This window comes from Actinoplanes sp. NPDC051537 (assembly GCF_055586105.1).
In genome coordinates this window covers 1-56,951 of the sequence record NZ_JBVJIU010000017.1, presented here as the reverse complement: position 1 = coordinate 56,951, position 56,951 = coordinate 1, and the positions used below count along the sequence as shown (strand labels likewise).

46 protein-coding genes and 2 pseudogenes (1 of these 48 running past the window's edge) are annotated in these 56,951 nt (G+C 71.8%); 27 read left to right on the top strand and 21 right to left on the bottom strand.

The genetic code is table 11. The features are described from left to right. Positions 1–1,281, top strand: the final stretch of a protein-coding gene (locus tag ACZ6TB_RS35475; RefSeq protein ID WP_465562057.1) for a LuxR C-terminal-related transcriptional regulator. 1,350 nt of this gene lie to the left of the window's left edge; only the last 1,281 of its 2,631 coding nucleotides appear in the window; its start codon lies off the left edge, out of view; it ends in the stop codon at positions 1,279–1,281. Positions 1,282–1,284: 3 nt separating this feature from the next. Here the strand turns inward: ACZ6TB_RS35475 and ACZ6TB_RS35470 are convergent, their stop codons facing one another. Next, positions 1,285–2,442 carry an NAD(P)/FAD-dependent oxidoreductase gene (locus ACZ6TB_RS35470; RefSeq protein WP_465562055.1) on the bottom strand — a complete coding sequence of 386 codons (1,158 nt, stop codon included), beginning with the start codon at positions 2,440–2,442 and terminating at the stop codon, positions 1,285–1,287. 117 nt (positions 2,443–2,559) lie between these two features. Between ACZ6TB_RS35470 and ACZ6TB_RS35465 the strand changes: the two genes are divergently transcribed. Continuing rightward, on the top strand, positions 2,560–6,201 hold the full coding sequence (locus ACZ6TB_RS35465; protein ID WP_465562053.1) for an NACHT domain-containing protein: 3,642 nt from the start codon (positions 2,560–2,562) through the stop codon (positions 6,199–6,201). Positions 6,202–6,327: 126 nt separating this feature from the next. On the opposite strand, the pseudogene ACZ6TB_RS35460 reads toward ACZ6TB_RS35465, so the two are convergent. After that, positions 6,328–6,737 (bottom strand): annotated as a pseudogene (locus tag ACZ6TB_RS35460) (IS701 family transposase); the annotation flags it as partial. Positions 6,738–6,749: 12 nt separating this feature from the next. Further along, on the bottom strand, positions 6,750–7,853 hold the full coding sequence (locus ACZ6TB_RS35455; protein ID WP_465562051.1) for an MFS transporter: 1,104 nt from the start codon (positions 7,851–7,853) through the stop codon (positions 6,750–6,752). Between the two features lie 47 nt (positions 7,854–7,900). Here ACZ6TB_RS35455 and pdxR point away from each other — a divergent pair, with 47 nt between their 5' ends. Then, entirely contained in the window at positions 7,901–9,289 is a 1,389-nt protein-coding gene (pdxR, locus tag ACZ6TB_RS35450) for a MocR-like pyridoxine biosynthesis transcription factor PdxR (RefSeq protein WP_465562050.1), read from the top strand. Here the strand turns inward: pdxR and ACZ6TB_RS35445 are convergent. Further along, positions 9,286–10,032, bottom strand: a complete 747-nt coding sequence (locus ACZ6TB_RS35445) for an SDR family NAD(P)-dependent oxidoreductase (protein ID WP_465562048.1) — start codon at positions 10,030–10,032, stop codon at positions 9,286–9,288. The genes pdxR and ACZ6TB_RS35445 overlap by 4 nt on opposite strands. A gap of 167 nt (positions 10,033–10,199) precedes the next feature. Between ACZ6TB_RS35445 and ACZ6TB_RS35440 the strand changes: the two genes are divergently transcribed. Further along, positions 10,200–10,574 (top strand): hypothetical protein, encoded by a 375-nt coding sequence (locus ACZ6TB_RS35440; protein ID WP_465562046.1) that lies wholly within the window; start codon positions 10,200–10,202, stop codon positions 10,572–10,574. 77 nt (positions 10,575–10,651) lie between these two features. Here the strand turns inward: ACZ6TB_RS35440 and ACZ6TB_RS35435 are convergent, their stop codons facing one another. Beyond that, on the bottom strand, positions 10,652–10,873 hold the full coding sequence (locus tag ACZ6TB_RS35435) for a hypothetical protein (RefSeq protein WP_465562044.1): 222 nt from the start codon (positions 10,871–10,873) through the stop codon (positions 10,652–10,654). Positions 10,874–10,882: 9 nt separating this feature from the next. Continuing rightward, positions 10,883–11,587, bottom strand: a complete 705-nt coding sequence (locus ACZ6TB_RS35430; RefSeq protein WP_465562042.1) for a hypothetical protein — start codon at positions 11,585–11,587, stop codon at positions 10,883–10,885. A gap of 150 nt (positions 11,588–11,737) precedes the next feature. Between ACZ6TB_RS35430 and ACZ6TB_RS35425 the strand changes: the two genes are divergently transcribed. Beyond that, positions 11,738–12,529 carry an SDR family oxidoreductase gene (locus tag ACZ6TB_RS35425; protein ID WP_465562040.1) on the top strand — a complete coding sequence of 264 codons (792 nt, stop codon included), beginning with the start codon at positions 11,738–11,740 and terminating at the stop codon, positions 12,527–12,529. A gap of 79 nt (positions 12,530–12,608) precedes the next feature. On the opposite strand, the gene ACZ6TB_RS35420 is transcribed toward ACZ6TB_RS35425, so the two are convergent. Continuing rightward, positions 12,609–14,921, bottom strand: coding sequence for a glycoside hydrolase family 3 N-terminal domain-containing protein (locus ACZ6TB_RS35420; RefSeq protein ID WP_465562367.1), 2,313 nt, complete (start codon positions 14,919–14,921; stop codon positions 12,609–12,611). A gap of 344 nt (positions 14,922–15,265) precedes the next feature. Here ACZ6TB_RS35420 and ACZ6TB_RS35415 point away from each other — a divergent pair, with 344 nt between their 5' ends. The 3 genes from ACZ6TB_RS35415 to ACZ6TB_RS35405 all read left to right on the top strand — a co-directional run bounded on the left by ACZ6TB_RS35415 (position 15,266) and on the right by ACZ6TB_RS35405 (position 18,415). Next, positions 15,266–16,606 (top strand): extracellular solute-binding protein, encoded by a 1,341-nt coding sequence (locus tag ACZ6TB_RS35415; protein ID WP_465562038.1) that lies wholly within the window; start codon positions 15,266–15,268, stop codon positions 16,604–16,606. 80 nt (positions 16,607–16,686) lie between these two features. Continuing rightward, positions 16,687–17,529 carry a carbohydrate ABC transporter permease gene (locus tag ACZ6TB_RS35410; RefSeq protein WP_465562036.1) on the top strand — a complete coding sequence of 281 codons (843 nt, stop codon included), beginning with the start codon at positions 16,687–16,689 and terminating at the stop codon, positions 17,527–17,529. A 10-nt stretch (positions 17,530–17,539) separates the two neighbouring features. Next, a complete protein-coding gene (locus ACZ6TB_RS35405) occupies positions 17,540–18,415 on the top strand; it encodes a carbohydrate ABC transporter permease (protein ID WP_465562365.1) in 876 nt (291 codons plus the stop codon). Here the strand turns inward: ACZ6TB_RS35405 and ACZ6TB_RS35400 are convergent. After that, on the bottom strand, positions 18,380–19,417 hold the full coding sequence (locus ACZ6TB_RS35400) for a LacI family DNA-binding transcriptional regulator (protein ID WP_465562034.1): 1,038 nt from the start codon (positions 19,415–19,417) through the stop codon (positions 18,380–18,382). The genes ACZ6TB_RS35405 and ACZ6TB_RS35400 overlap by 36 nt on opposite strands. 161 nt (positions 19,418–19,578) lie before the next feature. Between ACZ6TB_RS35400 and ACZ6TB_RS35395 the strand changes: the two genes are divergently transcribed. Next, positions 19,579–19,902 (top strand): nuclear transport factor 2 family protein, encoded by a 324-nt coding sequence (locus ACZ6TB_RS35395; RefSeq protein ID WP_465562032.1) that lies wholly within the window; start codon positions 19,579–19,581, stop codon positions 19,900–19,902. Between the two features lie 9 nt (positions 19,903–19,911). Here the strand turns inward: ACZ6TB_RS35395 and ACZ6TB_RS35390 are convergent, their stop codons facing one another. Next, complete coding sequence (locus tag ACZ6TB_RS35390; RefSeq protein ID WP_465562030.1) at positions 19,912–20,409, bottom strand: MarR family winged helix-turn-helix transcriptional regulator; 498 nt, start codon at positions 20,407–20,409, stop codon at positions 19,912–19,914. Positions 20,410–20,501: 92 nt separating this feature from the next. Here ACZ6TB_RS35390 and ACZ6TB_RS35385 point away from each other — a divergent pair, with 92 nt between their 5' ends. Continuing rightward, a complete protein-coding gene (locus ACZ6TB_RS35385) occupies positions 20,502–21,077 on the top strand; it encodes an NADPH-dependent F420 reductase (protein WP_465562028.1) in 576 nt (191 codons plus the stop codon). A gap of 5 nt (positions 21,078–21,082) precedes the next feature. Here ACZ6TB_RS35385 and ACZ6TB_RS35380 read toward each other — a convergent pair whose 3' ends face one another. Then, the gene (locus ACZ6TB_RS35380; RefSeq protein WP_465562026.1) at positions 21,083–21,586 is read right to left on the bottom strand and encodes a GNAT family N-acetyltransferase; all 504 of its coding nucleotides are present in this window, start codon (positions 21,584–21,586) and stop codon (positions 21,083–21,085) included. 103 nt (positions 21,587–21,689) lie between these two features. Here ACZ6TB_RS35380 and ACZ6TB_RS35375 point away from each other — a divergent pair, with 103 nt between their 5' ends. Next, a complete protein-coding gene (locus tag ACZ6TB_RS35375; RefSeq protein WP_465562024.1) occupies positions 21,690–22,364 on the top strand; it encodes an SGNH/GDSL hydrolase family protein in 675 nt (224 codons plus the stop codon). Here ACZ6TB_RS35375 and ACZ6TB_RS35370 read toward each other — a convergent pair. Continuing rightward, positions 22,347–23,675, bottom strand: coding sequence for a GntR family transcriptional regulator (locus ACZ6TB_RS35370; protein WP_465562023.1), 1,329 nt, complete (start codon positions 23,673–23,675; stop codon positions 22,347–22,349). The genes ACZ6TB_RS35375 and ACZ6TB_RS35370 overlap by 18 nt on opposite strands. Before the next feature lie 59 nt (positions 23,676–23,734). On the opposite strand from ACZ6TB_RS35370, the gene ACZ6TB_RS35365 reads away from it, so the two are divergent. The 9 genes from ACZ6TB_RS35365 (at position 23,735) to ACZ6TB_RS35325 (ending at position 34,250) form a co-directional block, all read left to right on the top strand. After that, the gene (locus tag ACZ6TB_RS35365) at positions 23,735–25,222 is read left to right on the top strand and encodes a CoA-acylating methylmalonate-semialdehyde dehydrogenase (RefSeq protein WP_465562021.1); all 1,488 of its coding nucleotides are present in this window, start codon (positions 23,735–23,737) and stop codon (positions 25,220–25,222) included. A 7-nt stretch (positions 25,223–25,229) separates the two neighbouring features. Next, entirely contained in the window at positions 25,230–26,567 is a 1,338-nt protein-coding gene (locus ACZ6TB_RS35360) for an aminotransferase class III-fold pyridoxal phosphate-dependent enzyme (RefSeq protein ID WP_465562019.1), read from the top strand. 157 nt (positions 26,568–26,724) lie between these two features. Next, the gene (locus tag ACZ6TB_RS35355; protein WP_465562017.1) at positions 26,725–28,149 is read left to right on the top strand and encodes a gamma-aminobutyraldehyde dehydrogenase; all 1,425 of its coding nucleotides are present in this window, start codon (positions 26,725–26,727) and stop codon (positions 28,147–28,149) included. 34 nt (positions 28,150–28,183) lie between these two features. Next, on the top strand, positions 28,184–29,305 hold the full coding sequence (locus ACZ6TB_RS35350; protein ID WP_465562015.1) for an ABC transporter ATP-binding protein: 1,122 nt from the start codon (positions 28,184–28,186) through the stop codon (positions 29,303–29,305). A gap of 41 nt (positions 29,306–29,346) precedes the next feature. Beyond that, positions 29,347–30,546: a polyamine ABC transporter substrate-binding protein gene (locus tag ACZ6TB_RS35345; protein ID WP_465562013.1), complete on the top strand. Its 1,200-nt coding sequence runs from the start codon at positions 29,347–29,349 to the stop codon at positions 30,544–30,546. A 1-nt stretch (position 30,547) separates the two neighbouring features. Further along, positions 30,548–31,411 (top strand): ABC transporter permease, encoded by an 864-nt coding sequence (locus ACZ6TB_RS35340; RefSeq protein ID WP_465562011.1) that lies wholly within the window; start codon positions 30,548–30,550, stop codon positions 31,409–31,411. Next, complete coding sequence (locus ACZ6TB_RS35335) at positions 31,408–32,259, top strand: ABC transporter permease (protein WP_465562010.1); 852 nt, start codon at positions 31,408–31,410, stop codon at positions 32,257–32,259. The genes ACZ6TB_RS35340 and ACZ6TB_RS35335 overlap by 4 nt, the downstream gene beginning before the upstream one ends. Before the next feature lie 6 nt (positions 32,260–32,265). Continuing rightward, the gene (locus ACZ6TB_RS35330) at positions 32,266–33,669 is read left to right on the top strand and encodes an NAD(P)/FAD-dependent oxidoreductase (protein ID WP_465562008.1); all 1,404 of its coding nucleotides are present in this window, start codon (positions 32,266–32,268) and stop codon (positions 33,667–33,669) included. Positions 33,670–33,698: 29 nt separating this feature from the next. Next, positions 33,699–34,250: a TetR/AcrR family transcriptional regulator gene (locus ACZ6TB_RS35325; protein ID WP_465562006.1), complete on the top strand. Its 552-nt coding sequence runs from the start codon at positions 33,699–33,701 to the stop codon at positions 34,248–34,250. Here the strand turns inward: ACZ6TB_RS35325 and ACZ6TB_RS35320 are convergent. Beyond that, positions 34,247–35,494, bottom strand: coding sequence for an acyltransferase family protein (locus ACZ6TB_RS35320; protein WP_465562004.1), 1,248 nt, complete (start codon positions 35,492–35,494; stop codon positions 34,247–34,249). The two genes, ACZ6TB_RS35325 and ACZ6TB_RS35320, sit on opposite strands and share 4 nt — an antisense overlap. A 248-nt stretch (positions 35,495–35,742) precedes the next feature. On the opposite strand from ACZ6TB_RS35320, the gene gabT reads away from it, so the two are divergent. From gabT to ACZ6TB_RS35305, 3 genes are all read left to right on the top strand, one after another. After that, positions 35,743–37,032: a 4-aminobutyrate--2-oxoglutarate transaminase gene (gene gabT / locus ACZ6TB_RS35315; RefSeq protein ID WP_465562002.1), complete on the top strand. Its 1,290-nt coding sequence runs from the start codon at positions 35,743–35,745 to the stop codon at positions 37,030–37,032. 14 nt (positions 37,033–37,046) lie between these two features. Beyond that, the gene (locus ACZ6TB_RS35310; protein ID WP_465562000.1) at positions 37,047–38,429 is read left to right on the top strand and encodes an aspartate aminotransferase family protein; all 1,383 of its coding nucleotides are present in this window, start codon (positions 37,047–37,049) and stop codon (positions 38,427–38,429) included. A 157-nt stretch (positions 38,430–38,586) separates the two neighbouring features. Beyond that, positions 38,587–41,136, top strand: coding sequence for a glycoside hydrolase family 3 protein (locus ACZ6TB_RS35305; protein ID WP_465561998.1), 2,550 nt, complete (start codon positions 38,587–38,589; stop codon positions 41,134–41,136). A gap of 102 nt (positions 41,137–41,238) precedes the next feature. On the opposite strand, the gene srmL is transcribed toward ACZ6TB_RS35305, so the two are convergent. Then, the gene (srmL, locus tag ACZ6TB_RS35300; protein WP_465561996.1) at positions 41,239–42,462 is read right to left on the bottom strand and encodes a PheS-related mystery ligase SrmL; all 1,224 of its coding nucleotides are present in this window, start codon (positions 42,460–42,462) and stop codon (positions 41,239–41,241) included. Positions 42,463–42,756: 294 nt separating this feature from the next. Here srmL and ACZ6TB_RS35295 point away from each other — a divergent pair, with 294 nt between their 5' ends. Next, positions 42,757–43,368, top strand: a complete 612-nt coding sequence (locus ACZ6TB_RS35295) for a hypothetical protein (RefSeq protein WP_465561994.1) — start codon at positions 42,757–42,759, stop codon at positions 43,366–43,368. On the opposite strand, the gene ACZ6TB_RS35290 is transcribed toward ACZ6TB_RS35295, so the two are convergent. From ACZ6TB_RS35290 to ACZ6TB_RS35280, 3 genes are all read right to left on the bottom strand, one after another. Further along, a complete protein-coding gene (locus ACZ6TB_RS35290; RefSeq protein ID WP_465561992.1) occupies positions 43,365–44,153 on the bottom strand; it encodes an SAM-dependent methyltransferase in 789 nt (262 codons plus the stop codon). The two genes, ACZ6TB_RS35295 and ACZ6TB_RS35290, sit on opposite strands and share 4 nt — an antisense overlap. 113 nt (positions 44,154–44,266) lie before the next feature. Continuing rightward, positions 44,267–45,538 (bottom strand): NAD(P)/FAD-dependent oxidoreductase, encoded by a 1,272-nt coding sequence (locus tag ACZ6TB_RS35285; RefSeq protein WP_465561990.1) that lies wholly within the window; start codon positions 45,536–45,538, stop codon positions 44,267–44,269. Beyond that, a complete protein-coding gene (locus tag ACZ6TB_RS35280; protein ID WP_465561988.1) occupies positions 45,535–45,993 on the bottom strand; it encodes an Lrp/AsnC family transcriptional regulator in 459 nt (152 codons plus the stop codon). The genes ACZ6TB_RS35285 and ACZ6TB_RS35280 overlap by 4 nt, the downstream gene beginning before the upstream one ends. Positions 45,994–46,205: 212 nt before the next feature. Here ACZ6TB_RS35280 and ACZ6TB_RS35275 point away from each other — a divergent pair, with 212 nt between their 5' ends. Next, complete coding sequence (locus ACZ6TB_RS35275; protein ID WP_465561987.1) at positions 46,206–47,411, top strand: saccharopine dehydrogenase family protein; 1,206 nt, start codon at positions 46,206–46,208, stop codon at positions 47,409–47,411. Positions 47,412–47,415: 4 nt separating this feature from the next. Here ACZ6TB_RS35275 and ACZ6TB_RS35270 read toward each other — a convergent pair whose 3' ends face one another. The 3 genes and pseudogenes from ACZ6TB_RS35270 to ACZ6TB_RS35260 all read right to left on the bottom strand — a co-directional run bounded on the left by ACZ6TB_RS35270 (position 47,416) and on the right by ACZ6TB_RS35260 (position 52,938). After that, a complete protein-coding gene (locus tag ACZ6TB_RS35270; protein WP_465561986.1) occupies positions 47,416–50,691 on the bottom strand; it encodes a hypothetical protein in 3,276 nt (1,091 codons plus the stop codon). Positions 50,692–51,034: 343 nt separating this feature from the next. After that, a pseudogene (locus ACZ6TB_RS35265) lies at positions 51,035–52,117 on the bottom strand (MFS transporter); the annotation flags it as partial. Positions 52,118–52,197: 80 nt separating this feature from the next. After that, positions 52,198–52,938, bottom strand: coding sequence for an SDR family NAD(P)-dependent oxidoreductase (locus ACZ6TB_RS35260; RefSeq protein WP_465561984.1), 741 nt, complete (start codon positions 52,936–52,938; stop codon positions 52,198–52,200). Between the two features lie 165 nt (positions 52,939–53,103). Here ACZ6TB_RS35260 and ACZ6TB_RS35255 point away from each other — a divergent pair, with 165 nt between their 5' ends. Beyond that, a complete protein-coding gene (locus tag ACZ6TB_RS35255) occupies positions 53,104–54,060 on the top strand; it encodes an RNA polymerase subunit sigma-70 (RefSeq protein ID WP_465561983.1) in 957 nt (318 codons plus the stop codon). A gap of 42 nt (positions 54,061–54,102) precedes the next feature. Here ACZ6TB_RS35255 and ACZ6TB_RS35250 read toward each other — a convergent pair whose 3' ends face one another. Further along, a complete protein-coding gene (locus tag ACZ6TB_RS35250) occupies positions 54,103–55,575 on the bottom strand; it encodes a gamma-aminobutyraldehyde dehydrogenase (RefSeq protein WP_465561981.1) in 1,473 nt (490 codons plus the stop codon). 92 nt (positions 55,576–55,667) lie between these two features. Here ACZ6TB_RS35250 and ACZ6TB_RS35245 point away from each other — a divergent pair, with 92 nt between their 5' ends. Beyond that, positions 55,668–56,174 carry a GAF domain-containing protein gene (locus ACZ6TB_RS35245; protein ID WP_465561979.1) on the top strand — a complete coding sequence of 169 codons (507 nt, stop codon included), beginning with the start codon at positions 55,668–55,670 and terminating at the stop codon, positions 56,172–56,174. Here ACZ6TB_RS35245 and ACZ6TB_RS35240 read toward each other — a convergent pair. Beyond that, the gene (locus ACZ6TB_RS35240) at positions 56,171–56,704 is read right to left on the bottom strand and encodes a GNAT family N-acetyltransferase (RefSeq protein ID WP_465561977.1); all 534 of its coding nucleotides are present in this window, start codon (positions 56,702–56,704) and stop codon (positions 56,171–56,173) included. The two genes, ACZ6TB_RS35245 and ACZ6TB_RS35240, sit on opposite strands and share 4 nt — an antisense overlap. Positions 56,705–56,951: the final 247 nt, after the last annotated feature.

Below are 56,951 nucleotides of genomic sequence, written 5' to 3'. Positions count from 1 at the left end.
CTGGTGAACACCCTGCCGATCCAGCCCGCCGACCTGGCGTTCCGGCAGGTGCGCGGCCTGGCCGACCTGATGAGCGGCGACGACGCCGGCGCCTTCGCCCACTTCCGGGCCGTGCTGACCCTGGCCGACCGCGTCGACGACCCCGCCCTGCTGACCGCCGCCGCCATGGCCGGCATCCTGGTCGGCCGCGACCGCCGCGGGGCCGGCCTGGCCCGGCGCGCCGCCGACCGGGCCCGCCAGACCGGCGCGCACGCCGTGGTGCCGGCCGCCCTGGAGGCCGCCGCCTACGCCGAGCTGGCCGCCGGCCGCTACGAGGCCGCCACCCAGGCCGCCCTCGACGGCGCCGCCGCCGCTCGCGGCGCCGGCCGCCTCGACCTGGCCGACACCCACGTCGCCCTGTTGGCCGTGCTGGCCGCGCTCGTCGGCGACCGCCCCACCGGCGAACAGCGCTGCCGCGCCGCGACCACCCGCACCGACGAGAGCCGCGACCTGGCCGCCTGGGCCTACGCCCTGCTCGACCTGGTCGAGGGCCGTCCCGCCCAGGCCACCACCCGGCTGGCCGCCCTGGTCGCGGCCCCGCCCGGGCGCGGCTCGGCGATCCTGCGGGTGGCCGTGATCCCGCACCTGCTGGAGGCGGCCGCCGCGACCGCACCGCACGCCCCGATGGCCGCCTCCGCGACCGCATCGCACGCCCCGATGGAGGCCGCCGCGGCCACATCGCACGCCCCGACGGCGGCCGCCGCGGCCGCATCGCACGCCCGGATGGCCGCCGGCTTCGACCGCTGGGCCGGGCACACCGCCGAGGAGCCGTGGCTGGCGATGCGCGCCCGCTGCCGGGCCCTGCTCACCACCGAGGCCGGCGCCGCCGACGACCATTTCCGCGAGGCCCTGCGCCGCCACGAGCCCGGTTTCGCCCGCGCGCACACCGCCCTGCTCTACGGCCGGCACCTGCGCCGCCTCCGGCACCATCGGGAGGCCCGCGAGCACCTGCGCGAGGCCGTCGACACCTTCCACCGGCTGGACGCGTCCCCCTGGGCCGAGCAGGCCGCCCTCGAACTGCGCGCGGCCGGCGAACGGGCCCCCGTGGCCCCGCCCGCGGGCCCGCCGCTGACCGCTCAGCAGGAGCGGATCGCCGGCCTGGTGGCCGAGGGCGCCACCAACCGCGAGGTGGCCCAGCAACTGCACCTGAGCCCGCGCACCGTCGACCACCACCTGCGCAACGTCTTCGCCCGCCTGGGCGTGCGCTCCCGCACCGAGCTGGCCCGCTTCCTGGCCGGTTGAGAATCAGCCGCCCGAGACCGGCTCCCACTCGTGGCCGAACCAGCGCCGGATCCGCGACGCCCCGAACTCGGTCTTGTCGGAAGCCAGCGCCGCCGACGGCCCCTCGAGCGTGCCGACCGGCGGCTGCCCCGACCGGAACCGCACCTCGACCTTGGCCACCTCGTCCTGTCCGAACTCGAGGAAGCAGACCCCGACCCCGTCGTACTGCCGGTCGGGCGTGCGGCCCTGCACCAGGTCGACGATCCGGGACGCGGCGACGGCGGCCTGGCCCTCGGCGAACACCCCGGCCTTGGGCGTTCCCACGCTGGTGACGTCGCCCACCGCGTACACCTGCGGGAATCGGGTTTCGAGGGTGAGCGGGTCGACCGGGATCCACCCGTCGACGGCCAGACCCGATTCGGTCACCACCCGGGGCGCCCGATGGACGGGAACACCCAGGAACAGGTCGTACGGGATCTCGCCGCCGTCGCTGAGGACCGCCACCTTCCGGCCGGGGTCGAGGGACGTGATCAGCTTCGACCCGTGCCAGGCGATGCCCCGCTCCTCGAACGCGGCCAGCACCGCCTTCGAGGCGTCGGGCGACGGCGGGATCGGCGTGCCCAGGGGCATGACGAGCGCGATCTCCGACCGGTCGCGCAGGCCGCGCGCGGTGAGGAACTCGTGCACCAGCAGCGCGGTCTCGCTCGGCGCCGGCGGGCACTTGAACGGCGTCGACGTCACGCCGACGACCACCCGGCCGCCCTCGAACCGGTCCAGCGCGTCGCGGGCGGCGAACGCCCCGGCCACGGTGTAGAACTCGGTCCCGCCCTCGACCAGGCCGGGCGTCCCGGCCGGGTCCAGGTCGGCGCCGAGCGCCACCACCAGGATGTCGGCCTCGAAGTCGCCGGCGCTGGTGGTGACGTGCCGTCGCGCGGGGTCGATCGCCGTGACGGTGGCCGGGACGAACCGGACGCCGGGCTGGGCCATGGCCGCGTAACGGTGCAGCACGTGCTCGGCCGGCGCCCGGCCGAACATGACGTCGAGCTTGGAGAAGCCGAAGACGAACCCCTCGGCCTGATCGATCAGCGTCACCTCGGCGCCCGCGCCGCATCGCCCGGCCACCGTCGTCGCCAGTTCGAGGCCACCGAACCCGGCGCCCAGCACCACCACATGAGTCACCATCGCCGCAGCGTATCGGCTGGACACGGGCCCGAAAGCCCCGATCAGCCGCACTAATCCGTTCGCTCGGCGGAGCGCGCCTCGGTTACACCGGGCCGGGATGCGTGATACAAGGCAGTCATGTCCGGAGCGGAACTGTCCACGGCGTTCAAGGTCCTCGGCGCCATCGCCAAGCCCGCGACCGACCGGCTGAAGCGCAAGGAGGGCGTGGTCGCCGTCCTGCACAAGCTGGGCATGGCACCGGACGCGCCACCGCCCGACTTCGCCGGCGTCTACACGTACACGGTGGTCGAGTACTGCTACGGCAAGCCCGAGCCGGTGCTGCGGCTGTTCCAGAACCAGTACGTGCGCGCGGCTTTCGAGCGGTCCTTCGTCACCGGCGACCCGGCCCACCTCGACCGCGAGGTCACCGAGATCCTCCAGTGGAACGAGGAGACCGGCGCGCTCGGCCGCCTCGACTACAACCTGGCCCGCGAGGTCACCGGCTTCTCGATCGTCTTCAACCGGCTGGTCGACCGCACCCGCACCGCCGCCGAGACCCGGATGGAGCGCGGCGTCAACGACATCCAGGAGTCGCTCGCCGGGCTGATCAAGCGGATCGACCGGATGAACACCCGCGAGGAGATCCTGCGGCAGGAGGGCGGGGAGGTCACCCCGATCCGGCACCTGGCCAACGAGGTACGCGAGTGGTTCGCCGCCGTGGAGTACCGCATCCTCCGCGAGGTCGAGTCCACGCCGGCCGAGTTCGTCTGGCTGGTCCGGGTGCCGGCCCGCCGCGGCTACGACACCGCGGTCGTCCTCGGCAAGAGCGGCGAGCTCAGCGCCCCCGACGTCACCCGGGCCGCCGAGCTGGTGGCGGCCCATGACGCGTCCGAGGGCTGGGTGATCGTGCCGCAGCGGATCAGCAACGCCGCCCGCGCCGCCGACGAGCAGCTCGACCAGGTCTTCTGCTACACGCTCGACGAGCTGATCGACGAGAGCGCCGACTTCGAGCCCTACCTGGAGTGGCTCGAGCGCGAGGTCCGCGACCGCCGGATCGAGCAGCGGTTCGTGCCGCTGTCCTGCGTCAAGGACGAGCCCGACCGGCGCACCGGCCGGATCGCGGCGCGGAGCGTCTACCCGTGGCGGGAGGGCGGGCTCGGCGAGTACGTGCGCTCCTGGATGGACGACGACGCCAAGGAGCACCTGTCGATCCTCGGCGAGTTCGGCATGGGCAAGAGCTGGTTCAGCCTCCACTTCGCCTGGACGGTCGCTCAGGAATGGCGGGCGGCCAAGGCCTCCGGCCGCAAGCGCCCGCGCCTGCCGCTGGTGATCCCGCTGCGCGACTACGCCAAGGCGGTCAGCCTCGAGTCGCTGTTCAGCGAGTTCTTCTTCCGCAAGCACGAGATCCTGCCCGGCGGGTACGGCGTCTTCGAGGCGCTCAACCGGATGGGCCGGCTGCTGCTGATCTTCGACGGCTTCGACGAGATGGCGGCCCGGGTCGACCGCCAAGCGATGATCAACAACTTCTGGGAGCTGGCCCGGGCCGTCGTCCCCGGCTCGAAGGTGCTGCTCACCTGCCGCACCGAGCACTTCCCGGAGGCGCGCGAGGGCCGCGACGTGCTCAGCGCCCGGCTGGTCGCCTCGACCCAGGCGCTGACCGGCGAGCCGCCGCAGTTCGAGGTGGTCGAGCTCCAGCCGTTCGACGACGAGCAGGTGGGTGAGCTGCTCGACCGGCTGACGACCGGCGCCACCAAGGAGGCGGTCCTGCAGAACCAGGACCTGGTCGACCTGATGCGGCGCCCGGTCATGGCCGACCTCGTGCTCTCGGCGCTGCCCGCCATCGAGCGCGGCGCCCGGATCGACATCTCCCGGGTCTACCTGTACGCGGTGCAACAGAAGATCGACGCCGACATCCGGGCCGAGCGCACGTTCACGTCGCTGGCCGACAAGGTCTACTTCCTGTGCGAGCTGTCGGCGTACATGCTCAAGGAATCGATTTTGAGCATCAACTACCGCGCCATCCCCGACCACATCCGCGCCTGCTTCGGCCCCGCCGTCCAGGAACAGCGCGACCTCGACCACTGGCACTACGACATGCTCGGCCAGACGATGCTGGTCCGGAACGCCGACGGCGACTACTCCCCGGCCCACCGCTCGCTGCTGGAGTTCTTCGCCGCCTACAAGATCGCCGCCGAGCTGGGCGTGATGAACGAGGACTTCATGGCCCTGGCCGGCTCGGCCACCCCGGCCGGCGACCCGTCGTTCACCTGGTCCGAGCTGCCGTCGACGTCGGCCGCCGACCGCGCGTCGGCGAGCGGCTGGCGAGCCGAGGAGCCCGGGCGGCTCGTCGAGACGCTGGGCGAGTGGGCGGGCACGCCGGCGGTCTTCGACCTGATGATGCCGATGCTCGTGGCCGGCGTCGCCGAGCCGCTGATCGCGCTGCTCCGGGCCGCCTCCGGGATCGGCTCGGCTCCCGGGGGATACCTGGGATCGAACATCATCGAGATCCTCGCGCGGATCGACACCGGGGTGCTGCGCGGCCGGATGCTCGACGACGCGAACCTGTTCCTGGCCCAGTTCGACCGGGGCGATCGGAGCATGGATCTCACCGGCGCCTCGCTGCGCGGCGCCCTGCTCGAGGCCACGGACTTCGAGGACGCCGACCTCAGCGGCGCCGACTTCACCGGGGCGCGGTTCGGCGGGATGCAGTACCTCGGCTTCGAGCGGGGCGCGGCCCACGCCGTCGGGTGCCGCGGCGATCTGCCGGTCTACTGCCTCACCCGGGACAACAAGATCTACCGGTGGGACCGGTCCGCGCCGCCGGTCGTCGTCTTCGACGCCGGCGACCGCCTGGACGACCTGACGGTCTTCCCGGACGGCCTCCTCCTGGTCGTCTACCAGGAGCACGAGAAGTCGTCCTCGGGCTACGCCGGGGTGCTGCTCGACCCGGCCGGGACGGTCTCGCCGGTTCCCGTCCTCGGCCAGTCCGGCGACGGCCTCCACGTCGACGGCGTCAACTACCTGCTCGAGCTCCACCAGGGGGACGACGGGTGGCTGATCACGATCCGGGAGCTCGCGGCCGGCGTCGTGGCGTCGACCGTCGCGGTGCCGGGCACCGACGTCTACTTCGAGGTCAACGCGGCCGGCCGGGTCTTCGGCCTGACCACGCTCGAGTCGCGGGACGGCGTGGCCGACGTGGAGGTCTTCGAGGTGACCTACTCGGCCGCGGGGTTGAGCTACCGCCCGCATCGGACGGTCCGGCTGCCCGACGGCGACAGCATGAATCTGGAGTTGTACGGCGAGGCCGGCGCGGCGGTGATCGGTTTCACCGATGACGGCGGTGTGCGGCTCCAGCTGTTCGACCTGGACGCGGGCACGGCGCGAACGGTCGACTTCCCGCCCGAGGTGGCGCCCTACGAGTCGCTGACCCTCGGGTACCCGGCCAAGTATTCACGCCTCTACAAATTGAGCCACGACGGCGGCCTCGCCGCGGTGTCCGTCGACGGCGGCGTCGTGGTGGCGAAGCCCCGCGAGCCGGGCCGCCCCCTCCTCCGGATCGACGACGGCCGCAACGTCACCTCCTTTGTGTTCGACCGCCACGACGCCCTGATCGTCAGCGACGCGTACGGCGGCCTCGCCGCCTACGACCTCGGATCGGGCAAGGAGATCGCCTCCGCGAACCTCAGCACCAAGGTCCGCGGCGCGATCTTCCGAGAGACCGCCGGCCTCGCGCCCGAGGTCGCCCGGTACCTGGCCCGCAACGGCGCGATCGTCGACTAGTAGTGCTTTGTCATGGTCCTCTTCCCGTGCGGTGATTGCGTTGCGGGAAGCGGGTTTGGCAGGTGGGGCAGGTGCCGATGAGGCGGGCGAGCAGGTGTTGCAGGCGTCGAAGTACGGCGTAGAGAGTCATTCCGGCGCACGGGTTTTGGGGTCCATTCGCTGCAGGGTGAGGAACGCGTGGGCGGCGGAGCCGAGGGTGGTGTGGTGGTGCCAGCCTGGCCAGGTGCGGCCCTCGTAGTGGTCCAGCCCGAGACCGGTTTTGACTTCGCGGTAGTCGTGTTCGATGTGCCAGCGCAGCTTCGCCAGCCGGATCAGAGTGCGTTTCGCGGTGGTGGCGGGCAGGTTCGACAACCGGTACTTGACCGGCTCAGGCTCACCGGTCGGCCATTCGGCGATCAGCCACGCCTCGGGCAGATCCTGGCCCAGGTTGGCCGACCGGATGGCCGGCCCGGCCGGGCGGACCCGTGGGAAACAAACTTCGAGCTCATCGGCACTGCTCGGCCGTTGCGGTGGCGGGAGCTGTCGCGCCAGGTGACTCTGCGGGCCTACTAGGCCGGGACCAGCTCGGGTTCCGGGGTGGCGACCGCCGCGCGCGGCCGGCGGCAGAGGGCCAGGGCCGGGACCATGACGGCGGCGGTGAGCAGGAACGCGAGCGGGAAGCCGGCCGAGGAGACGATCAGGCCGACGCCGATCGCGCCGACGGCCATGCCCAGGTCGTAGGCGGCGTTCCAGATCGCGCTGACCCCGCTGTAGGACGAGAGCGGCACGCTCGCGTACATCATGGTGAGGGTGGCGTTCTGCAGGATGCCGAAGCCGGCGCCGAAGACGGCCGCGCCGATCAGGATCGCGGCGGGGGAGCCGACCAGGGCGAGCGCGCCCATCCCGCCGATCGACAGGAGCATGCCGGGGACCAGCAGGCGGGCCTGGCCGACACGGTCGCCGATCCGGCCCGCCAGCCAGCGGAACGCGGTCGCGACGGCCGGCTGCACCAGCAGCGCGATCGACGCCTGGGCGCCGGAGACGGCCAGCGGCAGGAAGGTGACCATGACGCCGGCCGCGGAGGTGCAGGCGGCGAAGACGATCGCGGGCCGGACCACCGGGCGCAGCGCGTGCCGTTCCCCGGACGGCGGCGGCGCCGAGCGCGGCAGGGCGGGCAGCGCGGGCAGGGCGGCCAGCGGGGCGGCGGCGGTCAGCGCGAAGACCAGCCCGAAGCCGTACCGGCCGGCCAGCCACATGCCCAGCGGCATGGCCAGCAGCGAGCACACCCCGCTGACCAGGCCGACCACCGCGACGCCCTGGCCGCGGCGGCTCGCCGAGACCATCGAGGCGGTCAGCGCGCCGCCGGCGACGGTGGCGATCGCGAAGCCGACGCCGCGCACCGCGTTGACGGCGACGACCAGGGCCGGCGCGTCGAACCGCAGGAACAGCAGGGCCGGCGCGCCGAGCAGGATCAGCCCGGTCGCGAGCGTCAGCCGGTAGCCGAGCCGGGCCACGATGCGGGGCGTGACCAGCTCGAACAGCACGGTCGCGACCAGGAACGCGCCGGTGGCGAGCCCGGCCGAGGACGCCTGGGCGAACAGCGGGACGACGGCGAGCGGCAGGTAGAAGCCGAGCGACGAGCCGGCGATCGGGGCGAGAGCGGCAACCTTCATGCCGTCGACGCTAGGCGCGAAGTGGCTCACTGCTATGGTCCGATTCCATGGCGATCGAGTGGTCCGGTTGGGGTCCGCACCTGCTTCTCGAGCTCGACCGCGCCTCGGCGACCCCGTTGCGCGCGCAGGTCGAGCACCATCTGCGGGCGGCGATCCGGGAGGGCCGGCTGGCGGCGGGGGAGCGGCTGCCGTCCTCGCGCGCGCTCGCGGCCCATCTCGGCCTCTCCCGCGGCCTCGTCCAGGACAGCTACGCGCAACTTCAGGCCGAGGGCTACCTGACCTCGCACGTCGGCTCGGCCACGCGGGTGGCGCTCTCGGCGGCATTCAAGACCCCGGCGCCCGTACGCCGCCCGCGGCCCCCGGCGCCGCCGCTGATCGCCGATTTCCAGTCCGGCGTGCCCGACCTGCGGGAGGCGCCCCGGCAGGACTGGGCGTGGGCGGTCGGCCAGGTCTGCCGGTCGGCGGCGAACAGCGCGTTCGACTACGGCCCGCCCGAGGGTCAACCCCGGCTGCGCGAGATCCTGGCGTCCTACCTGCGGCGGGTGCGGTCGATCGACGCGTACGCGGATCAGGTCGTGGTCTGCACGGGATTCGCCCAGGGGCTGGGGCTCGTCCTGCGGGTGCTCGCCGGCCGCGGCCACACCACCGTGGCCTTCGAGGATCCGGGCGCGGTGCGGACCGCGAAGGCGGCCGCCGTCGGCGCGGGAATGACCGCTGTGCCCGTACGCGTGGATGACCGTGGTCTTGATGTTGACCTTCTCGACCGGACCGGGGCGCGCGTCGTGATCGTGACGCCCGCGCACCAGTGGCCGACCGGGGTCGTGATGGATCCGTCGCGGCGGCATGCCCTGCTGGCGTGGGCGCGGGAGCGGGACGCCGTGATCATCGAGGACGACTACGACGCCGAGTTCCGGTACGACCGCGACCCGGTCGGCGCCCTCCAGGGCCTCGCGCCGGACCGGGTCGTCGCGATCGGCACGGTCAGCAAGTCCCTGGCGCCCGCGCTGCGTCTCGGCTGGGTGGTGGCGCCCGTGGACCTGATCGACGACGTGGTGGAGGCCAAGCTGGTCGCCGACCGGGGCTCGTCCGGTATCGATCAGCTGGCGCTGGCGACGCTGATCGAGTCCGGCCGGTACGACCGCCACCTGCGCCGGATGCGATCGGTCTACTCGTCCCGGCGGGAGGCGCTGATCGCGGCGCTCGGCGACGTCCCGCTGACCGGCCTGGCGGCCGGCTTCCACGCGGTCGCCCACCTGCCGTCCGCGGTCGCCGAGCGGGATGTCGTCGACGAGGCCCGGGCCCGTCAGGTCGGCGTCTACGGCATGACCGAGTACCGCGTGGCCCCTGGCCCGCCCCGGCTGGTGATCGGCTTCGGGAACACGCCGGCGCCGGCGATCACCGCGGGCATCGCGGCGATCGCCGATCTCCTGCGTTAGATGGTGAACCCGCCGTCGACGTTGACGGTCGCGCCCGTGACGTACCGCCCGCCCTCGCCGGCCAGGAACGCCACCGCCGCCGCCACGTCCGCCGGCGTCGCGTAGTGCCCCAGCGCCGTCAGCCCGCCGATCGTCTCCGCGAACGGGCCGTCGGCCGGGTTCAGGTCGGTGTCGGTCGGCCCCGGGTTGACCAGGTTCACCGTGATCGCCCGCGGCCCGAGCTCCCGCCCCAGCGCCTTCGTGAGCCCGATCAGCGCGGTCTTGCTCATCGAGTAGATCGCGAAGCCCGGGAAGACCGCCCGCTCGGCGACGTTGCTGCCGATGTTGATGATCCGCCCGCCCGCGGCCATGTGGCGTACGGCCGCCTGCGAGGCCACGAACGGCGCCCGCACGTTGACCGCCACCGTCCGCTCGAAGTCGCCCAGATCCAGCTCCTCGAGCGGCCCGATCAGGTACGCCCCCGCGTTGTTGACCACGATGTCCAGCCGTCCGAGCTCGGCCGCCGCCCGCTCGACGGCCGCGACCACCGCCGCCGGGTCCCCGCTGTCGGCCCGCGCGACCACCGCCCGGCGCCCGGTCGCCCGGATCCGCCCGGCCACCGCCGCGGCCTTCTCCTCGTCCTGCTGGTACGTCAGCATCACGTCGGCGCCGCCCTCGGCGAGCCGCACCGCGACCGCCGCCCCGATCCCGCGCCCGCCGCCGGTGACCAGCGCGACCTTGCCCTCGAGTCCCTTGTCGCTCATGAGGGGAAAGCCTGGCCGCCGCGGCGGACGGCGTCTGGCGGTCATCGGACGTCTGCTTACATGGCCACTATGGAGAGTCAGACCGGCCCGGTGCGCGGCGCGGGCTGCGGCGCGGCCGTCCTGTTGGTGGCCGTCGTGCCGATCGGCGTGGTCTGGCTCCTGCTCCGATGGTTCGGCGCCGCCGTGCCCACCCTCGCCGACCTCGGCTCGGGCCCGCCCGCAGCCTCGGCTGGGTCGCGCTCAGCACCGCCGCCGCGGTCCCGGTGCTGGCCGTCGGCCTGGCCCTGATCGCCACCATGTTCATGACCGACCAGGTACCCTCCCCGGCCCCGCGCCGGCTGTACCTGGCCTGGCTGCTCGCCCTCCTCCCGGCGCTCGACGTGGTGGTCGTCGTCGCGGCCTGGATCGCCCGCGCGTTCGGCCAGATCGACGCGGCCCGCTTCCTCGCCCTCGGCCCCTGGCTGATCGCGCCGGCGCTGGCCCTCACGGCGGCCGTCGTCTACAGCGCCTTGGCCGCCCCGCCGACGGGCACTCGGCGTTGACCGGCGCCTCGGCTTCACCGCCGGCCGCACCACGCCGCCGGCGGTGAAGTGCCCGAGGCGCCGGATGGCGTCCGGCGTCAGGGTTTGAGGGCCTTCTTGACGGCCTTGGGCGTCGCATTGCCGGCCAGCTCCGTGACCCGGTCGCCGAGGAGGGCCGACCGCGCCCGCTCGGTGCGGTTCTGCCGGGCGAAGAAGTAGGTCGGAATCGTCGCCACCGTGACGCCCAGCAGAGCCGAGCCGCTGCTCCAGATCACGGCGAAGTCCTGGTTCTTCGCGGGGCCACTCTCCTTGTCAGGCATGGCTTCTCCCTAGCCGGTGCGGCCGCCGCTGGCGTTGAGTTCGTGGATCAGGTCGACGAGAGGGCGCGCCGCCTCGACCGCGTGGCGGATGATGGTCGGGATCGCCACCCACAGCGGATCCCAGAAATGCACCACGTGAATGGCGGCGGTGCGGCGGGCGATCTCCTCGCCCACGTCTTCGGTCCAGAAGTCCGTGCGGTCGCTGCGCCCGATCGCGGTGCCGTCGACCCCGAACCGGCGCGCCGTGGTGGCGCCGATCGTGATGCCGCCGGCGTCCTCGAAGAACATCTGGACCGCGCCGTTGTACCCACCGAACGACGTGCGCGTGAGCGTCCGGGTGGTGGCGTCGACATGGCCGCCGCGCAGCATGACTCCGTGCGTGATCATGCGATGCGTGTAGCCGAGATCGCTGTCCAGGTCGATCGCGATCTCCGTGGGCAGCGGCGACACGTAGCCCTCGACGCGAACGAACCGGTATCCCGCCTCGAGCGCGCTCCGCTCACCTTCCGCCGTAGCGGTCGTGAAGTTGTCGGCACGACCGGGGCTCCGGAACAACTTGAGCGGAACGGTGCCCGGCAGCTCCGCCTCGAGCACGTAGGCCTCGTCCCGCGAATAGAGGTAGCCGGCGGCCGCGGCGTCGCGGTCGCCCTCCGGAGTGGCGGTGGTGAAGTTGTCGCCGCGGCCGGGATTGAAATACGACCGCAGAGGCACCACGCCCGGCTCCGACCTGCGCTCCTTCGTCCGGCGATGGCACTGTCGGATCGATGGTCGGCCCGCGCCGGGCCGGGACGGATGAGCCGGTCGTCCCGGCCCACCCGGGAGGACCGCCCGGGCAATCGGGGACCGCCCCGCTATGGTTCGGAAATGAAGCGGACCGCGCTGGTCACCGGCGCCTCCTCGGGCATCGGCCGGGCGACCGCGACGGCCCTGGCCGCGCGCGGCTACCGGGTGCTGGGCACCAGCCGCAAGCCGGACGGGCAGCGGCTCGACGGGGTCGAGTTCGTGCCGCTCGATCTCGAGTCGCCGGCGTCGATCGAGGAGCTGGCGGCGTCGGTGGGCGACGTGGACGTGCTGGTCAACAACGCGGGCGAGAGCCAGTCCGGGCCGTTCGAGGAGTTGCCGGCCGCCGCGCTGACCCGGCTGTTCCAGGTCAACGTGCTCGGCCCGGTCCGCCTCAGCCAGCTGCTGCTGCCGGGCATGCGCGCGCGGGGTCACGGCCGGGTCGTGATGGTCGGGTCGATGCTGGCGAGCTTCCCGCTGGCGTACCGCTCGTCCTATGTCGCGACCAAGGCCGCCCTGAAGGGGTTCGCGAACGGCGCCCGCCACGAGTTCTCGCCCTTCGGCGTCTGGATCACCACCGTCGAGCCCGGCTCGATCAACACCGGGATCAGCGAGCGGCGGACGAAGTACGTGGCGGCCGACTCCCCGCATCGGCGCGACTTCGAGCGGATGCTGGCGGCGCTCGACCGCAACGAGCGCGCCGGCATCGGGCCCGGCCGGGTGGCCGAGGTCATCGTCAAGGCGATCGAGACCCCCAGACCGAGGCAGCGGTACGCGGTGGGCAGCAACGCCCCCGTCGTCTTCACCCTGCGGCGCGTCGTCCCCACGGCGCTCGTCGAGAAGCTCACCCACCGCCGCCACGATCTGCGCCGCTGACAGGCCCGTTCGGGCAGCCCCGACGACCGAACGGGCAGAGTTCGGGCTTCCCGGCGGACGGTGCCGGGAAGCCCGGGTCTCAGGCCTTCTCCACCTCGACCTCGGTGATCAGCACCCGGTCGGGGCCCGTCTCACGGATGGCGCCGGTCAGCGTGACCGCGCCGCGGCAGGGCAGGTCCCCGGCCGAGGCGCCGACCATGATCTCGAGCCGGCCGGGCTCGACGATCCGGCGCAGGTCGCGGCCGGTGAAGGCGGTGCGGTCGGTGTGCACCAGGAAGCGCACGTCCTTGGCCTCGCCCGGCTCGAGCGGCACCCGGGCGAAGCCGGTGAGCTGCTTGACCGGGCGGGTCACCTGGGCGACCACGTCGTGCAGGTAGAGCTGGACGACCTCGTCGCCGGCCCGCTCGCCGGTGTTGCGCACCCGCACGGTCACCGTGAACTCGCCGTCGGTCGGCACCGTCTCGTCGCTGATCCGCAGGTCGTCGATGGCGAACGTGGTGTACGACCGGCCGTGCCCGAACGGGAACAGCGGGGTCGGGTCGAGGTTGCTGATCTCGCTCTTCTCGGCGCCCAGCGGCGGCTGGAGATAGGTGCCGGGCTGGCCGCCGGGGGTCTTGGGGATCTGCACCGGCAGCTTGGCGCCCGGCTGCACCCGGCCGGAGAGCACGCCCGCGATCGCGGCGCCGCCCTCCTCGCCCGGCATGAACGCCTGCACCAGGGCCGCCGCCTCGCCGGCCACGTCGCCCAGCGCGTACGGCCGGCCGGAGACCACCACGACCACCACCGGGGTGCCGGTCGCCAGCAGCTCCTTCAGCAGGTCCCCCTGCAGGCCGGGCAGGCGCAGCTCGTCGGCGTCGCAGCCCTCGCCCGAGGTGCCGCGGCCGAACAGCCCGGCCAGGTCGCCGACCATCGCGACGCAGACATCCGCGTCCTTGGCCGCCGCCACCGCGGCCGCGAAGCCCGACCGGTCGTCGCCGATGACCGCGCATCCCTGCTCGTAGACCAGGTCGGCGCCGGCGAGCTCGGCCCGCAGGGCGTCGACCGCGGTCGGCACCTCGAGGCCGAGGCCGATCTCGGGATAGCGGGGCAGGACGTGGTTGGGGAAGGCGTAACAGCCCATGAACGTACGCGGGTCGGCCGCGCACGGCCCGACCACGGCGACCTTGCGCAGGGCCGGGTCCAGCGGCAGCGCCGTGCCCGGGTCGAGCAGGATCACCGACTTCTCCGCCATCTCCCGGGCCAGCGCCCGGTTGGCGGGGGAGTCGAGGTCGACCGCGGCGGCGCCGGCCACCGACTTCTCCGGCGTCCAGTCCGCGTCCAGCAGGCCGAGCTCGGCCTTCTGGGTCAGCAGCCGCCGGGCGGCCCGGTCGATCAGCTCCTCGGGGACCTTGCCGATCAGGCCGGTGCCGAAGCCGAGGGTGTCGGGCAGTTCCACGTCGATGCCGGCGGCCAGGGCCTGGGCGCCGGCGTCGTCGAGGTCCTCGGCGGTGCGGTGCATGATCGCCAGGAACGGCACCGCCCAGTAGTCGCTGACCACGGTGCCGGTGAAGCCCCACTGCTCGCGCAGCACCTCGGTGAGCAGCCACGGGTCGGCGGCGGCCGGCACGCCGTCGACGTCCGAGTACGAGTTCATCACCGAGCCGACCCCGGCCGTACGCACCGAGGTCTCGAAGGTCGGCAGGATGACGTCCATCAGCTCCCGCCGGCCCATCGGCACCGGCCCGTGGTTGCGGGCGCCGCGCGAGGCCGAGTACCCCGCGAAGTGCTTCAGCGTGGCGATCACCCCGGCGCCCTGCAGGCCGCGGACATACCCGGCGCCGAGCAGGGCGACCAGGTACGGGTCCTCGCCCATCGTCTCCTCGACCCGTCCCCACCGGTAGTCGCGCACGACGTCGAGCACGGGGGAGAGGCCCTGGTGCACGCCGAGGGCCGCCATGTCGCGCCCGATGTGGGCGGCCATCCGCTCGACCAGCTCGGGGTCGAAGGTGGCGCCCCAGGCGATCGCGGCCGGGTAGACGGTGGCGCCGAAGGAGGTGAAGCCGGTCAGGCACTCCTCGTGGACGAGCGCGGGCACGCCCAGGCGCGAGCCGTCCAGCACCACGTGGTGCTGACGGATCACCTCGGCGGCGCCCTCGGACACGGTGAGCGGCACACTGCCGTACACGCGGGTGAGATGACCAAGTCCGTTCCGGCTCGCCTCGCCCAGCGTGACCGTGCGGGAGGCCGCGAAAGCGTCCTGCATCGGCGCGACGTTATGGGCGTCTTCGGAGTCGCCAGGCGCTTCGTCCGATTCCGATGGGTCCATGTCGTTGCCCACCCATCGGCTGCCGAGTTGGGCTAGTTTCTCCTCGACGGTCATCGCGGCCAGCAGAAACTCGACACGCTCCGCCACGGGTAGGGCCGGGTCCTGCCATGGCTTGGTCGACTGCTCTGCGGTCACGGCGTTGCTCCTAAAAAGTTATCCAACAAGTTCCGAAACTTTCAGTACTTTCACAGCATGAATTATCGGTCGAAGGGGGCTTGACCGTGGGGGTCCCGCTCGGGTCCACTCTTGCCGTGGGAGCGCGCCCAGAGCAAGACCCTTGACATGATCAAGCCGAAACCCTACGTTAACGAAACCTCACGTTAACTTGCGGTCGTCATGCGAAAGTTGCAGTCTTTGTGACGACGGCAACCCCATCCCCACGACGATCCACTCGCCGCGGCAGGACGCGGCGCTCGAGTACGGAGATCAGCGTGACCAATAGTAATTTCTCCCGGCGTAACTTTCTGGGTCTGGCCGCGGGGGCTGCGGGTGCTGCGGCCCTCGCGGCTTGTGGCAGTTCGGGCCCGTCCGACAAGGGCGGCAGCAGCGGTGGCGGTTCGAAGGGCGGCGCCAGCTACTGGTCGCTCTCCGGTGAGCCCGGCCAGCCGATTCGCCAGGCGGCGATCGACCGGTTCAACAAGGCGAACGCCGACACCAAGATCACCCCGACGTTCTTCCAGAACGACGCCTACAAGCAGAAGATCAAGACCGCGATCGGTGCCGGCCAGGCCCCGACGATGATCTGGGGCTGGGGCGGTGGCGGCCTCAAGTCGTACGTCGACGCCAGCCAGGTTGTGGACCTGACCGACTGGCTCGGCCAGAACGCCGCGGTCAAGGACAAGATCCTGCCGTCGTCGTTCGGCGCCGGCACGGTCAACGGCAAGGTCTACGCGCTGCCGATCGAGACCGTGCAGCCGATCGTGCTGTTCTACAACAAGAAGGTCTTCGAGAAGGTCGGTGTCGAGCCGCCGAAGACGTACGGCGACATCCTCAACCTGATCCCGAAGTTCAACGCCAAGGGCATCGCGCCGTTCTCGCTCGCCGGTCAGTCCCGGTGGACGAACATGATGTGGCTCGAGTTCATGCTCGACCGCAACGCCGGCTCGGAGGTGTTCAACAACGTCTTCGCGGGCAAGGCGGGCTCCTGGTCCGACCCGGCCGTGCTGGACATGTTGACCAAGGTCCAGGACCTGGTGAAGGGCAAGGCGTTCATCAACGGCTTCTCGTCGATCACCGCCGACTCGAACGCCGACCAGGCCCTGCTCTACACCGGCAAGGCCGCCATGATGGTGCACGGCTCCTGGTCGTACGGCATCCAGAAGGCCAACGGCGGCGACTTCGTCAAGTCGGGCGGCCTGGGCTGGATGAACTTCCCGCCGATCGAGGGCGGCAAGGGCGACCCGACCAACACCGTCGGCAACCCCGGCCAGTACCTCTCGATCTCGGCCAAGGCGAGCGCCGCCGAGCAGGACGTGGCGAAGAAGTTCTTCTCCACCACCCTGGTCGACGACGACGAGAAGGCCGGCTGGGTCAAGTCCGGTGGCGTCCCGGTCCTCAAGGACGCGGACAGCCTGTTCACCGGTGACGACGCGCAGTTCCTCAAGGACATGTCGTCGATCGCGCAGAACGCCAAGACCTTCGCCCAGTCGTGGGACCAGGCGCTCAGCCCGACGGCGGCCGAGACCCTGCTCGACAACATCGCGAAGCTGTTCCAGCTCCAGGTCACCCCGCAGCAGTGGGTCGACAACATGAACGGGGTCATCGGCAAATGACGACGCTCGCTCCGCCCGCCGTACGTCGCGGCCAGGAGCCAACGACCGCCAAAGGCGGGCGGAGCGGCTCCGTCGGATGGATGGCTATACCCGCGCTGCTGATGTTCACGATGTTCGGGCTCATCCCGCTGCTCGGTGTGTTCGTGCTCAGCTTCACCACGTGGGACGGCATCGGTGACATTCACTTCACCGGTCTGACCAGCTGGAAGGCCGAGCTGACCGATCCCGGTCTCCCGCACTCGCTGTGGGTGACCTTCGAGATCATGATCATCTCGTGGCTCGTGCAGACGCCGCTGTCGATTTTGATCGGTGTGTTCCTGGCGGCGTTCAAGAAGTACCGCGGCGTCCTGGCGGTGCTGTACTTCATCCCGCTGCTGCTGTCCTCGGCGGCCATCTCGATCACGTTCAAGGCGCTGCTCGACCCGAACTTCGGCCTCGGCGCCGGCTTCGGGCTCGACTTCCTGAAGCAGGACTGGCTCGGCGACCCGCAGCTCGCCATCGGCGTGCTGATCTTCGTCGTGTCCTGGCAGTACATCCCCTTCCACTCCTTGATCTACCAAGGCGCGGTCCGGCAGATCCCGACGTCGATGTACGAGGCGTCCATGATCGACGGAGCGGGCCGGGTGCGGCAGTTCTTCTACATCACGCTGCCGCAGATCAAGTACACGATCATCACGTCGTCGACGCTGATGGTCGTGGGCTCGCTGACCTTCTTCGATCTGATCTACGTGCTCACCGGTGGCGGTCCCGGCGACTCCACCCGTGCGCTGGCGCTGGAGATGTATCAGAAGGGCTTCATGGCGAACCTCATGGGCCCGGCGAGCGCCATCGCCGTGATCCTGGTCCTGGTCGGTCTGATCCTCGCCCAGCTGCTGCGCCGCCTCGGCGGCCGCGGCGACGAGAGCATGCAGGAAGGTGTCTGACGTGACGGCGATGGATGTGACCGGCACGCCGGGGCGCCCCCTGCGTCGCAAGGGTCCGCTCGGCCGGATGGCCAAGTGGAACTGGTTCGGCGGCGCGCTGGGCTGGGTGTGGCTGTTCATCGTGATGATCCCGATCTACTGGATCGTCATCACGAGCTTCAAGACGCAGGCGAACTACTTCATCACCAACACGTTCGCCCCGCCGAAGGACCCGACGTTCGAGAACTACAAGACGGTCATCGACAACGAGATCGTCCGGTACTTCCTGAACAGCGTGATCGTGACACTCGGCGCGGTGGTGCCGGCGGTGCTGATCTCGTTCATGGCCGCGTACGCGATCGTCCGGGGCTCCGCCCGGCGCTGGCTGCGCTGGTCCAACACGGTGTTCCTGGCCGGTCTCGCGATCCCGCTGCAAGCGGTGATCATTCCGGTCTACCTGATCATCATCCGGCTGCAGCTGTACGACACCCTGCTCGCCATCGTCCTGCCCTCGATCGCGTTCGCGATCCCGCTGTCCGTCCTGGTGCTGACCAACTTCATCCGGGACGTGCCGAAGGAACTGTTCGAATCGATGCGCATGGACGGCGCCACCGAGTGGGGCACCCTGTGGCGGCTGGCGTTCCCGCTCACCCGCCCGGCACTGGTCACCGTGACCATCTACAACGCGCTGGGCATCTGGAACGGGTTCCTGCTGCCCCTGGTGCTGACCCAGAGCCCCGACCAGCGCACGATCCCCTACGCGCTGGTCAACTTCCAGGGTCAGTTCGGCGTGAACGTGCCGGCGATCGCCGCCTCGGTCACCCTGACGACGATCCCGATCGTTCTGCTGTACGCGATCGGCCGCCGCCAGCTACTGAGCGGTCTTACGGCCGGCTTCGGCAAGTAGGGCCGTGCTCTCCCGGATCACGAGTTCCGTCGCCAGCTCCACCCGGGGAGTTTCGATGGGCTCGCCGCGCGACAGTCGCAAGACCGTCCGTGCGGCGAGCCCGCCCATGTCGGCGAGGGGCTGGCGCACCGTCGTCAGCGGCGGCGCCGACCACCGGGCCTCCGGCAGGTCGTCGAAGCCGACCACGCTGAGGTCGTCCGGAATCCTTATTCCCCGCAACCGGGCGGCCTCGTAGAGTCCGAGCGCCATCTGGTCGCTGGACGCGAAGATCGCCGTCGGCGGGTCGTCCCGGTCAAGCAGCCGCATGCCGGCCGCGAAGCCGGACTCGTGCCGGAAGTCGCCCGGCTCGATCAGGCGGCGGTCGACCCGCATGCCGGCCTCCTCGAGGGCGGCCCGGTACCCGTCCAGCCGTGCACGTGAACACAGCAACGTCTTCGGACCCTCGACCAGACCGATCTTGGTGTGGCCCAGCGAGATGAGGTGCTCGGTGGCGCTGCGCCCGCCCGACCAGTTCGTCGCGCCGATCGTCGGCACGTCCGCGGCCACGCCGCCGGCCGGATCGATTATCACCATCGGCACGTTGAGCCGGTGCAACTCCGTGCTTATCGGTCCGGCGCCGTCCGAGATCACCAGGATCACGCCGTCGGACTGCCGGGCCCGCAGGTTCTGCAGCCACTGCCGGGTCGAGGCGGTACGGCGGTGGACGGCGGAGACCACGGTGCCGACACCGGCCGCGTGGGTCACCTCCTCGACGCCGCGGATCAGCTCGACGGCCCACGGGCTGTCCAGGTCCTGGAAGACGAGATCGATCAGCCCGGCGCGAAGAGGTTGCCGAGAGTTACGAGGACGATAATCGTGCTCTCGGAGAAGATGCTCGATGCGATCGCGAGTCTCGGGCGACACGTCCGTACGCCCGTTGAGCACCCGGGACACCGTGGGTACGGACACCCCGGCCGCCTCCGCGATCGTCGCGATCGTCACGCGCCGTCCGGTCACGGCCATGGTGGTCTCCTCGCTCCCGCGGAGCTCATCGTTGAAACTTTCGACCGCGGTGCGGGAAGTATTGCACATCTGCGACACGCCCGGGCTTAGACAGTCGTCGCGCTCACGACAATGATGTGTCCCGGCCGTGCCCGTCGCCCGTTCTCAGGGAGGATCCAGCGATGACGATCGACCTTCCGGCCCCCGTCCGCGCCGCGATCGACGCCGCCAACGCGAACGACACCGACGCCTTCTTGGCCTGCTTCCCGCCTGACGGCGTCGTCGACGACTGGGGTCGCGAGTTCGCCGGCCATCACGAGATCAAAGGATGGTCCGACCGCGAGTTCATCGGCGTCAAGGTCAATCTCCGTGTCACCCAGGTGTCGGTCGAAGATCTCGACGTGGTCGTGACGGCTCAGGTGGGCGGGGACGGCTTCAACGGCCCGTCGCATTTCACGTTCCGCCTCGAGGGCGACCACGTGACCCGCATGACGATCCGGGCCTGATCCCTCCCTCTACCGGGGCGGGTCGTATCGCTCGTAGATCGCCGCGCGGGCGCCGTCCGGGTCGAGCCGGTGCAGGATGGCGTCGCCGATGGCGGCGAGCTGCTCGACCTGCTCGGGCGTGAGCGCGTCGATGACGTTGTCGAGCACGGTGGCCGCGTGGCCCGGCGCGCTGTCGCGCACCTTCTGCCAGCCGGCCCCGGTCAGCCGCGCGTTGGTGGCCCGGCGATCCTCCGGGCAGGGGAAGCGCTCGAGCAGCCCGCGGCCCTCGAGCCGCTGCACCACGTGCGAGAGCCGGGCGAGGGTGGCCGTGGTCCGCTCGGCCAGCGCCGTCATGCGCAGCGTGTGCTCCGGCGCCTCGGACAACATCGCGAGCACGTAGTAGTCGAAGTGGGTCAGCCCCGCGTCGCGGCGAAGCTGGCTGTCCAGGGTCGCCGGCAGCAACTCCAGCACGGCGGCCAGCCGTACCCACGCCGCCATCTGCTTCCGGTCGAGCCATCGCGTGTCCACGCTCACATTATGTCACCGGAAAAGTTGTTGCTACAACTAAGAATGCGTGACATGGTTGTAGCAACAACCAATTCGGTTCCCCGGAGGTCACCGTGGCGCACATCAGCATCATCGGAAGCGGAAACATGGGTCAGGCCATCTCGGGCCTCGCGGCCAAGGGCGGTCACACCGTCGAGCTGCTGACCAGGGCCGACGCCGGCACGCCGGTCACCGGCGACATCGTGGTGCTCGCCGTGCCGTTCCCGTCGGTCGACGAGGTGCTGGCCGAGCGCGGCCCGCAGCTGGCCGGCAAGGTCGTGGTCGACATCACCAACCCGCTCGACTTCGAGACCTTCGACGGCCTCACCGTCCCCGCCGACGCGTCGGCGTCGGCCCGGATCGCCGCCGCGCTCCCCGACTCACAGGTCGTGAAGGCTTTCAACACCAACTTCGCCGGCACCCTGGTCGCCGGCGCGGTGGCCGGCCACCCCACGGCGGTGCTGATCGCGGGCGACGACGCCGGGGCGAAGGCAAAGCTCGGCGAGGTCGTCCGCTCGGCCGGCCTGCGCGCCGTCGACGCCGGCGCCCTGAAGCGGGCCCGCGAGCTCGAGGCCATCGGCTTCCTGCAGATCACCCTGGCCGCCGCCGAGAAGGTCTCCTGGACGGGCGGCTTCGCCGTGGCGGAGTAGCCGGATCAGGCGGGTGGGTCCAGCTCCTTGCGGAAGACGATCGCCCGGCGGGTGTAGCCCATGCCCGTCTCGTAGAACGGGACCGAGCTCGGGCTGTGCAGGTACGTGTTGAGCGAGACCGTGGTGGCATGGTGGTCGCGGCCCCACTGCTCGGCGGCCCTCATCAACGCGGTGCCGACGCCGAGGCGGCGGTGGGACTCGGCGACCGCGAGGATCTGGACGTGCACGCGGGGGCGGGTGAGGTCGTCGATGAGCTCGTGCTCCGGATGGTCGCCGGGGTGGTGGACGGCCGCGATCAGCAGACCCGCGATCGCGCCCGCCACGTCGGCGACCAGGAACAGCTCGGACGCGGCCACGTCCTGCTCGAACGACTCGGCCAGGCCGGCCGGGCTCGGGACGCGGAACGAGCCGGGGTCGAGGTCGTGGTAGTAGCGGCCGGTCTCGACCCAGATCGAGGCGCAGCCGGGGCCGTCGCCGGGGCGGGCCGCGCGAATGACGGCATCGGTCACGCCGCGACCGTAGCAAGGAGCGAAGCGGTGGTCGACACGGTGCCGAACGGGTGCATCGCTCAGTGGCGCGGGACGGCGCACCGAACTCGCTGGCATGCGCCTGATGTCCCGATGGTCCGTCCTGGCCGGAGTTCTCAGTGTCGTCGCGGCGCTGGGGCCGGCAACCGCGGCCGCGGCCGACGAGCCGGCCGTGCGGATCATGCCGCTCGGCGACAGCATCACGTTCGGCAAGGGTGACCCGGCCGAGAACGGCTACCGGGCGACGCTGCACGACTGGCTGGCGCAGGACGGCACGCCCGTCGAGTTCGTCGGCTCGCAGCACAACGGCACCGGCGAGGCCACCGCGCACGAGGGGCACCCGGGCTGGCGGATCGCCCAGCTCACCGAGCAGGTCGACGGCTGGATGGCCGACGCGCGGCCGGACGTCGTGCTGCTCGACATCGGCACCAACGACCTGCTCCGCCGCGACCACCTGGCCGGGGCGCCGGACCGGCTGATCGAGCTGATCGACCACATCGTCGCCGCGAACCCGCGGGTGCGGATCCTGCTGGCCGAGCTGCTGGTCGTCGACCACGGCCACGAGACCGACTTCCTGAACTACAACACGGCGGTCGAGCTGCTGGCCGGCTTCTACCCGGACAACGTGACGCTGGTGAACATGGCCGACATCCCGGTCGGGAACACGGTCGACCACGTGCACCCGGACGCGCTCGGCTATCAGCAGATGGCCGAGCGCTGGTACGGGGGCCTCAAAGAGATCTCAGCGGGGAGCCGCTAGCGCAGGCGTGCGGGCCGCCGCGGCCAGGTGCGCCGCCACCGACGCGTGGTCGGTCGCGATCAGGCCGGTGGTGACGCGCAGGTGCGGCCGGCCACCCGCGGGCGTGAACGAGGCGCCGGCGGCCGCGGCGATACCGGCGCCGGCCAGGGTGATCAGCGCGGCCTGCTCGTCCTCGACCGGCAGCCAGATGTTCAGCCCGTCGCCGGGCGGGAGCACGATGCCCATCGCCGACAGGGCCGCGATGACCAGGTGGCGGCGGCGTGCGTACTCGGACCGGGCGGCGCGCACCGCGGCCACCGACGACGGCTCGGTCAGCAGGGCGACCAGCAGCCGCTGGAGCAGCCGGCTCGTCCACCCCTGCCCGAGCAGCCGCCGCTCGAGGATCGGGTCGAGCACGGTCGCCGGGCCGCCGACCGCGGCCAGCCGCAGGTCGGGGCCGTGGGACTTGGAGAAGCTCCGCACGTGGATCGTCTGCCGCGGCAGGTGAGCGCCCAGCGACCGGATCGGACCGGAAGCCACGTCGCCGGCGGAATCGTCCTCCACCGCGTACACCTGCGGGTGGGAAGCGAGCACCGCGGCGAGTGACGCCGCCCGGGAGAAGGACCACGACGCGCCGGTGGGGTTGAGCGCCCGCGGCTGGAGGAAGACGGCGGCGGGACGCGTGGCGAGGGCGGCGGCCAGGCCCGACGGGATCATGCCCTCGGCGTCGGTCTCGACGAACACCGCCTCCACGCCGAGGGCGTCCAGCAGGTCGAGCAGCGGGGGAAAGCACGGGTTCTCCACGATCGCGCGGTCACCCAGGCGTAACAAAGCCGAGGCAATCTGGTCGACGGCGTCCATCGCGCCGTCGAACACGGCCAGGCGGTCGGGCGGGAACGGCCAGCTCTCCCGCAGCAGATCGGCGAGGGCGGGCAGCACCGGCTCGTCCAGATAACTCGAGGGGGCGGGGGAGAGGCCGGCCAACGCCGGCAGGGCCGGAAGCAGCCGCGGGTCGGGCACCCCGGTCGAGAGGTCGAGCGGGAAACCGGAACGGCCTCGCAGCGCGGCCCGGTAGCGACCGGGGCCGCCCAGCCGGGATGCGGCGACGACCGTGCCGCGACGTCCGTCGGTCTGGATGGTGCCGGCCCGGCGCAGGAGCTGCCAGGCTGCGCTGACCGTGGTCGGCGACATGTGCAGCTCGCGGGCCACCGCGCGGACCGGCGGAAGCTTGACGCCGGGCGCGAGGGCGCCGGAGCCCACCGCGCGACCCACGGCCTCGGCGAGACCGCGGGCGGACGGCTCGGTGAGCAGGTCGCGGACGGCACGAAGCATTTTGTGACAGTACGTTTCGAGTATTGTTCCGTCCAGACCTGTTACGTAATCTCGGCCCCATGAATCGAATCGCGCACTGGATCGGCGGCGCCGAGCACGCCGGCACCTCGGGCCGGGTCGGCCCCGTCTTCAACCCCGCGACCGGCGAGCAGACCGGCGAGGTCGACCTGGCCTCGGCCGCCGAGGTCGCCACCGCCGTCGCGAGCGCGAAGGAGGCCGCCAAGGCCTGGCGCGAGGCCTCGCTGTCGCGCCGCTCGGCCGTCCTGTTCAAGTTCCGCGAGCTGCTCGCCGACCGCGCCGGCGACCTGGCCGCCGTGATCACGAGCGAGCACGGCAAGGTGCTCTCCGACGCGGCCGGCGAGATCGCCCGCGGCCTGGAGAACGCGGAGTTCGCCACCGGCATCCCGCACCTGATGAAGGGCTCCTACTCGGAGCAGGCGAGCACCGGCGTGGACGTGTACTCGATCCGCCAGCCGCTCGGCGTCGTCGCCGGCATTACCCCGTTCAACTTCCCGGCCATGGTGCCGCTGTGGATGTGCGCGACGGCGATCGCGTCCGGCAACGCGTTCGTGCTCAAGCCCAGCGAGAAGGACCCGTCGGCCGCCCTCTTCCTGGCCCGGCTGTGGCGCGAGGCGGGCCTGCCCGACGGCGTCTTCACCGTGCTGAACGGCGACAAGGAGGCGGTCGACGCGATCCTCACCCACCCGGACATCGCCGCGGTGAGCTTCGTCGGCTCGACCCCGATCGCCAAGTACATCTACGAGACCGGGACCGCCCACGGCAAGCGGGTGCAGGCCCTCGGCGGCGCCAAGAACCACATGATCGTCCTCCCCGACGCCGAGCTGGACGCCGCTGCCGACGCCGCGGTGAGCGCCGCCTACGGCTCGGCCGGCGAGCGCTGCATGGCCGTCTCGGTGGTGGTGGCCGTGGGCGACGTCGCCGACCCGCTGGTCGAGGCGATCGCGGCCCGCCTGCCCAAGCTCAAGATCGGCGCGGGCACCGACCCGGAGTCGCAGATGGGCCCGCTGATCACCGCGGTGCACCGGGACAAGGTGGCCGGCTACGTCGAGGCCGGCGCGGCCGCGGGCGCGACGGTGGTGACCGACGGGCGCGAGGCGGAGCTGCCGGCCGACGGCTACTACCTGGGCGTCACGCTGCTCGACAACGTCACCCCGGAGATGGCGGTCTACACCGACGAGATCTTCGGGCCGGTCCTCTGCGTGGTGCGGACCCGGACGTACGCGGAAGCGGTCCAGCTGATCAACGAGAACGAGTACGGCAACGGCACCGCCATCTTCACCCGCGACGGCGGCGCGGCCCGGCAGTTCCAGTTCGACGTGAACGCGGGCATGGTCGGCGTCAACGTGCCGATCCCGGTGCCGGTGGCCTACTACTCGTTCGGCGGCTGGAAGGCGTCGCTGTTCGGCGACACCCACATGTACGGCCCGGACGGCATCCACTTCTTCACCCGCACCAAGGTCGTCACGTCGCGCTGGCCCGACCCGGGCACGTCGTCGGTGGACCTCGGCTTCCCGACGACGCGATAAGGAAAAGATGTCCGAGTCGATAGTCCGGGCCGACGACCGCGCGCACGTCTTCCACAGCTGGTCGGCCCAGGGCCTGATCAACCCGCTGCCGATCAAGGGCGCGGCGGGAAGCTACTTCTGGGACTACGAAGGCACGAGATATCTCGACTTCGCCTCCCAGCTCGTCAACATGAACATCGGCCACCAGCATCCGCGGCTGGTCGCCGCGATCCAGGAGCAGGCGGCCACGCTCTGCACGATCCAGCCCGCCTTCGCCAACGACAAGCGCGGCGAGGCGGCCCGCCTGATCGCCGGCCTCGCGCCCGGCGACCTCGACAAGGTGTTCTTCACCAACGGCGGCGCCGAGGCCAACGAGAACGCGATCCGCCTCGCCCGCGGCCACACCGGCCGGCACAAGGTGCTCTCCACCTACCGCAGCTACCACGGCTCGACCTCGACCGCGATCACCGCCACCGGCGACCCGCGGCGCTGGGCCAACGAGCCGGTGGCGGTCGGCGTCGTGCATTTCTGGGGGCCGTACGCGTACCGGTCGCCCTTCTACTCGGAGAACGAGGAGCAGGAGACCGAGCGCGCCCTGCGGCATCTGCGCGACACGATCGTCTTCGAGGGCGCCGGCACGATCGCCGCGGTTCTGCTCGAGACCGTGGTCGGCACCAACGGCATCCTGGTGCCGCCGCCCGGCTACCTGGCCGGCGTGCGGGCGATCTGCGACGAGTTCGGCATCGTCTTCATCGCCGACGAGGTGATGGCCGGCTTCGGCCGCTGCGGCGAGTGGTTCGCGGTCGACCGCTGGGGTGTCACCCCCGACCTGATCACGTTCGCGAAGGGGGTCAACTCCGGTTACCTGCCGCTGGGCGGGGTGATCATCTCGGCGGAGATCGCTTCGACGTACGAGACCCGGCCGTTCCCCGGCGGCCTGACCTATTCGGGGCACCCGCTCGCCTGCGCCTCGGCCGTCGCCTCCATCGAGATCTTCAAGGAGGAGGGGATAGTCGAGCACGCCCGCGCCCTGGGCGACGACGTGATCGGCCCCGGGCTGCGCGAGATCGCCGAGCGGCATCCCAGCGTGGGCGAGGTGCGCGGCCTCGGCGTGTTCTGGGCGGTCGAGCTGGTCCGCGACCGCGCGACCCGCGAGCCGCTGGTCCCGTTCAACGCCGCCGGGGCCGCCGCCGGGCCGATGAACGAGCTGGCCGCCGCCTGCAAGGAGCGCGGTCTCTGGCCCTTCACCCACTTCAACCGGGTGCACGTGGCGCCGCCCTGCACGGCGAGCGCCGAGGAGGTCCGCGAAGGACTGTCGGCCCTCGACGCGGCGCTCTCGGTGGCCGACCGGTATTACGTGGGCTGACGCGGGATTGCGTAGCTTCAACGGCCCGTTGACGCCTGATTCCGTTTCAAGTTTGGAAAATTCCTCGGATTCCCTTGTTTAGAACACCTGCTTGTGACATGGTCCCTTGCGTCGTCGTGTGGGAACTGTCACAGGCCTCAGCTGGAGGGTTTATTCAGTGAACGAGCTGCGGAACTTCGTCGGTGGCGAGTACACCGGCACGGTGGGCGGGACGACCTCGGAGGTCGTCGATCCGAGCACCGGGGAGGCGTACGCTCTGGCGCCCGTCTCCGCCGCAGCCGACGTCGACCGGGCGATGACCGCGGCCGAGGCCGGTTTCGAGGTCTGGCGGGACGCGACACCGGCCGAGCGGCAGCGCGCCCTGCTGCGCATCGCCGACGCGGTCGAGGCCCGGGCCGGCGAGCTGGTCGAGGCGGAGTGCCGCAACACCGGCAAGCCGGTCGAGGCCACCCGCCGCGAGGAGATCGGGCCGATGCTCGACGAGCTGCGCTTCTTCGCGGGCGCGGCGCGCATCCTCGAGGGCAAGTCCGCGGGGGAGTACCTGCGCGATCACACCTCCTACGTGCGGCGCGAGCCGATCGGTGTGTGCGCGCAGATCACGCCCTGGAACTACCCGATGGTCATGGCCGTCTGGAAGTTCGCGCCGGCCATCGCGGCCGGCAACGCGGTGGTGCTCAAACCCTCCGACACGACGCCGGTGAGCACGCTGCTGCTCGCCGAGATCGCCGCCGAGTTCCTCCCGCCCGGCGTGCTCAACGCGGTCTGCGGCGACCGGGACACCGGCCGCGCGGTGGTCGCCCACCGGACGCCGCAGCTCGTCTCGATCACCGGCTCCACGCGGGCCGGCATGGAGGTCGCCGTGGCGGCGGCGGCCGACCTGAAACGGGCTCATCTGGAGCTCGGTGGCAAGGCGCCGGTGATCGTCTTCGACGATGTCGACATCGAGTCGGCCGCCGAGGCGATCGCCGGCGCGGGCTACTTCAACGCCGGGCAGGACTGCACGGCCGCCACCCGGGTGCTGGTCCACCAGCGGATCGCGGGCGACTTCACGGCGGCGCTGGCGGCGGCGGCCAAGAACACGAAGGTCGGGCCGCCGGCCGACCCGGGCGCGTTCTTCGGCCCGGTCAACAACGCCGGCCAGCTGTCCCGGGTGCAGGGCTTCCTCGACCGCACCCCCGGGCACGCCGAGATCGTCGCGGGCGGCAACCGGATCGGCGACCGCGGCTATTTCCTCGAGCCGACCGTGGTGTCCGGCCTCCGGCAGCAGGACGAGATGATCCAGGACGAGGTGTTCGGCCCGGTCATCACCGTGCAGCGGTTCGACGACGAGGACAACGCGGTGCGCTGGGCCAACGACGTGCGCTACGGGCTGAGCGCCAGCGTCTGGACCCAGAACCACGGGCGGGCCATGCGGGTGTCCCGGCGGCTCGATTTCGGCGCCGTCTGGATCAACACCCACCTACCCTTCGTCTCGGAGATGCCGCACGGCGGTTACGGCCACTCCGGCTACGGCAAGGACCTTTCGATGTACGGGTTCGAGGAGTACACCCGGATCAAGCACGTGATGAGTTATCTGGGCTGAGGCCCGCCCGTCCCCCCGCGCGAAGAGGAACAACATGACCACCCCCCAGAACGGGCAACCGGCCATCAGATTCGCCGGCGTTCACAAGAACTACCTGTCGCACGGCGAGTCGGTTCCGGCCGTCAAGCGGACGGACCTGGCCATCGCGCAGGGTGAGTTCTTCTCGCTGCTAGGGCCGTCCGGTTGCGGCAAGACCACGACGATGCGGATGATCGCGGGCTTCGAGGAGCCGACCGCCGGCAAGGTCTTCCTCGACGGGAAGGACGTCACCGGGGTCGCGCCCAACAAGCGCGACGTGAACATGGTCTTCCAGTCGTACGCGTTGTTCCCGCACCTCAACGTGCTCCAGAACGTGGCCTTCGGCCTCGAGCGCAAGAAGATCGCGAAGGACGAGATCAAGCGTCGCGTGGGCGAGATGCTGGAGATCGTGTCGCTGACCGGCATGGAGAAGCGCGTTCCCCGGGAGATGTCCGGCGGCCAGCAGCAGCGGGTGGCGCTGGCCCGGGCCCTGGTCAACAAGCCGCGGGCGCTGCTGCTCGACGAGCCGCTGGGCGCGCTCGACCTCAAGCTGCGCCAGCAGATGCAGGTCGAGCTCAAGCGCATCCAGCGCGAGGTCGGCATCACCTTCGTCTACGTCACCCACGACCAGGGCGAGGCGCTGACGATGTCGGACCGGATCGCGGTCATGAACTCCGGGGTCATCGAGCAGCTGGGCACGCCGCGGGAGATCTACGAGCGGCCGGCGACCCGCTTCGTGGCCGGCTTCATCGGCACCTCGAACATCGTCGACGGCCACGTCGAGCGCTGCGAGAACGGCCTGGCGCTGCTCGGCTACAGCACGCAGGACCGGGTCGTCGTGCCGGTCGGCAGCTCGGTGCGGGCCGGCGACAAGATCGAGGTTTCGGTCCGGCCCGAGAAGATCGACATGCACCGCGGGGTGCCGCCGGTGACGGCCACCGGTGGGAGCGTGCTCTCCGGAATTGTCAACGAGGTTGTTTATCACGGAACCTCGACCAACTACACCGTAGCCACGGCGGCCGGCGCCGACTTTACTGTCTTCGATCAAAATGCTTCGAACGCCGAGGATCTTGCGGATCGCGGCGATCGCGTCTTCCTGACCTGGGACCCCCAGCACTCATACATGATCGGAGTCTGATGTCTGCCCCGAACCTCCCCGATGCGTCTCTCCTTCGCGGCATGACCCAGCGCCGGCTCGGCCGGCGGGACGCTCTGCGGATCTCCGGTCTCGGTGCCCTCGGCGCGGCCCTCGCGGCCTGCGGCGTCCAGGGCAAGGCCAAGCCCAACGCGAGTGCGGCGCCCGACGCCGTCGAGAAGTACTGGACCGGCAAGACGAAGGTCGGCCACGTCGACTTCGCCAACTGGCCGCTGTACATGGACCCCCAGAAGCCCGAGCTCAAGGCGTTCACCAAGGCGACCGGCATCACGGTGAACTACCAGGAGGTCATCCAGGAGATGGGTCCCTGGTTCGCCAAGGTGCAGCCGCAGCTGTCCGCGGGCCAGTCGATCGGCTTCGACATGATGGTCATCACCAACAGCATCCAGTTCGCGCAGTTCCGCGACTCCGGCTTCCTGGCCCCGCTCGACCACTCCAAGCTGCCGAACTTCACCAAGAACGCGGCCGCGTCGTACACCAAGGAGGCGTTCGACCCGGGCAACGTCTACTCGGTGCCGTGGGCCTCGGGCATGACCGGCATCGCGTACGACGAGAGCAAGACCGGCAAGATCACCAAGCTGGCCGACCTCTGGCGCCCCGAGTTCAAGGGCAAGATCGGCATGTTCTCCGACACCCAGGAGCTGGCCAACTTCGGCCTGCTCAAGCTCGGCATCGACCCGGCCAAGTCGACCGCCGACGACTGGCAGAAGGCCGCCGACGACCTGAAGAAGCAGAAGCCGCTGGTGCGCAAGTACTACGACCAGAGCTACGTCGACGCGCTCGGCAAGGGCGAGGTCTGGCTGACCCAGGCCTGGTCCGGCGACATCTACCAGAAGAACATCTCGGACAACACGAACTTCAAGTTCATCGTCCCCGACGAGGGCGGCACGATCTGGACCGACAACATGACGATCCCGATCACCGCGAAGGCGCCGCTCGACGCGATCCAGCTGATCGACTGGTTCTACAGCGTCGAGCAGTCCGCCTCGCTGGCCGAGTACATCAACTACGTCTGCCCGGTGCCCGCGGCCCAGGCGCAGATCGTCAAGGACGCGGCGAAGAAGACCGGCGACGACAAGCAGGCCCTGCTCGACCTGGCCAAGTCGGACCTGGTGTTCCCGACCGACGCGCTCTACTCGAAGCTGCACTACTACGTGTCGTTCACGGCCGTCGACGAGCAGCAGACGTTCCAGAAGATCTTCGAACCGATCGTGCTGAGCTGATATGAACCGAGTCAAACGACAACTGGCGCCCTATTTCCTGGTGCTGCCGGGCGGCCTCTGGCTGCTCCTGTTCTTCGCGATCCCGATGATCTTCATGCTGTCGCTGTCGCTCCAGCAGGGCGACGTCGTGTACGGCTTCCGGTTCACCGGGCACTGGCAGAACTACACGGACGCGATCTCGGATTACCACACGCAGCTGGTGCGGTCGCTGATCTACGCGGCCGTCGGCACGATCGTGCTGATCGCGCTGGCCTTCCCGGTCGCGTACTGGATCGCCTTCAACGGCGGGAAGCGCAAGTCGACGTACCTCTTCCTGCTGCTCTTGCCGTTCTTCGTGTCGTTCGTGCTGCGCACCATCTCGTGGCGGCAGATCCTCACCGACGACGGACCGGTGCTGCACCCGCTCAAGCAGATCGGGCTGCTGCCGGACTCGTACCACCTGCTCGGCACGCCCGAGGCGGTGATCGGCGGGCTGGTCTACAACTTCCTGCCGTTCATGGTGCTGCCGATCTACGTGGCGCTCGAGCGGATCGACCCGCGGGTCGTCGAGGCGGCGCGTGACCTGTACGCGAACCCCGCGCTCGCCTTCCGCAAGGTGATCCTGCCGCTCAGCCTCCCCGGCGTCTTCGCCGGCGTGCTGATGTCGTTCGTGCCGATGGCCTCGGACTACGTCAACTCGGAGGTGCTCGGCAGCTCGTCGACCACGATGATCGGCCAGGTCATCCAGAGCAAGTACCTGGTGACCTCCGACTATCCGACGGCCGCGGCGCTCTCGTTCATCCTGATGGCGGTGCTGCTGATCGGCATCTTCTCCTACGCCCGCGCGCTGGGCACCGAGGACGTGATGACGGTGGCGGCCCGATGAGCCAGAGCACCCTCGACCGACCGGCCACGAACGAGACGTCGTCGCACGCGGCCAAGCCGCGGCGCCGGCTCACCGGCAACCGGCTGCTGTTCATCTACACCTGGCTGGTGATCATCTGGCTGGTCATCCCGATCTTCGTGATGATCGCCTTCGGCTTCAACGACACCAAGGGCCGGTACAACCAGTCCTGGGAGGGCTTCACCCTCAAGTGGTACGGGAAGGTCTTCGAGATCGAGGACCTGACCAAGGCGCTCTGGACGTCGCTGGCCATCGCGGTGATCGCCAGCATCGTCTCGGCCGCGCTGGGCACCGGCATCGGGTACGCGCTGGGCCGCTACCGGTTCCGCGGGTCCGGGACGCTGAACGTCATCATGTTCTCCACGATCTCCTCACCCGAGCTGATCATGGGTGCCTCGCTGCTCAGCCTGTTCGTCTCGGCCAACCTCGGCCTCGGCTACGTGTCGATCACGATCGCGCACATCATGTTCTCGATCTCGTTCGTCGCCGCCATCGTGCGGGCCCGGGTCGTCACGCTCGACCGGTCGATCGAGGAGGCCGCGGCCGACCTCGGCGCGACGCCGTGGACGTCCTTCTGGAAGATCACGTTCCCGATCATCCTGCCGGCCGTGTTCTCCGGCATCCTGCTGGCGTTCGCCCTCTCCATCGACGACTTCGTCGTCACCAACTTCACCGCGGGCAGCGTCGTCACGTTCCCGCTGTGGATCTGGGGCTCCACCCGCGTCGGCCTGCCCCCGCAGGTCAACGTGATGGGCACCCTGATCTTCGCGGCCGGCGTCATCATCGCGGTCGCGACCAACATCCGCTCGAGGCAAGGTAAGCGGGATTGATAACTCGTGGTTTCGTCGCTCACTTCGCACTACCTGAAGGACGCGATCGCTGAGCCGTACTGGCTCACCCAGGCGGGGGCCCCGGCCCCCGCCGACCCGCTCGCCGGCGTCACCACCGCGGATCTCGCGGTGGTGGGCGCCGGGTACAGCGGACTCTGGACGGCGTTGATCGCCAAGGAACGCGATCCCGGCCTCGACGTCGTGGTCGTCGAGGCGGGCACCGCCGGGTGGGCGGCCTCGGGGCGCAACGGCGGGTTCTGCGCCGCGAGCCTCACCCACGGCTTCGACAACGGGCTCGCCCGGTTCCCGGACGAGATGCCCCGGCTGCTGCGCCTGGGCCGGGAGAACCTCGACGCGATCGAGTCGGCCGTCGCCCGCTACGGCATCGACTGCGACTTCCGGCGCACCGGCGAGCTGCACGTGGCCACCGAGGAGTGGCAGCTGCGCGATCTGGTCGCGGGGCACGCGGCCGAGGCGGCCAACGGTCTCGACGTGGAGCTTCTGGACCGGGACGCCGTACGGGCGGAGGTCGACTCGCCGACCTACCGGGGCGCGGTCTGGGACCGTACGGGCTGCGCGATGGTCGACCCGGCCCGCCTGGCCTGGGGTCTGCGGGCGGCCTGCCTCGCGCTCGGGGTGCGGATCTACGAGAACACCAAGGTCGAGCGGATCCGGCCGGCGAAGAACGGCCTGGCCCTGCACACCTGGCGCGGCCAGGTCACCGCGGGGAAGGTCGTGCTGGCCACCGGCGCGCACGGCCGGCTGCTCAAGCGGCTCCAGCAGTTCGTGGTCCCGGTCTACGACTACGCGCTGATGACCGAGCCGCTGAGCGACGCGCAGCTGGCGTCGATCGGCTGGCGCAACCGGCAGGGCATCGGCGACTCCGCCAACCAGTTCCACTACTACCGGCTGACCGCCGGCAACCGGATCCTGTGGGGCGGCTACGACGCGGTCTACTTCAACGGCGGCCGCATCGTGCCCGGCCAGGAGCAGCGCGAGGCGACGTTCGAGGTGCTGGCCGCGCACTTCGCCGCGACGTTCCCGCAGCTCGAGGGCCTGCGCTTCACGCACAAGTGGGGCGGCGTGATCGACTGCTGCAGCCGGTTCAGCGCGTTCTTCGGCACGGCGCACGGCGGCCGGCTGGCGTACGCGGCCGGCTACACCGGCCTCGGCGTGGGCGCGACCCGCTTCGGCGCCCAGGTCATGCTCGACCTGCTGGGCGGGACGCCGACCGAGCTGACGTCGCTGAAGATGGTGCGCAGCAAGCCGGTGCCGTTCCCGCCGGAGCCGGTGCGCAGCGGCGTCATCCAGCTGACCCGCTGGTCGATCGCCCGCGCCGACCGCAACCAGGGCCGGCGCAACCTGTGGCTGCGCACGCTCGACTCGCTGGGCCTCGGTTTCGACTCCTGACCCGGTCGCGCTCGCCTACGATCGGGTCCATGCCGGTGCGGGCCGATGCGTTGCGTAATCGCGAGCGGATACTCGGCGTGGCCCGGGTGGTGGTGCGGGAGCACGGCACCCAGGCCTCGCTGCGGGACATCGCCCGCCGGGCCGAGGTCGGGCTGGGCACGCTCTACCGGCATTTCCCGACGCGGGACGCCCTGCTCGAAACCCTGATGCGGCGGCGCTTCGACCACCTGACGAGCCGCGCGGCCGAGCTGCTGGGCGAGGCGGACGCGGCGGCGGCGCTGAGCGCGTGGCTGACCGAGTTCGCGTACGGCGCCGGGACGTACAGTGGCCTGCCGGATTCCATCATGGCGACGCTGCGCGACGAGTCGACGCCGCTGTACGCCTCGTGCGACGCGATGCGGGACGCGGTGGGCGAGCTGCTGGCGGCGGCCCAGGCGACCGGGGCCATTCGCGCCGACCTGCGGCCCGAGGAGCTGTTCGCACTGGTCACCGCCGTGGGGTGGATCGCGGAGCAGGCGCCCTCGCTCGACGCCCGGCGCGAGCGGTTGCTCACGCTGATGCTCGAGGGCCTGCGAGGCTAGCGCTCCAGATCGGCCAGCGTCGCGGCCCGGCGGCGGACCGACTCGGGGAGCTCCAGCCGGACCGTCTCGTCCAGCTCGGCCGACGGCGCGGGCGGCGGGACCGGCATCGTCGACTCCTCCGGCGGCGCGGGCGGCACGGCCCGGGCCCGCGGTGGCAGCACCCGGTCGCGGATCTTCAGGGCCGGCCACTCGACCAGGCGGGTCAGCACCACGGCGACCGCGATCGCGGCGCCGTAGAGCAGGATCAGCCGCTGCGGGCCGTGGTTGATCCAGGGCGCGTACTTGTCGCCGACCCGCTCGACGTACTCCGCCGAGGTCACGTGGGTCAGGTAGATCGCGTAGGAGTAAACGCCGAGCAGGCCGATCGGCCGCAGCAGCACCCGCAGCTTGACCACCCACGACGCCCGATAGAGCAGGAGCAGGAAACAGGCCGAGGCGACGTACGAGGCGGAGTAGCCGAAGGTCGAGCCGGCCGGCGTGGTCTTGCCGAAGTTCCACAGCCAGATGAGCCCGACCACGGTGCCGCCGAGCCACAGCCACTTCCACTGCACCGCCCGGTCGAACAGCGCGGTGTAGTAGACCGACGCGATGGCCAGCAGCACGCCGCCGAGGAGCGCGTCGACCCGGAAGTGGCTCAGCTGCTGGAGCATCACCGGCGTCACGTGGTGGTTCCAGCCGTACATCCGCAGGCCGAGCACCACCACCATGACGCCGACGATCACCCGGATCAGCGTCCGGGGTTTGATCGCCCGGCGGAACGCGAACGGCAGCAGGATCGCCACCACGAGGTAGAAGTGCTCCTCGACGGCGAGCGACCACAGGTGCGCGGGCGGGGTCTGCGTGTAGTTCTGCGCGTGGAACAGCAGCGGTGCGTACTGCCCGGGGCGGTCGCGGTGCACGAACAACAGGTACGCGATGAACAGGTAGTAGACCGGCCACAGCTTGAACGCCCGGCGGATCAGGAAGCGGCGCGCGTCGAAGGCGCCGGTGCGCGCGTGCTCGCGGAAGATCAGCCGGCCGACCAGGAACCCGGAAAGCACGAAGAACAGGTCGACGCCGGCCCAGCCGAAAAGGCGGATCGGCTGCAGCAAGAAATCACTAACCGGGTTTCCGGAGGGTTTTCCCGCGAAATGCCACCCGACGGCGAGCACGATCGCGACGCCGCGCACGACGTCGAGATCGAGCTCACGCGCGCCGAGCGGCGACGACAGCCGCTCCCGCGCGGCAGCCATGATCTTCAGCACCGCAGCATGGTGCCAGAATCGGGCGGTCCGTGCCGACCCGGGTGACAAAATCCTCGCGTTCCCGGGGCGTCCCCGGCGCCGGTGACGGACGGTGAGCGCATTGTTGCCGGGTGGCCGGGGCGGCAGGTCGGGGACCCCGCGAAAGCCAGGCGTACGGTCGTTTCGAGCCGTGGAAATAGTTGTTCCGGCTCTTGCAAACGACGGAATCAGTGAAATGATCGGGGTTCAAGCCCCGAAGGAGTTGAGACATGCCAACCTCCGCCGACCTGCATCGGCGCCGGGAAGCCGTCGTCGCGCGTGGTGTCAGCAGCATGATCCCGTCCTATGTCGGCAGCGCCGGTGGCGGCACGATGACCGATGTGGACGGACGCGAGTGGATCGACTTCGCGGCCGGCATCGCGGTCACCAACGTCGGCAACGCCTCGCCGCGGGTCGTCGCCGCCGTCCGCGAGCAGGTCGAGCGGTTCACGCACACCTGCTTCATGATCGCGCCGTACGAGCAGTACGTCGCGGTCTGCGAAGAGCTGGCCGCGCTCACTCCGGGTGACTTCGAGAAGCGCTCGGCGCTGTTCAACTCCGGCGCCGAGGCGGTGGAGAACGCCGTCAAGATCGCCCGGCACGCCACCGGGCGGCAGGCCATCGTCGTGTTCGACCACGCCTACCACGGCCGGACCAACCTCACCATGGCGCTCACCGCCAAGGTCATGCCGTACAAGCAGGGCTTCGGGCCGTTCGCCGGCGAGATCTACCGGGTCCCGATGTCGTACCCGTTCCGCGACGGCCGCAGCGGGGCGGACGCCGCCGCGTACGCCATCGGGCAGATCGAGAAGCACGTCGGCGCGACCAACGTGGCCGCCGTGCTCATCGAGCCGGTTCAGGGCGAGGGTGGTTTCGTCGTACCGGCCGCGGGCTTTCTGCCCGCGCTCGCCGCCTGGAGCAAGCAGGCCGGCGCCGTCTTCATCGCCGACGAGATCCAGACCGGGTTCTGCCGCACCGGATCGTGGTTCGCCAGCGAGGACGAGGGCGTCGAGCCCGACCTGATCACCACGGCCAAGGGCATCGCCGGCGGCCTGCCGCTGGCCGCCGTCACCGGTCGCGCCGAGATCATGGACGCGGTGCACCCGGGCGGCCTCGGCGGCACCTACGGCGGCAACCCGATCGCCTGCGCGGCCGCGCTCGCCAGCATCGAGACCATGCGCGAGCTCGACCTCGCGGCGGCGGCCCGGCACATCGAGACCGTGGCCCGGCCCCGGCTCGAGGCGCTGGCCGCCAAGCACCCGCAGATCGGCGAGGTCCGGGGCCGCGGCGCGATGCTCGCCCTCGAACTGGTCGTCCCGGGTTCCGCCGAGGCGAACGGCCCGACCCCGGATCCGATCGCCACCGGCAACGTCGCGCGCGCCGCGCACGAGTCCGGTCTGCTGCTGCTGACGTGTGGAACGTACGGGAACGTGATCCGTCTTCTGCCGCCCCTGGTCATCTCGGACGATGAGCTCGACCGCGGCCTGACCCTTCTCGAACAAGCTTTCGCCACCCTCTGATCTTGGAGCCCCCCTTGAGCGACCTTCAGTCACCCGACTTCGAGAAGCTGTCCGGCGCCGCCCGCGACCATCTCTGGCTGCACTTCACCCGGATGTCGTCGTACCAGCAGGCCGACGTGCCGCTGATCGTGCGCGGCGACGGTTGCTACATCTGGGACAGCGCCGGGCGCAAATACCTCGACGGCCTGTCCGCGCTGTTCGTCGTGCAGACCGGCCACGGCCGGCAGGAGCTGGCCGAGGCGGCCGCCAAGCAGGCGGGCGAGCTGGCCTACTTCCCGCTCTGGTCCTACGCGCACCCGAAGGCGGTCGAGCTCGCCGACCGGCTGGCCGACCTCACCCCGGGCGACCTCAACCGGGTCTTCTTCACCACCGGCGGGTCGGAGGCGGTCGAGTCGGCGTGGAAGCTGGCCCGGTCGTACTTCAAGCGGGTCGGCAAGCCGATGAAGACCAAGGTGCTGTCCCGGTCGATCGCCTACCACGGCACCTCGATGGGCGCCCTCTCGATCACCGGCATCCCCGGCCTCAAGCAGGACTTCGAGCCGCTCGTGCCGTCGACGTTCCGGGTGCCGAACACGAACTACTACCGCCGCCCCGACGAGTCGATGAGCGTCGAGGAGTTCGGCGTGTGGGCGGCCGACCGCATCGCCGAGGCCATCGAGTTCGAGGGTCCCGACACGGTCGCCGCGGTCTTCCTCGAGCCGGTGCAGAACGCCGGCGGCTGCTTCCCGCCGCCGCCCGGGTACTTCCAGCGGGTCCGCGAGATCTGCGACCGGTACGACGTGCTGATGGTCTCGGACGACGTGATCTCCGGCTTCGGCCGGCTCGGCGAGTACTTCGGCGGCAACCGCTACAACTACACGCCCGACATCATCACCGTGGCCAAGGGCCTGACCTCCGGGTACGTCCCGCTCGGCGCGATGATCGCCTCCGACCGGCTGGCCGAGCCGTTCCTGCACGGCACCAACTGGTTCGCGCACGGCATCACCTACGGCGGGCACCCGGTCGGCTCGGCGGTGGCGCTGGCGAACCTCGACATCATGGAGCGCGAGGACCTCAACGGCCACGTGCGCCAGAACAGCGACCTGTTCCGCTCCTACCTCGAGCGCCTCTACGACCTGCCCATCGTCGGCGACGTCCGCGGCGACGGCTACTTCTTCGGCATCGAGCTGGTGAAGGACAAGGTCACCAAGGAGACCTTCAACGAGGACGAGTCCGAGCGCCTGCTGCGCGGCTTCCTGTCGCACGCGCTCTTCGAGGCCGGCCTGTACTGCCGCGCCGACGACCGCGGCGACCCGGTGATCCAGCTCGCGCCGCCGCTGATCGCGGGCGAGGAGCAGTTCGCCGAGATCGAGCAGATCCTGCGCTCGGTCCTCACCGAGGCGTCCAACCACCTGTAGGTCATTCGTAGCGAGCGGCCCCGGCGCGTCATGCGCCGGGGCCGTTTTGTCGCTTGATGCCTACGGACGGAAACGGGACGGTTACCTAACGGCATTGATCGGGGTGAGTATCGAGCGAGGTCAGCCCTTCCATCCGTCCTTTCGACAGGAGAACGGGGTGCGACCCTCGAAAACGCTCAAATCGCTGGCGGCCGGCGCGTTCTCCGCCATGCTGTTGCCGCTTCCCGCCCTCGCCTCGTCCGCTCAGACCGTGACCCTGACCCCCATGCCGGCCGTGTCCACCGTGGACGCCGGCGCCCGGGTCACCGTGGCCTTCACCGCCACCACCTCGGACGGCCGCCCCCTCGCGGCGCCCGCCACCATCGGCACGCTCACCTTCCCGGCGGGCACGTCCTCGGGCACGGTCCGCGGCCTCACCGTCACCGCTCCGGCCGCGACCGCCCCCGCGACCGCCACGGCGCTGCCGCTGACGCTCACCACCCGCGGCGCGACCCTCGCCGCCACGCCGGCCGTCGTCGTCAACGCGCACGGACTCCCGTACCTCGACCGCCGCCTCCCGATCGATCGCCGCGTCGCCGACCTCATGCGCCGGATGACGCTCGACGACAAGATCGGCCAGATGACGCAGGCCGAGCGGGGCGCGATGATCACCGACCCCGGCCAGATCGCCACCCTGCGGCTCGGCTCGGTGCTCTCCGGCGGCGGCTCGGTGCCCACGCCCAACGACCCGGCCACCTGGGTCTCCATGATCAACACCTTCCAGTCGTACGCGCTGAGCACCCCCCTCCAGATCCCGATGGTCTACGGCATCGACGCCGTCCACGGGCACGGCAACGTCTACGGCGCCACGGTCTTCCCGCACAACGTGGGGCTCGGCGCCACCCGCGACCCGGCCCTGGTCGAGCGGGCCTACCGGGCGACCGCCTCCGAGGTGCGCGCCACCGGCATCCCGTGGGACTTCGCCCCGTGCGTCTGCGTCTCCCGCGACGAGCGGTGGGGCCGGTCGTACGAGAGCTTCTCCGAAGACCCCGGCCTGGTGATCCGCATGGAGACCGCGATCGACGGCCTGCAGAAGGGCGGCGTGCTCGCGACCGTGAAGCACTACGCGGGCGACGGCGACACCCTCTACGGCACCGGCTCCGGCGACTTCACCATCGACCAGGGCATCACGGTGACCAACCGGCGCGACTTCGCCCGGCTCGCCCTGGCGCCGTACGTGACCGCCATCCACGACCACCACGCGGCCAGCGTCATGCCGTCGTTCTCCAGCGTCGACTGGTCCGAGGACGGCGTCGGCAACCCCACCAAGATGCACGCCAGCCGCGAGCTGATCGCCGGCGTCCTCAAGGGCGGCCTCGGCTTCGACGGCTTCGTGATCAGCGACTGGGAGGGCATCCACCAGATCCCCGACCCGTCCGGCGACCCCGCGCCCAGCCCGTTGCAGGTCCGCACCGGCGTCAACGCGGGCACCGACATGTTCATGGAGCCCAACACGTCGCCCCGCTTCGAGCAGGTGCTCAAGGCCGAGGTGCAGGCCGGCCGCGTGAGCCCGTCCCGCATCGACGACGCCGTCCGCCGCATCCTGCGCACGAAGTTCGCGATGGGCCTGTTCGAGCACCCGTACGCCTCCGCCGCGCACACCGCCGACGTGGGCAGCGCCGCCCACCGTGCCGTGGCCCGCCAGGCCGTGGCCGAGTCCCAGGTCCTGCTGAAGAACAGCGGCAATCTCCTTCCCCTCCGCAAGGACGCGAAGATCTACGTGGCCGGCCGCAATGCCGACGACATCGGCAACCAGGCCGGCGGCTGGACCATCGACTGGCAGGGCCGCTCCGGCCCCGCCACGATCCCCGGCACGACCATCCTGAGCGGCCTGCGCCAGGTGGCCCCCAAGGCCCAGATCACCTACAGCCCCGACGCGACGGCGCCGATCGGCAACGCCACCGTCGGCGTGGCCGTAGTCGGCGAGACCCCGTACGCCGAGGGCTTCGGCGACGTGGGCGGCCCGGTGTGCAGCTGGTGCACGCCGGCCCAGAACGAGCCCAAGTCCCTGACCCTCCAGCCCGCCGACCAGGCGGTGGTCTCCCGAGTCTGCGCCGCCGTGGCCAGGTGCGTGGTCCTGCTCGTCTCCGGCCGCCCCCAGGTGATCACCGACCAGCTGCCGTCGATCGACGCGTTGGTGGCGTCGTGGCTGCCCGGCAGCGAGGGCGCGGGCGTGGCCGACGTCCTCTTCGGCGACCGTCCCTTCACCGGCCGGCTACCGCTTTCGTGGCCGGCCACGGTCGCGCAGGTCCCGATCAACGTCGGCGACCGCGATTACCACCCCCTCTATCCGTTCGGCTGGGGTCTGCGCACCTCCGGTGGCCGCGGCCACCTCGCGGCCGAGACCGCCACCTCCGCAGCCGGCGGCTCGGCTTCGTCCGCGGCGTTGGTCTCCCTGCTCGCGAGCCCCAACTGGCAGGCCGACGGCACCCTCCGCCCGACGGCGAGCGCGCTCGCCGCGGCCGAGCAGGCCTTGACCGCCGGCCACCCGCCGGCCGCCACCCGGGACGCCGTGCTCGACGCCCTGCGTGACGCCGCTCAGGCCCGCGTGGTCGCCGGCGGTGGCGGTCGCGACTGGGCCGCCAAGCTCGCCGAGGCCGACCGGGCCCAAACCGCGGGCGCGAGCTCCCGCGCCCTCGCCCTCCTGAGATCCGTCATCACAGCCTGATCCCTTCCCCCTGCCCGCCGCGGCGCCGCCTGGCGTCGCGGCGGGCCCTCGTTCCGTCGAGAAACACTCTGGACTCTCCCCCTGGGGGAGAGTCCAGACTTTCTATGCGCTCATCGGGTGCAGATCGCGACCCGCCATCAGGCCCGACCACAGGCGGTCGCGCAGCGCGTTGGCGCGTTGTTTGGGAAGGGCGGCGTGCAGGTCGCGGAGCACGACGCGGAGCAAGACGTTGGCCTCGTCGTCGCGCACGCGCAGCCGGGCGCGGGATGCGGGCGGAAGGGAGGCGGCGGGTGTCACGGACAGAATGGTGACCTCCTCGACGAGGTGGGCATCGGGGCCGAGCAGGTCGCGCACGCGGTCGCCGAGGTCCTCGGCGGTCACGTCGGCCGGCGCGGCCACCGAGAGGTCGCGATGGGCGGCGGGCTGGGCCGAGACCGGCCGGTAGGGCGAGAGGTCGCTCATCTGCGCGGCCACCCGCGGGTCGGTCGAGCGCAGCAGCCGGATGTCGTCGATTCCCTTGCGCAGCATGAGCAGGCGATCGAGACCGAGGCCGATCGCGAGACCACCACCGGCGTGCACGGGGGACAGCCGGAGCACGTGGCCGGCGGCCTGCCCGCATTCGCCCACCTCCACCCAGCCGGCCGGCGAGCGGGCTTCGATCTCGAGCCCGTCCGTGGTGTAGGCGTGAGTGGCCGGCCGGGTGCGCCACGGCACGCCCGGGAGCGCGGCCTCGAGGACGGCGCCGACCAGCTCGAGGAGGTCGCCCCGCGAGCAACGGCCGGTGGTGATGCGCCAGAGGTCGAGCTGGTGCGGGGTTCCGGTGTGGAGGCGGTCGATGGCGTCGCGGCGATAGACGATGCCGGGGCAGGCGATGACGACACCGGGGTGGGCGATGTCGGGGCGGCCGCGGTCGGGGTGGGCGCGGTCGGGGTGGGAGCGCTCAAGGTGGGCGCGGTCGGGGTGGGAGCGGTCGGGGTGGGAGCGCTCAAGGTGGGCGCGGTCGGGGTGGGCGTGGTCGGGGGCGGCCGTCAGGGAGCGGAGGGCGCCGGGGATCAGGGCCGAGGTCTGGGAGCGGAGCATGCGGTGGGGGGAGACGTAGCGGCTGTACCGGGACTCGCGCGCGGCGGATTCGGGGCTGTAGCCGAGGTTGTCGTAGTTGTCGGCTACGTCCACCACGCGGGCGCCGCGGTGCAGCAGGACGGGGGCGGGCACGGCGGCGAGGATGGCGTCGAGCAGCAGTTGCATCGCGTGCGGGCCGGACGCGGGGTCGGTCAGGTCGCGGACGGCCAGGTCGGCGGCGAGGGCGGCGGGGGTGAGGCAGGACATCGGTCTCTCTCCTTGGGCTGAGGGCTGACGCCACCCACGCGGAGAGAGGCCGGAAACGAGAACGGCCGCCCGGTGGGCGGCCGACACAACGCACGAAAAGGTCAGGCCACCGTGGGGGGCCGACCGAACAGGATGCCGTACGTCATGCCGCCCAGCATGGCACGAACCGCGGTGAGCTCGCATCGGCATTTCGTTCGACGCACTGCGAGTGTGACGCTCTGACCTGCGCGTATCCCGTCGCGATGGCCCGCGTTGAGCTGGCCGGAAACCTGGTTCGTGGGGGATGGAGAGAGCATGAGCAGGTACGACGACGGCAGCCTCTCGGGCGCGCAGAAGGTCGGCCTCGTCGCGGGGCTCGGCCTGGTGGTGGCGGTGCTCGCGCTGGGACGGGACCTGTTCGACATCACGATCCCGTTCGGACCGTCGAAACCCGCCGAGGCAACGGGAGCGCCCAACGGCACGGGCGGCGACAGCGGCACGGGCGGCGACAGCGGCACGGGCGGCAACAGCGGCACGGGCGGCAACAGCGGCACCCAGGGAAGCTCGACCAAGCAGAGCGGCGACACCGGGCAGGCCAACGGCGGGACGACGATGAAGAAGAGCGAGCAGGAAGCGATGCCCACTCTCCCGACCATCGATCCGGAGGTGGCGGTCGAGCCGAACCAGGGGCAGGCGGGCAGCCAGATCACGGTGACCGGGCAGGGCTACACCCCGGGCGGGAAGGTGGAGGTCCGGATCGACGCCACGATGATCGCGGACGGGCGGGCCGGAAGCGACGGCCGCTTCGAGTTCGGCGCACAGGTGCCGCCCGACCTCAATGTCTTCGGGCCGCAGAGCTATGAGGTCCGCGGCGTCGACAAGAGCTCGCTGCGGACCGACACGGCGGCCTTCGCGGTGACCGGCTAGCGATCCTTGCGGGCCACGGCGGCCCAGCCGCTCACCTCGCGGGACAGGTCCGCGTCGGGCTCGGGGTTCCAGCGGTGGCACTGCACGACGCCGGGGGAGACCAGGGAGAGGCCGTCCAGGAAGGCCGTCGTCTCGGGCCGGCTGCGGCGGGTCTGCTTGGTGGCCACCTTGCTGTTGTAGCGCTGGGCGCCGGCCGCGGCCTCGGAGGCGTTCACGTCGCTCGCCGGCTGGGTGATCGCCAGGTAGCTGCCGGGGGGAACGGCGGCCATCAACTGGTCGATGATCTGCTTCGGGTTCTCCTCGTCGGAGATCAGGTGCAGCACGCCGATCAGCAGCACCGCGATCGGCTGGGTGAAGTCCAGCGTCTCGGCCGCGGTGGCGAGGATCGGCGCCGGGTCGCGCAGGTCGCCGTCGATGTACGCGGTGGCGCCCACCGCCGTGCCGGTCAGCAGCGCCCGGGCGTGGACCAGGACGATCGGGTCGTTGTCGACGTAGACGATGCGCGCGGCGGGGTCGACGTCCTGCGCCACCTGGTGGGTGTTGCCGGCGGCGGGGATGCCGGTGCCGATGTCGAGGAACTGGCGGATGCCGGCCGACGACGCGAGCCAGCGCACCGCGCGCCCGAGGAACTCGCGGTTCGCGCGGATGTCGTACAGGATGCTCGGGCGGACCGCGATGACCTCCTCGGCCGCCTTGCGGTCGGCCTCGAAGTTGTCCTTGCCGCCGAGCCAGTAGTCGTAGACCCGCGCCGGGTGGGCCACGCTCGTGTCGAAGTCGTACTCCACGAGCGGGAATGCTAGTCCAATCAGGAGGCCGGTGGTGGGGCGCGAAGGGGGCGGGACGCGAGAGGGGTGGGCACGAGGGGGAGCGGAGCGCCGGGGGCGGCGCGCGAGAGGGGTCAGGACGCTCGCGGGCGCTCCAGGGCGTCGCGCAGGTTCGTCGCGCGCAGCGCGGCGTTGATGCCGAGCCAGCGGATCGGCTCGGGCTCCCAGCGGCGCGAGCGGTGGCCGACCCAGGGCAGGGCGGTCAGCTCACTCTTGGTGCCGGAGATCAAATCGGCGAGCGTACGCCCGGCGAGGTTCGCAGCCGCAACACCGTCGCCCACGTAGCCCCCGGCCCACGCGATCCCCTCCGACAGCCCGACCGAGGGCATCCAGTCCCGGGGGATGCCGAGCGGCCCGCCCCAGCGACAGGCCACGGCCGGTTCGATGCCGAACATCTCGGTCAGCGTGTCCCGCAGCGTGTCGAAGACGGCCGGCACCCGGTCGTACGACGGCTCGATCCGCGACCCGAAGTGGTAGGGCGCCCCGCGACCGCCGAAGGCGAGCCGGTCGTCGGCCGTCCGCTGGCCATAAATGATCATGTGCCGCTCGTCGCTGAACGTCTCCCGCCGGGCCAGCCCGATCCGCTCCCAGTCCGACGCCGGCAGCGGCTCGGTCGCGATCATCAGCGAGTAAACCGGAGCGAGGTTCCGTTTGTGGCCGGCGAGCCGCGCCGTGTAGCCCTCGAGCGCCCGGACCACGGTCTTCGCGCGGACCACGCCGTGCGAGGTGGTGACGACGCCGGGCGCGAGGCGCAGCACGCGGGTCTGCTCGAAGATCCGCACGCCCCGCGCGGCGACCGCGGCCGCCAGGCCGCGCACCAGCTTGGCCGGGTGCAGCGCGGCGCAGTCCGGACTGTAGACGCCGCCCAGCACGCCCGACGCGCCGCAGATCGCCGAGGCCTCGGCGGCGGAGATGAAGCCGGGGGCGGTGCGGGCCCGGCGAAGCTGCGCCGGCGTGCGGGCCAGCGTGATCGTCCCGCCCTTGGCGTAGTCACAGTCGATGCCCTCGGCCGCGGCGGCGCGACCCACCTCGTCGACGGCGCCCGCCAATGCCTGATGCATCGCCGCGGCGCTGGCCGCGCCGTACCGTCGCGTGAGTTTGTCCTCGGAGACCGGGAAGAGCCCCGAAGCCCAGCCACCGTTGCGCCCCGACGCGCCGAACCCGCAGTACTCCGACTCGAGCACCGCGATCGACAGGTGGGGCGCGACCTGGGAGAGGTAGTACGCCGTCCAGAGGCCGGTGTAGCCACCCCCGGCGATGGCCACGTCCACGTCGAGATCGCCGTCGAGCGGCGGGCGCGGGGTGACCGGGCCGAGGGTGTGCAGCCAGTAGGACGGTGCGCTCATCGAGTTCCCCACGCGTACGTCTGTTTCGCCAGTTTCAGGTACATGAAGGTCTCGCAGCTGGTGACGCCCTTGATCGTGCGGACCTTCTCGTTGAGCAGGTCGAGCAGGTGCTCGTCGTCGGTGCAGACGAGCTCGACCAGCAGGTCGTAGCCGCCGGCGCAGATCACCACGTAGTCGACCTCGGGGATCGAGGCGATCTCGTCGGCGATCGCGCGCAGGTCGCCGTTCACCTTGAGCCCGACCATCGCCTGCCGCGCGAAGCCGAGCGTCAGCGGGTCGGTCACCGCCACGATCTGCATCAGGCCGCCGTCGAGCAGGCGCTGCACCCGCTGGCGTACCGCGGCCTCGGAAAGGCCGATCTCCTTGGCGAGCGTCGCGTACGACATCCGCCCGTCCCGCTGCAGGTGCTCGATGATCTGCTTGTTGATCTGATCCAGAGCCAGGTCCGCCGTCACGCCGCGATTCTTCCCCGGGCTCGGGTGGACGGCAATCGTGTCGCTCGTCCGGTTTGCGGTGGTCAATGGAATGTCGGTCCTTCCCGGACGGCGTTGACAACTGCGTTTATCGCAGAGTTGATCGCTCTTGACAAGTCTTTCAGTGGTCTGGAGGCTGCTGGGACACGGTTTCCGTGACGAGTAGATCGATATAGCCGAAAGGTGTGTTCCTCATGCGCGTCCTGGTTGTCGGCGCCGGCGGAGTCGGATCCGCCGCGGCCGGCATAGCCGCACGCCGCGATTTCTTCACCCGGTTCGTGGTCGCCGACTACGACCTGTCCCGCGCCCAGCGTGCCGTCGAGGCGCTCGGCGACGATCGCTTCTCCGCCGCCCGCGTCGACGCGTCCAACAAAAGCGACATCTCCGCATTGTGCAAGGCGGAGGGCATCACGCACGTCCTCAACGCGGTCGACCCGAGGTTCGTCATGCCCGTGTTCGAGGGCGCCCTCGAGGCGGGGGCCGACTACCTCGACATGGCGATGTCTCTTTCGCACGCCGACCCGGACGACCCGTACACGAAAACCGGGGTGAAACTCGGCGATGAGCAGTTCGCCATGGCCGGCCGGTGGGAGCGCGCGGGAAGGCTGGCCCTCACCGGGATCGGCGTCGAGCCGGGACTGTCGGACATCTTCGCCCGCTACGCCGCCGACCATCTGTTCTCCCGGATCGACGAGGTCGGCATCCGCGACGGCGGCAACCTGGTCGTCGAGGGCTACGAGTTCGCGCCGTCCTTCTCGGTGTGGACCACGATCGAGGAGTGCCTCAACCCGCCGGTCATCTACGAGAAGGACCGGGGCTGGTACACGACGGTGCCGCTGAGCGAGCCGGAGATCTTCGACTTCCCCGGCGGGATCGGCCCGGTCGAGTGCGTCCACGTCGAGCACGAGGAGGTGCTGCTCATCCCGCGCTGGGTGGATGCCGGCAAGGTCACCTTCAAGTACGGGCTGGGGGCTGAGTTCATCGAGGTCCTGCGCACGCTGCACAAGCTGGGTCTGGACCGCACCGAGCCGGTGCAGGTGGGCGCCGCGAAGGTGTCGCCGCGGGACGTGGTCGCCGCGGTGCTGCCCGACCCGGCGACGCTGGGCGACAAGATGACGGGCAAGACCTGCGCCGGTACGGTCGTGACCGGCCTGGGCAAGGACGGCGCGCCGCGCGAGGTCTACCTCTACCACCTGGTCGACAACGAATGGTCGATGCGCGAGTACGGGGCCCAGGCCGTCGTCTGGCAGACGGCGGTGAACCCGGTCGTGGCCCTCGAGCTGCTGGCCGCCGGCGTCTGGCGGGGGAGCGGCGTGCTCGGCCCCGAGGCGTTCGATCCCGTCCCGTTCCTCGACAAGCTCGTCGAGTACGGCTCCCCCTGGGAGATGCGCGAGCAGTAACCGGCTACGTCATGTCGACGGCGCAGGCCTCCTCGCGCACGTCCGCGTCCGGATGGTGACGCAGACCGGCGAGGAGGTCGCGCCACGGCCCGGTCCAGCCGAAGCCGGCGCCCGCCCGGGCGAGCGCGACGGCGAACAGCCCGCCCGCGAGATCGCGGCGGCCGGCCAGCCCTTGCGCGACGGCGGGTTCGGGCGGCTGCGGCAGCTCGCGGAGGCGGGCGCCCACCCGCTCGGCCGTCCGCACCGCCACCACCGGCCGTCCGGCGCACAGGTCGGCGACCTCGCCGAGGTTGTCGAGCGCGCCGGCGCCGACCAGCATCGCGGCCGCCGTGCCGGTGTGGTCCGGGCGGTCCGCGAGCCACCGGGCGGCCGCGAGCATCGGCGCCCGGCCGGCGTCGGGCGGCATCGCGCGGGCCCAGGCCACCGCGCCCTGCGCCAGGATGACGAGCCGCCGCCGGGCGGGGAGGTCGTCGCCCGGCTCTTCCGGTTGAGGCGCGCCGATGCCCGCCGGCTGAGGCGCGCCGGCGGGCGCCGGTGAAAGCGCGCCCCCGTCGAGCGCGGCGAACGCCGCCGAAAGGCCGTCCCCGTCGAGCGCCCGCAACAACTGCGCGGCGTCGAAGGCGGTCGTCGGCTCGCCGAGGTCGGTGAGCCGGTCCACGACCAGCCCACCGATGTCGCCGGCCCAGCGCGCCCATCCCGGCAGCACCCGGAACGCGGCCCGGCGCACCTCACGGTCGGCGACCCGGCAGGCCGCGACGACCAGCGCCGCGTACCGCCCGCGATGCCGCTCGGCGACCTCGCCGACGGAGGCGGCCAGCACGGCCCGGCATTCCTCCCGGCTGCCGCCCACCGCCTCGCCGAGGATGGCCCAGCTGTCCTCGGTGTCCAGCCGCAGCCGGGCGGCGGCCACCGTCGCCGCGCGGATGTCGCGGTGGGCGTCCGGCATCCGGTACGCGTCCAGCAGCGCGCCCATCATCGACGGCGGCCCGTAGCGGGCCAGCAGCCGCGCGACCGCCTTCCGGCTGGTCACCTTGGTCCCGCCGTCGACCAGCACCGGCAGCAGCATCCCGGGCAGGGCCGACGGCGCGACGAACCGCACGGCCCGCCCCGCCGAGTACAGCGCCACCCGCGCCCGGTCGCCGGCCGCCCGCGCGAGCAGCAGCGGCAGCGCCTCGCCCGGCCGGTCCGTCCACACCAGAGCGCCCAGCGCCGCTTCCGACAGCACCACGGCCGGCGAGCCGACGTGGCGCAGCACCAGTTCCCGTCCGAGCACCGGGATCGGCGCGGCCGCCCGGATCGCCCCGGCCTGCGACCGCACCCCCGCCCCCGCGTCGTCCACCACGCTTGCCAGCAGCCGCAGGTACGCCGCGTGCTGACGCGGCAGCCAGCGCTCCGGGTGCAGCGGCCACCCCGGCACCCAGCGCAGGTGCGGCGAGACGAACCGGCCGCGCGGCGCATGGTCGAGCGCCCGGTCGAGCAGGTCGGTGCGGGCGGTGCACAGCGTCCGCCACACCGGTTCGACCGTCACCGTCGTCGGGTCGGCCATCAGCAACCGCTCGACCCGGTCGGAACGCCCGCGCGGATTCTCCAGCCAGAGCGCGATCGCGTACCTCGCCACCGACTCGGGGCTGCGCCGCCCGGTCGCCCGGAACAGCAGGCCCTGCAGCTCGGGAACCAGCCAGGCCCGCTTGCCGAGCGCGCCGGTCAGCGCGAACAGCGGCCCGAACCGGCCGCGCTCGAGGGCCGACGTGACCCAGCCGGACAAGCGGTCGGCGACCATCTGCTCCTGGCCGCGGCGCAGCACGGTGTCGAAGCGGCGCAGCACCGGCGTCCGCGCGGCCGAGCCGGCCAGGTCGATCGTGAGCAGCGCCCATTCCCGCAGCGCCGGGTCGTCGACGTGGTGCTGGAGGGTGTCGGCGGCGAGCGAGCTCAGCGCGGCGATCGTCGCGGCCGAGCCGTCGCGCGCCTCGACGGCGTCGGTGGTGATCCGGGTCAGGCCGGGCGCGGCGGCGGGGGTGAGCAGCCGGGCCACCGAGGCGAGCGCGGTGAGGGCGGCCGCGCGTACCGGATCCTGCTCGTTGCGCAGCCGGCCGAGCCGCTCCACCAGCCCGGCGACGACCTCCGGATCGCGCGATCGCCGGGCGGCGTGCACCAGCAGCCGGTACGTCTGGGCCCGCTCGCCGGCGTCACCCGAGCGCAGCGGTCCGTCCAGCGCCGCCGACGCTTCCGGCCAGGCCAGGAACGCGCTCCAGACGGTCTCGTGGTCGCGCACCTTGGGCAGCGCGAGCACGCGGGTCGCCTCGCGGATCCGGATCGCGGCCGGCAGCACCTCCATGACGACCTCGGCCGGCACCCGGGCCGCGGTGTTCACGCCCTCGAAGGCACCGTCGTAGAGCTCGGCGCGCAGGGCCGGCGGCACCTCGTCGAGCAGGTTCGCGAACGAGCCGCTGTTGTCCCGGATGCGGCGGGCCAGCGGCACGAGCACGTCGGTGGGCAGCACGGCGAGGCGGCGCAGCAGCGCGGGCGGGAGCTGGGCGCGGGCGGTCCAGGCGGCGCGGCCGGGGGCGGTGAGCAGGGCGATCACCCGCGCGGGGTGGTGGGCAGCCAGTTTCCCGTACGCGGTGAGCCCGCCCGGCAGCCGGGCCGGCGGCGCGAATCGTTCCAGCAGGGCGAGGACCGTCCCGGGATCGCCGTCGAGCACGCAACCGAGCTCGTTCCACAGGCGGTCCCGGTCGCCGGGCGTCGCGGCGGCCAGCCGCTCGGCGGCCCGGTCCAGGAACACGGCGGGATGGCGGCGCATCAGCGGCCCCGGCGCGGCGGCGTGCTCGAGAGCGGGCAGCAGCGACCGGACGACCGCCTCCCCGCAGGCCGGCAGGATCGCGGCCGCCTCCTCGTCGCCGAACTCGGCGCGCACCGTCCCGATCAGCGCGTCCGCGATCTCCGGCGCCCGCATCCGGCGCAGCAGGCGGTAGACGCGCCGGCGTTCCACCGCCGACAGGTCCGCGCCGGTGAGCAGGCCGTGGCGGAGGGCGGCGCCGAGCGCGGCCGCCCGCACCGACGGCTGCGGGTCGGCGAGCGCGGCCTCGATGCCGGCCGCGTCGCCGGTCGCCGCCGAGGCGATCAGGGCGAGATGACTCTCGTACGGGCCGAGGCCGCGCAGATCCGCACACACCTCGGCGCGATCGGCCGCCGCGCGCGCCCACCCGGCGACCCGGTGCAGGCGCTGCCGGTAGGGGAGCGGGTCGAGGGAGGTCAGCAGCTGACGAGTCGCGGCGAGCACGAGCGCCAGTGTCCCAGGCCTGCCACCCGGCCGGTGTCCTGGTTGACGACCCCGGCGCCGCGCCGTTCAGCCGGGTCCGTTCGCCGCCACCGGCTCGGCCCGATCCTGGCCCTGCGCCCGCGGCTGACGTCGTCGCTCCCGCCTCGGCAGCACCAGGCCGCAGGCGGTGGCCGCGAACGCCAGCCATCGCCGAGACCGCCATCGCCGGGACGTAGCCGTCGATGAAGACGGCGGAGTCCGCGTACCCGCCGGCCGTGGCGAAGACGGCGCCGGTGAGGGCGACGCCGAACGCGCCGCCGAACTGGCGCAGGGTGCTGAACGTGCCCGACGCGCGGCCGATGTCCGGCGGCGCCACCCGGCTGACCACCGACCGGGTGACGGCCGGAAGGGCCAGCGAGAAGCCGACGCCGCCGACCGTCATCGCGACGGCCGTCGTGGCGTACCCGATGCCCGGCCCCGAGATCAGCGCGATCCCGCCCATGCCCAGGCCGAGCAGCAGCGTGCCGGCGACGACCGGCGGCCGTTCGCCGATCCGGTCGGTGAGCGCGCCGGCCCGGGGCGCGATGAGGAACGGCGCGATGCCCCACGGCAGCAGCCGCAGGCCCGCCTCGATCGCGCCGTGGCCGAGCGCGACCTGCTGGAACTGGGCGGTGAAGAAGATCGCGCCGGTCAGCGACGCGTTGACGAAGAAGACGGCGGCGTTGCCGGCCGAGAAGGCCGCCGAGCGGAACAACCGCAAAGGCAGCATCGGGTACGCGGCCCGCCGCTCCCGGAGGACGAACAGGCCGCCGAGCACGATGCCGCCGGCCAGCGCCGTCAGGGTCTCGGCGCTCGTCCACCCGGCCGCGTTGCCGCGCACCAGCGCCCAGGTGACGCCCAGCGCCGACCCGGCCGCCAGGACCAGGCCCGGCGGGTCGAGCGCGCCGCCGGGCCCGCGCGCCTCGGCGATCCGGGTCAGCACCAGCGGGATCGCGATCAGCGCGACCGGCACGTTGAGCCAGAAGATCGCCGGCCAGGCGAGGTCCTCGGTGACGACGCCGCCGAGGAGCGGGCCGGCGATCGCGGCGAGCCCGGTGACGCTGCCGTAGACGCCCGTCGCCCAGCCGCGGCGCTCGGGCGGGAACGCCCCGTTGAGCAGGCCGAGCGCGACCGGCATGATCAGCGCGGCGCCGGCGCCCTGCACCGCCCGGGCGGCGATCAGCGGGCCCGCCCCGGTGGCGAGCGCGCACGCGGCCGAGGCGGCGGCGAACAGGCCGAGCCCGATGGCGAACACACGGCGCCGGCCGTAGCGGTCGCCCAGCGCCGACCCGGTCATCAGCAGGACCGCGAAGCTCAGCGTGTAGGCGTTCACGGTCCATTCGAGATCCGCCAGCGACGCGCCGAGGTCCCGCTGGATGGCCGGCAGCGCGGTCGCCACCACCAGCATGTCCAGCACCACGATGAACGAGGCGAGGGAGCTGAGCGCGAGCACCCATCGCTGCGTCTTGTTCATGCTCTTCGTGCTTTTCATGCGCTGAAACCGCCGTCGACGGTGAGCGCGGCGCCGGTGATGTAGCGGCCGCCGTCGCCGGCCAAGTGGGCGACCATCGCGGCGATGTCGTCGGGCGCGCCGTAGCGGCCGAGCGCGGTGAGGCCGGTGAGCGCGGCCGCCGCCGGCCCGCCGGCCGGGTTCATGTCGGTGTCGATCAGGCCGCCGTTGATGACGGTGGCGGTGATCCCGCGCGGGCCGAGGTCGCGAGCCAGGCCCTTGGTCAGGCCGGTGAGCGCGGCCTTGCACATCGTGTAGACGGTCATGCCGTCGACCGGGAGCCGCTCGGTCAGGGCGCTGCCGATGGTGATGATCCGGCCGCCCTCGGCCATGTGCCGCGCGGCGGCCTGCGCGGCGAGGAACACCGCCCGGACGTCGACGGCGAGGATCCGGTCGAGCTCGGCCGGCGTGATCCGGTCGAGCGGGCCGCCGGTGAAGATGCCGGCGTTGTTGACCAGGATGTCGATGCCGCCGAGCTCGCGGACGGTCCGCTCGACGGCGGCGGCGGCCTCGCCGGGATCGCCGTGGTCGGCGCGGAAGGCCAGCGCCCGCCCGCCGTCGGCCTCGATCTTGCCGGCGACCGCGCGGGCCTTCTCCGCCGAACCGGCGTAGGTGAGGGCCACGGTCGCGCCGTCGTGTGCGAGCCGCCGGGCGACGGCCGCGCCGATGCCGCGGCTGCCGCCGGTCACCAGGGCGATCCGTCCGGACAGATCAGTCATCGTGCTCTCCTCGTGCTCTTCTCGGCCGTCCGTTCGGGCGGCGCGAATGAAGACACGGCGGGCGGCGCGGACTGGTCGGCACGTGGGCTTGGCCACATCGGGGCCGGGGAACGACCACTTCCCGGCCACCGCCCGGTCTGCATCCCGAGAGGCTGGAGTGACGAGATGGTCGACGAGGAGTTCTCCCGGCTCACCGAGCCGTACCGCCGGGAGCTGCTGGCGCACTGCTACCGGATGCTCGGCTCGGTGCACGACGCCCAGGACGTCGTCCAGGAGACGTACGTACGGGCCTGGCGCGGTTTCGGCCGCTTCGAGGGCCGGTCGTCGTTGCGGGTCTGGCTGTACCGCATCGCGACCAGCGCCTGCCTCACCGCGCTCGAGCACCACAGCCGGCGCGTGCTGCCCGCCGGGCTCGGCCCCGCCGGCGACCCCGACCGGCCGCTCGCCGTCGCCGGCCCGGGCGTCGCATGGGTGCAGCCGCTGCCCGACCCGGCCGCGGTCGTCACCACCCGCAGCAGCGTCCGGCTCGCCCTGGTGGCCGCCCTGCAGCACCTCCCGCCCCGGCAGCGGGCCGTGCTGATCCTGCGCGACGTGCTCGCCTGGCCCGCCACCGAGGTCGCCGACCTGCTCGGCACCACCGTCGACGCGGTCACCAGCGCGCTCGCCCGGGCCCGCGCCCACCTCGCCCGCGCCGGCCTCACCGAGGACATGGTCACCGAGCCCGCGGACCCGGCCGGCCGGCAGCTGCTCGACCGGTACGCCCGGGCGTTCGCGGACGCCGATCCGGCCGCCCTGCTGCGGGTGCTGCGCGAGGACGTCACCCTGGAGATGCCGCCGCACCTGACCTGGTTCGCCGGCCGCGACGCGGTCCTGCGCTTCCTGGCCACCACCGTCTTCCCGTGCGCCGGCGCGATCCGCACGGCGCGCGCGACGGCCAACGGCCAGCCCGCCCTCGGCACCTACACCCGCGGCGCGGACGGCCTCTTCCACCCGCACAGCCTGCAGGTGCTCACCCTCACCGGCGCGGGCGTCGCCCGGATCGTCTCCTTCCACGACCCGGCCCTGTTCGCGCCGTGCGGGCTCCCGGAACACCTGGCCGACGGCGACGAAGGGGAGCGGTAAGCCCGGGTCCCCCTCAGCCCCGGGCTTACCTCGTCGAAGGGCTCAGCCGAGCGAGTGCATCACGTGCTTGAGGCGGGTGTAGTCCTCCAGGCCGTAGACCGACAGGTCCTTGCCGTGGCCGGAGTGCTTGAACCCGCCGTGCGGCATCTCGGCCACCAGCGGGATGTGGCAGTTCACCCAGACGCAGCCGAAGTCGAGACGCTGGGTCATCCGCATCGCGCGGCCGTGGTCCTTCGTCCAGACGCTGGAGGCCAGGCCGTACTCGACGCCGTTCGCCCAGCGCACCGCCTCGTCCTCGTCGGTGAACTGCTGGATGGTGATGACCGGGCCGAAGATCTCGTCCTGGATGACCTCGTCGGTCTGGCGCAGGCCGGAGACGACGGTCGGCGAGTAGAAGTAGCCGCGGTCGCCGACCCGGGCGCCGCCGGCGTCCACCTGGGCGTGGTCGGGAAGCCGGTCGATGAACCCGGCCACCCGGTCGAGCTGGCGCGCGTTGTTCAGGGGCCCGAACAGCACGTCCTCGTCGTCGGCCGCGCCGGTCTTGGTCGACCGCGCCTGGGCGGCGAGGGCGGCCACGAAGTCGTTGTAGACGCCGGGCGACGCGAGCACCCGGGTGGCGGCCGTGCAGTCCTGGCCGGCGTTGAAGTAGCCGCCGACGGCGATCGCCTCGGCCGCCGCCTCGATGTCGGCGTCGTCGAAGACCACGACCGGCGCCTTGCCGCCCAGCTCGAGGTGGGTGCGCTTGAGGTCGGCGGACGCGGCCGAGGCCACCTCCATGCCGGCCCGCACCGAGCCGGTGATCGACACCATCTGCGGGGTCGGGTGGCTGACCAGCTGACGGCCGGTCTCGCGGTCGCCGACGACCACGTTGAGCACGCCCGGCGGCAGGAACTCGGCGGCGATCTCGGCCAGCATGACCGTGCTGACCGGGGTGGTGTCGGACGGCTTGAGAACGACCGTGTTGCCCGCGGCGAGGGCCGGCGCCAGCTTCCACACCGCCATCATCAGCGGGTAGTTCCAGGGTGTGACCTGCGCGCAGACGCCGATCGGCTCGCGCCGGACGTACGACTCGAAGCCGTTCATGTACTGGCCGGCCGACCGCCCCTCGAGCAGCCGGGCCGCGCCCGCGAAGAACCGGATCTGGTCGATCGCCGGCGGCAGCTCCTCGGACTTGGTCAGGCCGAGCGGCTTGCCGGTGTTCTGCGACTCGGCCGCGACCAGCTCGTCGGTGCGCGCCTCGATCGCGTCGGCGAACTTGAGGAGTGCCTGCTGCCGCTCGCTGGGCGTCGTGTTCCGCCACTTCTCGAACGCGGACGACGCGGCCTCCATGGCCTTGTCGACATCCGGCTTGCCGGACACCGGCGCCGACGCGAAGACCTCGCCGGTGGCCGGGTCGATGAGGTCCTCGTAACGGCCCTCGGCCGGCGCCGACGCGGCGCCGCCGATGAAGTTGTGCAGCACGGTCTTGGCGGTCACTCGATCTCCAGACGCAGGATCGGACACTTTCCGGCCCATCTTTCCACTGATTCCGTAGCTGACAAGAGGTTGAAGCGACGACTTCCGTCAACGGGCTCAGCGACCGGCGGCGCCGGACGAACTTGGAGGGAGTGGGGTCGCGGACGGGGCTGAGCGACACGGCGCGACTGCGGCGGCTGCGCGACTGCGGCCTGCTCGACGGCGTGCCCAGCGCGTCCCTCGACCGGCTCGCGCGTACGGCCGCGCATCAGGTCCGCTCGGCCCGCGCCCAGGTGTCGCTGGTCGCCGCCGATCGGCGCGTGGTCGCCGGGAAGGCGGGACCTCCGCTGCCGCACTCGTTCTGCCGGATCGTGGTCGACACCGACGCGCCGCTGCTGGTCAGCGACGCCCGCGCGGACGACCGGGTGGCCGGGCACCCGGCGATCGGCGACGGCGTCATCGCGTACGCCGGATTCCCGCTCCGCAGTGCCGACGGCTATCCGCTCGGCGCCTTCTGCGTCACGCACGACGAGCCGCGCGACTGGGAGCCCCGGGAGCTGCTGCTCGTCGAGGACCTGGCGGCCGCGGCCGAGACCGAGATCGCGCTGCGGGCCGAGGCCGGCCGCCTGCGGGCGCTCCTGGAGAAGGCCGGCGCCTAGCGGAGGCCCACGCAGTCGTAGCGCCAGAACGCGTCCGAGTAGATGAACGTGCCGGTCATCCACGGCTCGTAGGCGGCCAGCCGGAAAACCTGGAAGCCCGCGTCGGGGATGCGCAGCGACGGTTTGCGGAAGCCGAGCTCGACGGCGGGCGCGAAGCCGGCCCGGGAGTAGTAGCGCGGATCGCCCTCGAGGAACACCAGGGGGACGCCGCGGTCGGCCAGCTCTTCGAGGCCGGCCCGGATGAGCGCGGTGCCGAGGCCGCGGCGCTGCCACTGCGGGAGGATGCCGAGCGGGCTGAGCGTCTGCACGGGCACCAGCTCGCGCGGGGCGTCCAGCAGCGTACGGCTGAACATGATGTGCCCGACGACCTCGCCCGCCTCCTCGGCCACCAGCGACAGCGCGCCCGGGTCGTCCCGGCGCAGGGCGGCCACCAGCTCGGCCACCGTCTCGCCGTGCTCGCCGCCGAACGCGACCCGGTTGACGGTGGCGACCGCCGCGTGGTCGCCGAGCTCCTCGATCCGAACGGCCATGCCGGCAAGCTAGCGACCCGGCCGTTCGATGCCAACCGCTTTTCGTCGGCCGGCGACTTCCCCGGTGCGCGACGGCGTCTGGCACTCCCTGGCGGTGCTGTCCGTCGGCGCCGGGGGGGGGGGGGGGGGGGGGGGGGGGGGGGGGGGGGGAGAGGAGGGGGGGGGGGGGGGGGGGGGGGGGAGGGGGGGGGAGGAGGGGGGGGGGGGGGGGGGGGAGGGGGGGGGGGGGGGGGGGGGGGGGGGGGGG

What these genes read in the sequence shown, in the direction of transcription:
- ACZ6TB_RS35470 (WP_465562055.1), bottom strand. Translation starts at nt 2,442, where the DNA reads ATGGTGACTCATGTGGTGGTGCTGGGCGCCGGGTTCGGTGGCCTCGAA.
- ACZ6TB_RS35465 (WP_465562053.1), top strand. Translation starts at nt 2,560, where the DNA reads ATGTCCGGAGCGGAACTGTCCACGGCGTTCAAGGTCCTCGGCGCCATC.
- ACZ6TB_RS35455 (WP_465562051.1), bottom strand. Translation starts at nt 7,853, where the DNA reads ATGAAGGTTGCCGCTCTCGCCCCGATCGCCGGCTCGTCGCTCGGCTTC.
- pdxR (WP_465562050.1), top strand. Translation starts at nt 7,901, where the DNA reads ATGGCGATCGAGTGGTCCGGTTGGGGTCCGCACCTGCTTCTCGAGCTC.
- ACZ6TB_RS35445 (WP_465562048.1), bottom strand. Translation starts at nt 10,032, where the DNA reads ATGAGCGACAAGGGACTCGAGGGCAAGGTCGCGCTGGTCACCGGCGGC.
- ACZ6TB_RS35440 (WP_465562046.1), top strand. Translation starts at nt 10,200, where the DNA reads ATGGTTCGGCGCCGCCGTGCCCACCCTCGCCGACCTCGGCTCGGGCCC.
- ACZ6TB_RS35435 (WP_465562044.1), bottom strand. Translation starts at nt 10,873, where the DNA reads ATGCCTGACAAGGAGAGTGGCCCCGCGAAGAACCAGGACTTCGCCGTG.
- ACZ6TB_RS35425 (WP_465562040.1), top strand. Translation starts at nt 11,738, where the DNA reads ATGAAGCGGACCGCGCTGGTCACCGGCGCCTCCTCGGGCATCGGCCGG.
- ACZ6TB_RS35410 (WP_465562036.1), top strand. Translation starts at nt 16,687, where the DNA reads ATGGCTATACCCGCGCTGCTGATGTTCACGATGTTCGGGCTCATCCCG.
- ACZ6TB_RS35405 (WP_465562365.1), top strand. Translation starts at nt 17,540, where the DNA reads ATGGATGTGACCGGCACGCCGGGGCGCCCCCTGCGTCGCAAGGGTCCG.
- ACZ6TB_RS35400 (WP_465562034.1), bottom strand. Translation starts at nt 19,417, where the DNA reads ATGGCCGTGACCGGACGGCGCGTGACGATCGCGACGATCGCGGAGGCG.
- ACZ6TB_RS35395 (WP_465562032.1), top strand. Translation starts at nt 19,579, where the DNA reads ATGACGATCGACCTTCCGGCCCCCGTCCGCGCCGCGATCGACGCCGCC.
- ACZ6TB_RS35375 (WP_465562024.1), top strand. Translation starts at nt 21,690, where the DNA reads ATGTCCCGATGGTCCGTCCTGGCCGGAGTTCTCAGTGTCGTCGCGGCG.
- ACZ6TB_RS35370 (WP_465562023.1), bottom strand. Translation starts at nt 23,675, where the DNA reads ATGCTTCGTGCCGTCCGCGACCTGCTCACCGAGCCGTCCGCCCGCGGT.
- ACZ6TB_RS35365 (WP_465562021.1), top strand. Translation starts at nt 23,735, where the DNA reads ATGAATCGAATCGCGCACTGGATCGGCGGCGCCGAGCACGCCGGCACC.
- ACZ6TB_RS35360 (WP_465562019.1), top strand. Translation starts at nt 25,230, where the DNA reads ATGTCCGAGTCGATAGTCCGGGCCGACGACCGCGCGCACGTCTTCCAC.
- ACZ6TB_RS35350 (WP_465562015.1), top strand. Translation starts at nt 28,184, where the DNA reads ATGACCACCCCCCAGAACGGGCAACCGGCCATCAGATTCGCCGGCGTT.
- ACZ6TB_RS35345 (WP_465562013.1), top strand. Translation starts at nt 29,347, where the DNA reads ATGACCCAGCGCCGGCTCGGCCGGCGGGACGCTCTGCGGATCTCCGGT.
- ACZ6TB_RS35340 (WP_465562011.1), top strand. Translation starts at nt 30,548, where the DNA reads ATGAACCGAGTCAAACGACAACTGGCGCCCTATTTCCTGGTGCTGCCG.
- ACZ6TB_RS35335 (WP_465562010.1), top strand. Translation starts at nt 31,408, where the DNA reads ATGAGCCAGAGCACCCTCGACCGACCGGCCACGAACGAGACGTCGTCG.
- ACZ6TB_RS35325 (WP_465562006.1), top strand. Translation starts at nt 33,699, where the DNA reads ATGCCGGTGCGGGCCGATGCGTTGCGTAATCGCGAGCGGATACTCGGC.
- gabT (WP_465562002.1), top strand. Translation starts at nt 35,743, where the DNA reads ATGCCAACCTCCGCCGACCTGCATCGGCGCCGGGAAGCCGTCGTCGCG.
- srmL (WP_465561996.1), bottom strand. Translation starts at nt 42,462, where the DNA reads ATGTCCTGCCTCACCCCCGCCGCCCTCGCCGCCGACCTGGCCGTCCGC.
- ACZ6TB_RS35295 (WP_465561994.1), top strand. Translation starts at nt 42,757, where the DNA reads ATGAGCAGGTACGACGACGGCAGCCTCTCGGGCGCGCAGAAGGTCGGC.
- ACZ6TB_RS35285 (WP_465561990.1), bottom strand. Translation starts at nt 45,538, where the DNA reads ATGAGCGCACCGTCCTACTGGCTGCACACCCTCGGCCCGGTCACCCCG.
- ACZ6TB_RS35275 (WP_465561987.1), top strand. Translation starts at nt 46,206, where the DNA reads ATGCGCGTCCTGGTTGTCGGCGCCGGCGGAGTCGGATCCGCCGCGGCC.
- ACZ6TB_RS35260 (WP_465561984.1), bottom strand. Translation starts at nt 52,938, where the DNA reads ATGACTGATCTGTCCGGACGGATCGCCCTGGTGACCGGCGGCAGCCGC.
- ACZ6TB_RS35255 (WP_465561983.1), top strand. Translation starts at nt 53,104, where the DNA reads ATGGTCGACGAGGAGTTCTCCCGGCTCACCGAGCCGTACCGCCGGGAG.
- ACZ6TB_RS35250 (WP_465561981.1), bottom strand. Translation starts at nt 55,575, where the DNA reads ATGGGCCGGAAAGTGTCCGATCCTGCGTCTGGAGATCGAGTGACCGCC.
- ACZ6TB_RS35240 (WP_465561977.1), bottom strand. Translation starts at nt 56,704, where the DNA reads ATGGCCGTTCGGATCGAGGAGCTCGGCGACCACGCGGCGGTCGCCACC.